The organism is Nocardia sp. NPDC003693 (assembly GCF_053981095.1).
Map to the genome: position 1 here is coordinate 1 of NZ_JBSFNO010000028.1, position 55,465 is coordinate 55,465.

The window sequence follows — 55,465 nt, forward strand, 5'->3', positions numbered from 1 at the left end:
CCTCGCCCCTGGAGAACCAGCTCGCCATGAACGATCTGATCAACGCGGTCAGCCTGGGCACCTCCATCGGCAGCCTGATCGGCACGGCGATCGGCGGGCGAACTTGTTGAGGTTCGCGGCCGTCTCTGACCCTGATCAAGTGCCTACATCGAGGCGATGAGCCGATCCACGCGTTCGTCCACCGAGCGGCACGGGCACCGCTTGCAGAGCACGGTGCGTCGCGCCTGAAACCACGAACTACATCGAAGCGATCAGCCTGTCGACTCGTTCGTCCACCGAGCGGAACGGATCCTTGCAGAGCACGGTGCGCTGCGCCTGATCGTTCAGCTTGAGGTGCACCCAGTCGACCGTGAAGTCACGGCCCGCCTCCTGGGCGGCGGTGATGAAATCGCCGCGCAGTTTGGCCCGGGTGGTCTGCGGCGGGGTGTTGACCGCGTTGTCGATGGCCTCGTCCTCGGTGATGCGCTTGGCCAGACCCTTGCGCTGCAGCAGGTCGAAGACGCCGCGGCCGCGCTTGATGTCGTGGTAGGCCAGGTCCAGCTGGGCGATCTTGGGATCGGACAGCTCCATGTTGTAGCGGTCCTGGTAGCGCTGGAACAGCTTGCGCTTGATGACCCAGTCGATCTCGGTGTCGACCTTGGCGAAGTCCTGCGCCTCGACCGCGTCCAGGGTGCGGCCCCACAGGTCCACCACCGCGTCCACCTGCGGATCGCGGTCGCGATTGCGCAGATGCTCCACGGCGCGGGCGTAGTACTCGCGCTGGATGTCCAGGGCGCTGGCCTGCCGGCCACCCGCCAGCCGCACCGGACGGCGCCCGGTCAGGTCGTGGGAGACCTCGCGGATGGCCCGAATCGGGTTGTCCAGGGCGAAGTCCCGGAACGCGACCCCGGCCTCGATCATCTCGAGCACCAGCGAGGCGGTGCCGACCTTGAGCATCGTGCTCGGCTCGGCCATGTTGGAGTCGCCGACGATCACGTGCAGGCGGCGGTACTTCTCGGCATCGGCGTGCGGCTCATCGCGGGTATTGATGATGGGCCGCGAGCGCGTGGTCGCCGAGGAGACGCCCTCCCAGATGTGTTCCGCGCGCTGCGAGAGGCAGAAGGTGGCCGCCTTCGGCGTCTGGAGCACCTTGCCCGCACCACAGATGAGCTGCCGGGTCACCAGGAACGGCAACAGCACGTCGGAGATGCGGGAGAACTCGCCGGCGCGCACCACGAGGAAGTTCTCGTGACACCCGTAGGAGTTGCCCGCGGAGTCGGTGTTGTTCTTGAACAGGTAGATGTCGCCGCCGATGCCTTCCTCGGCGAGACGCTGTTCGGCGTCGATGAGCAGATCCTCCAGGACCCGTTCACCGGCGCGGTCATGAGTGACCAGCTGCACCAGGCTGTCGCACTCGGCCGTCGCGTACTCCGGATGCGAACCGACATCGAGGTAGAGCCGGGCGCCATTGCGGAGGAACACGTTAGAACTACGGCCCCAGGAAACTACCCGGCGGAAAAGGTACCGGGCCACCTCGTCAGGACTCAACCGACGGTGACCGTGGAAGGTGCACGTCACCCCGAATTCGGTTTCGATCCCCATGATTCGTCGCTGCACCCTATCGACATTACAGCGATACGCTGCCCGATAAGGGCGCTGTGAGAGACATGGTGCAAACGTATTCACAACGATTTAGCACGGGATGCAACGCCGCACGGGCCGTAGCCAGCGAAAAGGCAAGTCCCCTTTGCACTCTGCTGTGCAGACTGCAAACACTCAGGTGAGGCGAGTGCGAGCCCGCCGGCGCCGGATCGGCGGGGGCGGCGCGGCGGCCGGGGCGGGCGAGCGGGCCCGGATTTGTGAGCGTCCCGACACCCGGTGCGGGAAAACGAATCCGGGTCGCGCACCGGGAATCCGGGGCGGGTGCGGCGCTTTCCGGACCGCGCGCCGAATTGCGCGCGACCCGAATTTCAGCATGTGGGATCCGATGCGGGACGGCGTCGAAAATCCCCGGTCATCCGAATGCGGTGGATGACCGGGGATTGCGCGAATTCCCTATGCCTGGGACGGATCTCCGCCCGTGGGCTTGTCCGCTTCGGCGGCGGCCTTGGCGCTGGGTGCCCTGCCGGTGATCAGCTCCTGCAGAGCGGCGCCGGTGATGCGACGGAACGCCCGTCGCGGCCGGGCCTGTTCGAGGGTGGCGACCTCGAGTGAGGAGCCCGCCACCCGCTTGTCCTTGTCGGCGCCCTCGGGTGTCGCCTTGGCCAGGGCCGCCACCGCGACCGAGACCGCGTCGTGCAGGGGCAACCCCGGCTTGTACGACCCCTTGAGCGCGGTGACGATCGGGTCGGTGTTGCCGCCCATCACCACGAATTCGCGCTCGTCGACAATGGATCCGTCGAAGTTGATCCGGTACAGCACCGAGTTGGACTCGGCCTCCGGATACCCGACCTCGGCGACGCAGATCTCCACCTCGAAGGGCTTGAGCTGATCGGTGAAGATCGTGCCGAGGCTCTGCGCGTACAGGTTGGCCAGGAACCGGCCGGTGACATCGCGCCGGTCGAACTGGTACCCGCGCAGGTCGGCCTGCAGGATGCCGCCCCGACGCAGGCTCTCGAACTCGTTGTACTTGCCGACCGCGGCGAACCCGACGCGGTCGTACAACTCGCTCACCTTGTGCAGGGTCGCCGACGGGTTCTCCGCGACGAACACCACGCCCTTGTCGTAGACCAGCACGAGGACGCTTCGCCCGCGCGCGATGCCCTTGCGCGCGAGTTCGGTCTTGTCGCGCATGATCTGTTCGGCGGATGCGTAATACGGCAGTGTCATGCTTGCGCATCCCCCTCTTCGTCGCCACGCGCGGCCACGATCCCGCGCGTGATCTCGGCCAGCCGGTCCTCCGACACCTCAACGGCGCCTTCGGAATCGATGACGATCGCCGTCGGATAGATGCCCCGCATGGTGTCGGGGCCACCGGTGGCGGTGTCGTCGTCGGCGGCGTCGAACAGGGCTTCCACGGCGATGCTCAGCGCCCGGTCCTGATCGATGCCCCGGCGATAGGTCTTCTTCAGCGACGACTTGGCGAACAGCGAGCCGGAACCGACAGCGGTGTAACCGAATCGCTCTTCGCTGCGGCCGCCGACCACGTCATAGGAGATGACGCGCCCGGACTTGTCCGGGTCCGGCTGGTCGGGGTCGTACCCGACCAGCATCGGCACCACCGCGAGACCCTGCAGGGCCGCGGGGAGGTTGTCGCGCACCATCTTCGAGAGTTTGTTGGCCTTGCCGTCGAAGGTGAGGGGCACCCCCTCGATCTTCTCGTAGTACTCGAGCTCCACCGCGAACAGGCGGATCATCTCGATCGCCATGCCCGCGGTGCCCGCGATGCCCGCCGCGGAGAAGGTGTCGGTGATGTACACCTTCTCGATGTCACGGCTGGCGAGCAGATTGCCCTGTGTCGCACGGCGATCGCCCGCGATCAGCACGCCGCCGCGGTAGCTGACCGCGACGATGGTGGTGCCGTGCGGCGCGATGTCGGACGGCGCACCCGAACCGGATGCGCCGTCGACCCGGAAATCGTTGCCGGGCAACAGTTCCGGTGCGTGGAGCCGGAGATATTCGGAGAAGGACGAAAGAGCGAGCCCCATCTGGCTGCGCAAGGGGTCGCCTGAGGTCACTGGCCGCCCTTCTGAACGTAGGCGCGCACGAAGTCCTCGGCATTCTCCTCGAGGACGTCGTCGATCTCGTCGAGCAGGTCGTCGGTCTCCTCAGCCAGTTTCTCGCGACGCTCCTGCCCCGCAGCACCGTCCCCGACGGGCCCCTCGTCCTCGTCGCCACCACCGGCGCGCTTGGTCTGCTCTTGTGCCATAGCAGCCGACCTCCTCTGTGATCATCGGCGAGCATCGGAAAAAGCCGGTGCCCGTGCACCCAACAGTACCCAGCGACGACCGCAACATGCCGGATTAACCGCAATGCCGTCTTTCCGCGACCTTCCGGCAGCCTTGCGGGGTACGGCCCCGAAGCACGGAAAGTTCTTCGGGGGTAACCCCTCGAACCCTCGAAAAAGTAGGTCGAGCGCCCGGTTCGGCGCCGCCGGGCGCCGCCGGCGAACACCCCGGAAATTAGGGGCTATAGGGGGTGAACCCCACCTCGTGCGCGGTGCCGGCGCCGGACAGCGCCAGGGTTCCCGCGACCGCGCGCCGCGCACGCGAACGCGGTGCGGGGCGCTCGGCCCGCACCGCGTGACGCCACTCGGGTATCGCTCAGCGAGTGAGCTGTTTCACCAATTCCGCGGCGGTGGACACCCCGTCCAGCAGCTGCCCCACATGGGTTTTGGTGCCGCGGCGCGGCTCGAGGGTGGGGATGCGGACGAGCGAGTCGCCGCCCAGATCGAAGATCACCGAATCCCAGCTGGCCGCGGCGATGTCGGCGCCGAAGCGGCGCAGGCACTCACCGCGGAAGTAGGCGCGGGTGTCGGTGGGCGGGTTGGTCATCGCGTCCAGGATCTGCTGCTCGGTCACCAGTCGCTGCATGGATCCGCGCGCCACCAGGCGGTTGTACAGGCCCTTGTCCAGGCGCACATCGGAGTACTGCAGGTCGACCAGGTGCAGCTTGGGCGCGGACCAGGTCAGGCCCTCGCGCTGGCGCATGCCTTCCAGCAGGCGGAGTTTGGCGGTCCAGTCCAGCAGGTCGGCGGTCTCCATCGGATCGCGCTCGAGCAGATCCAGGACGTGGGCCCACTTCTCGATGACGTCCTGCACCCGCGGGTCGTCGTTGCCCTCGCGGTCCATGAACTTCTCGACCCGGTCGAGGTAGATGCGTTGCAGCGCAAGGCCGGTCAGTTCCCGGCCGTCCGCGAGCGCGACGGTCGCGCGCAGTGTCGGGTCGTGGCTGATCGTGTGCACCGCGGTCACCGGGCGGGCCAGTTGCAGATCGGACAGGTCCTCCCCCGCCTCGATCAGGTCCAGCACCAGGGCGGTGGTGCCGACCTTGAGGTAGGTGGCCCATTCGGAGAGGTTGGCGTCGCCGATGATCACGTGCAGCCGGCGGTACTTGTCGGCGTCGGCATGCGGTTCGTCGCGGGTGTTGATGATGCCGCGCTTGAGCGTGGTCTCGAGCCCGACCTCGACCTCGATGTAGTCGGCGCGCTGGGACAGCTGGAAGCCCGCGGTGTCACCGGACTGGCCGATGCCGACGCGACCGGAACCGCAGACGACCTGGCGCGAGACGAAGAACGGGGTGAGCCCGACGATGATCTGGTTGAACGGGGTGTCCCGGCTCATCAGGTAGTTCTCGTGGGTGCCGTACGAGGCGCCCTTGCCGTCGACGTTGTTCTTGTACAGCTGCATGCGCGGCGCACCGGGCACGCTCGAGGCGTAGCGGGCGGCGGCGTCCATGACCCGCTCGCCGGCCTTGTCCCAGATCACCGCGTCCAGGGGGTCGGTGACCTCGGGGGCGGAGTACTCGGGATGGGCGTGATCGACGTAGAGCCGGGCGCCGTTGGTGAGGATCATGTTCGCCGCCCCGACCTCGTCGGCGTCGATCACCGGCGCGGGCCCGTTGAGCCGCCCCAGATCGAATCCTCGCGCGTCGCGCAGGGGTGACTCCACCTCGTAGTCCCACCGGGTGCGTTTGGCCCGCGGTACGCCTTCCGCCGCGGCGTAGGCGAGCACCGCCTGGGTCGACGTGAGAATCGGGTTGGCCGACGGCTCCGAAGGCGTCGAAATGCCGTACTCGACCTCGATTCCGATAATGCGCTGCATGGCGTCGAGCCTAGGCGACGCGGCCGCGAATGGTGGCCGCCTGGGCAACGGCGCACCTCGGGGGCAGGTCATCCTCTGGTCGCACCGCCGGTCGTTCTGCCGGTGGATCCGCGCCGACCTGCCGCGTCGGCAGAATATTCGGCATGGCCGAACCGGTACCCGCTCCGCAGCTCGCACCCCGGACCACCACCGACACCGGGTCGAAACCCGTTCCGGCCGAGCCGCGTTCATCGCGACTGGCCGCCCTGGACGTCCTGCGCGGCATCGCCATCCTGGGAACGCTGGGCACCAACGTCTGGATCTTCACCAACATCAGCGGTCTCCCCGGATACATCTCCCGCACGGACGAGCCCGAGGGGATCTGGCTGTGGGCCGAGCGGTTCCTGCAGCAGCTGGCGCAGGGCAAATTCCTGGGTCTGCTCACCATCATGTTCGGCATCGGGCTCGCGATCCAGCAGCGCTCGGCCGCCCGCGGCGGCCGGCCGTGGCCCGGCAAATACCCGTGGCGGGCCGGGCTGCTGTTCCTGGACGGCCTGCTGAACTTCCTGTTCGTGGCCGAATTCGATGTCCTGATGGGATACGCGGCCACCGGCCTGGTCGTGGCGTTCGTACTGGCGACGAGTCCCCGGGCGCAACGCCGCTGGCTGTGGATCGCCGCCGGCATCCACACCGCGCTGCTCACCCTGCTGGCCGTCGTGGTGGCGCTGGCCGCGATATCGGGTTCGGGACAGGATGATTCGTCGTCCTCCGATGTGCCGGACCCCAATCCCTATGCGGATGGGTCGTTCTGGGATCTGGTGCTGTTCCGCCTGGACAACGCGCTGCTGTTCCGCGTCGAGGCGATCGTCATCTTCCCGCTGTGTATCGCGCTGTTCCTGCTCGGCGCGCGACTGTTCGCCGCGGGCGTCTTCGAACCGGGCGGGGCGCGAATCCGCAAGCGCCTCATGATCATCGGTTTCGCCGTCGCCGCACCCCTGGACCTGGCGCTGGGCATGGCCGGCGGGACCCTGATCCTGTTCACCCGCTACGGCATCGCGCCGTTCGTGGCGCTGGGCATCCTGGCGCTGGTGGCCGAGTTCTACGTGCGCCGGCCCGCGCCGGGCGTGGTCGGCAGGCGGTTCGCCGAGGTGGGGCGGATGGCGCTGAGCTGCTACATCCTGCAGAACCTCGTCGCGGGGGCCATCTGCTACGGCTGGGGACTGGGCCTGGCCGCGGAGTTCACCGGTAATGCCCGGGTGCCGTTCACGGTCGGGGTCTACCTGGTGGTCAGCGCGTTCATGCTGATCTTCGCGCACCTGTGGCTGCGCCGCTTCGACAAGGGCCCGGTGGAGTGGCTGTGGAACGCGAGCTACCGGGCGCTGGCCGAGCGCGGCGGCGCGCGCACCGCCTAGCGCGGTACGGCCCCTCCGCGGGCATCGGCGCGATCGCGCGCCGGTGCCCGCGCTCGTTCCGGACTACTGCGCGCGCACGGCCTCGGCGCGCGAGATCAGCTCGCCGACGACGGTGTCCCGGGACATGGGGACGTCGAGGCTGCGGGCGTTGCCCTCGATCAGCGCGAGCACCGACTCGGTGAGGATGCCCTCGACCTGTTCCGAGGTCAGGGTGGCCTCGGCGCGCCAGCTGTTGACCACCCCGTCGACGAAGCCGACCATGCCGAAGGCCATGGGGCGGGCGCGGTTTCGATCCAGTCCGAACCCGGCGAGGGTGTCGGCGAACAGGTCCGCCAGCTGGCCGCCGATGCGGTCGCGGGCGCCCGCGACCGCGCGCGAGGACTCGCCCTGGGGGTCGGCGGTGGCCAGGAAGCGATGCAGGTTCGGGTGCCGCTCGACCCAGCCCACGTAGGTGCCGACCGCGCCGCGCACCGCGTCCTTGAGGGTCCCGTCCGGGCGCAGGCGTGGAAGCAGTTCGGCCAGTAGCGATTCGAGGATGTGGCGGCGGATCTGCTCGTCGAGATCGGCGCGGCCGTTGAAGTGCCGGTACACCACCGGGCGCGGCACCTTGAGCTTGTCGGCGATCTGCTGCACCGAGATGTCGGTGCCGTTGGCCTCGATCACCGTCAGGGCGGCGTCGAGCATGTCGGCGCGGCGGCGGGCCTTGTGGCCGTTCCAGCGGGTGCTGCGGCCGTCGGCTGCCGCGGACGACGTGCGTGCGCTGGTTCCGGTCACCCGGCTCACGATACCCACCTGTCCATTGACCGATACATCGTGTACCACTAATCTGAGTGTAACAGGTTGTATCAGTAACTTGAGTCAGGAGCCGTCATGGGCGACGACGCATCGGTGACAACGGCCGCACCACTGCCCCGCGAGGCCTTCGCGCAGCGCCTGCTGCTCGGATCGGCGAAGAAGTCCTACGACCCCGTGGTCGACATCGACTGGAACGCACCGCTGGATCCGGACAAACTCTTCCTCCCGCCCGAGGTGATCTCGCTGTACGGCACGCCGCTGTGGGAAGCCATGAGCGCGGAGCAGCGCCGCGAACTGTCCCGCCAGGAGCTGGCGAGCGTGCTCTCGGTGGGCATCTGGTTCGAGAACCTGCTCAATCGACTGCTGTTGCGCGAGCTCATGAACGGCGATCCGACCTCACGGCACAGCCACTACACGCTCACCAAGATGGGCGACGAATGCCGGCACATGATGATGTTCGGCAAACTCATCGACCGCATCGAGGCGCGGCCGTACTGGCCCAACCGCTACGAGCGCCTGGTGATCAGCTCGCTGCAGCTGTTCCTGCGCGGGCCCATGGTCTGGGTGGGCGCGCTGGTCGGCGAGGAGATCTTCGACGCCATCCAGCGGCGCACCCTCGACGACGCGGAGCTACAGCCGATCGTGGCGCGCGCCATGCGTATTCACGTCACCGAGGAGGCGCGGCACATCGGTTTCGCCCGCGACGCCCTGGCCCGGCGCGCACCGACCATGACCGCGGCCGAGCGCGCGTACACGCGGATGTGCGTGGCGATCGCCGCGCCGCTGTTCGTGCATCTGATGACCAACTGGCACATGTACGTTCGCGCCGGCATCGAGGACGGCCGGGGCGCGCGGCGGATGGCCCGCGCCAATCCGCACGCCCGCCGGGCGCTGGGGATCGGCGCGGCGAATCTCGGTGCGTTCCTGGACAAGCAGGGGCTCATCGGGCCGATCGGCAAGCGCGTCTGGCAGCGCAGGGGGCTGCTGTGAGGCGCTTCGGCGGACGGCGGCGGGCGCGGGCGGACAGGTTCCCGCGTTCGGGCGGGGCGGACCCGGTCCCCGAACTCGAAGCCGGACCGGAGTATTCGGGCCCGGCCCTGCTCGACACCCCCGCCGGGGATCTTCCGGTGACCGTCGCCCTGAACGGCCATCTGGACCCGATAGACGGCAGATTCCATTGGTACGGCCGGGTTTCCGCGCCGGAGCACGTGGATCTGCCCGATCCGGGTCGCGGTCAGGTGTTCCTCATGGTGCCGGGAGGTCTGCCGGCCCGGGCCGTGCTGCAGGAGCGCGACCCCTGGGGCAACCTGCGAATAGCGGGCGAGGGCGCGCCGCCGTTCCCCCTGGAACCGACGCCCGCCCACTAGCTCCGCACCGCACCGAGACCCGCCGCGGCGACCGTGCCCGCCGCCGGATCTAGTCGCGCAGTCCGATGAGATCGGCCATGGCCGCGACCGAGTAGTCGAACAGCGGCCCGGCCGGGTCCATGCTGCCCACCAGTTGGCCGGTGAGTTCGAAGCCGACCAGGCCGAAGAGCTGGGTCCAGGCCACGACCATGCGGGCGATGTTCGCCTCGGGTACCCCGGGGGCGAATTGCGCCGCCAGCGCGGCGGTCTGGGCGGCGAGTTCGGGTGCGAGCGGTTCGGAGCCGACCGCGAGGGCGTCGTTCTCGACGGCGGCGCTCAGGATGCCGAGTGCGGCCAGGGGCACCCGGGCGGCCGGCGCGATCGTGGTCTGCGGGGCCTGGTAGCCGGGCACCGGCGAGCCGTACAGCAGCGCGTACTCGTGCGGGTGCGCGATTCCCCAGTCCCGCACCGCGTTCGACGCGGCGATCCATTGCGCGCGCGGGGTCCGCGCCGCGCGGACGGCGTCCTCCACCGCCGAGCCGATGGCGTTGTACGCCTCGATGATCAGCGTGGTGAGCAGCTCGTCGCGGCTCGGGAAGTAGCGGTACAGCGCCGAGGAGACCATGCCGAGTTCGCGGGCGATGGCCCGCAGCGAGAGCGCGGCCGCGCCGGATTCGGCGAGCTGGCGCCGCGCGGCATCGGTGATCTCGCGGGTGATCTCGACCCGGGCCCGTTCGCGGGCGGTACGTGGCGCGCTCATGCGAACAGTGTGCCACATTCGGAGCACCGACCCTTTTCGAGAGCACTGCTCTTGACAATGTGCGGAGGTTCCGCGCACACTGATCACATCAGAGAGCACCGCTCTCGAAGAGTGAGAGGGAAGACCATGAACGACACCGCCGCCACCCGCTACATCCTGCCCAGCGGCCTGGATCCCATCATGAATCGCGTGTTCAACCTGCTGCCCAAGCTCGGCATCAGCGTCCTGGGCTCCCGCCTGCTCGCGGTGCGCGGCCGCAAGTCCGGCGAGTGGCGGACCACGATGGTCAACATCCTCGACTCCGACGGTAAGCGCTACCTGGTCGCCCCGCGCGGGCACACCCAGTGGGTCCGCAACCTGCGCGTCGCGGGTTCGGGCGAGCTGCGCCTGGGCCGCAAGGTCGAGACCTTCGCCGCGGTGGAGATGCCCGACGCCGACAAGGTCCCGGTCCTGCGCGAGTACCTCGAGCGCTGGGGCTGGGAGGTCGGCCGCTTCTTCGAGGGCCTGACCAAGAACGCCACCGACGCCGAATTGGCCGCGATCGCACCGGGTTTCCCGGTCTTCGAGATCATCCCGGCGCCCCAGACCGCCCGGTGACTCGGTCGCGGGCGGTCACACCCGATACGCCCGGGCAGTCGAACCGAGCCCGGCCGCGCCGATCGGAGTCGTCGGCGGCACGACCCGGTCGCGGATCGTTCCCGGATGGCCGGCGGGATTGCCGCCGCGATGACGGCGTGTCCTGGGCCGGTTCGGCGCCGGTGCGGGTCGGGGTCAGCGCGGCGGTGCTGGAGGCGCCCGCGGGCACCGTGCCGATGGCCGCCTCGACGGCGTCGTACTCGGCGAGCCGGCGCATCTCCCGCGCCAGAACTTTGATCGCCTGCCCGGGCCGCCATCGCCGCCGGACCGCGCCGGCCGGCGCCGCGGTCGTACCTCGCCGCCGCAAGTCGAGGAGGTGTGTCGGAAGCGGTGCGATGTTCGCCGCAGCTGCGCAATTCAGTGCAGCACGTCGGCGGCGTACGCAGCGGCTCAGCGCAGGGTGTCGAGGGCTTCCTCGCTGCGCGCGACCACGGCCTTGCCGTCGTCGGTGATGACGATCGGGCGTTCGATCAGCCGGGGGTGGGTGGCCAGGGCCTCGACCCAGCGGTCGCGGTCGGCGGGGGTGCGGCCCCAGGACGCGACGTCCAGTTCCTTGGCCTCGGCCTCGCCGGTGCGGGTGATGTCCCACGGCTCGAGGCCGAGTTTGCCCAGCACGGCGCGGATTTCAGCGGCCGTGGGCGGGTTGTCGAGATAGCGGCGCTCCACGTAGCCGGCGCCGGCGTCGTCGAGCAGCGCCTTGGCGGTACGGCTCTTCGAGCACTTCGGGTTGTGCCAGATTTCGGTTGCCATGCCGGGCAGCCTAGTCAGCGGGCGGACGCGGGTCAGACCCAGTCGACGACCCAGCGGTAGGGGCGCATCCAGTACAGCCCGGAGTCGGGAACGGGTCCGTTCCAGCGCTGTTCGAAACGGCCGAGTTCCCAGCGGAATTCGGGTGCGGGATCGCCCTCGTGGATTTCGCGCAGATGCAGCTTCCAGGTGTTGAGCATGAGCGGCACGGCCTGCGGGTCGTTCTCGAACGCCCACTCGATGGTGCGCGCCATGAGGGTGTCGACCGCGTGGTTGGCGGCGTGCCGGTCCCCGGTGCTGAGCGAGTGCAGGAAGGCCGCGACCAGGTTGTAGGCGATCGCGTCGTGGACCGAGGTCTGCCCGTTCTCCAGCGCCCAGACCCCGAGGAAGGTCGCGCTCTGCTCGTCGATCCACACCGCGTGCGCCTCGCCGACGCGGTTGTCGAAGATGAGCGCCATGAGCAGGCCCAGCACGGCCTTGCCCGCGATCAGCGGATCGGGTTTGCCGGTGGCGAAGGCGTCGTCGACGAGCGCGCGGTAGGCGGCCGCGGCGATGCCGGGGCGTTGCGCGTCCAGCAGGGCGTCGGCGGTCTCCCCGCCCGCGACCTGGTCGGCGGGCGGCTGGGCGGGCCCGGTGACCTGCTGGGCGCCGGTGTCGGAGATGCGCAGGTACTCGGTGGCCTGCGGGTCGGCGGGCGCGGCGGCGGCCGGGCCGGACGCGGCGGGCGGCGGATCGGACTGCACCTTGTCCAGGTATTCCAGTGCCTCACGGGCGAATTCGTTGTCGCGGCCGCTGAGCCATTCCCGGCCGGCGCTCAGGGTCTCGAGCAGCGGGCCGGGGACGTCGTGTTCGATGGCCGCGCAGACCGCGTAGTACCCGTAGGAGCGGTGTTCGTCGTGCCCCTCGCCCTCGGCGATGAGCAGTTGCGCGTATTTGATGGCCAGGTCGTGCCGCTCGATGTCGCCGAGCAGGGTGCACGCGGTCATGGCGGCCATGAGGACTTCACCGCTGTCGCCGTGGCCGCGCCGGATCTCGATGCAGCGGTCGGCCATCACGACCGCCGTCTCGGCCCGGCCCAGCTGGGTCGCGGCCTCCACGGCCATGGAGTACATGGTGGACAGGGTGGCGGGCGGGATGTCGGCGGGAAAGCGGGCCGGGCCGTGTTCGGCCAGATTCAGGGCCTGATCGAACTCCCCGGCCGCGAACGCCGAGCGGAACCGGTAGGACACGACCCACCCGTAGTCCTTGGGATCGGGTGCGGTGGTGAGCGCGTCGTCGAACGCCGTCAGTCGTTCCAGCGCCTCCCCCGCGCGGCCCGACTCCAGCATCCCGCTCGCCTCGTTCATCACTTCGACGAACGCGTTTCGATCCATGGGCACTTCGCCTTCCACCTCTATCAGGCCCGGATCGTATGGCTACCCGGGTGATGGGCGCGGGCAGTGAGGGAAAGGTCATAGTTTGAGCGCGCGTCGTATGACTATGCGCACGTAGAACCCACCCCACCCGTTTACCCCCGCTCACTCCTGACCTCAATCACCGTTCCCCGCAACGCGTTTGCCGGTGCGAGTTCTTCCGAACACGCTACCCTCCGAACGCCGTCCGGGTCGGGTGGGGCGGCGGCTCATGCGGGCACGCGGTCCAGGAATCCGTGCACACGGTCGATTCGCCCGTCAACCAGGGTGATCACGTCGAAGCCGATCACCAGCGGTTCACCGGCGCCGGGCGCGCCCAAAGTCCAAGTGAACCGGGCGATGTCGTGGTGCCCGTCCACAGCCCCGAGCCCGAATTCGAGTCCCGCGAACCGCTCCCGCGCCCCCGAGATCATGTCGTCGATCTCCGCAACCCCCCGGACCCGAACCAGCGGGTCGGTGAACTCGGCCTCCGCGGTGTACAACTCGCCGATACGCGCCCGCCGCACCCCCGCATCCCCTTCGTTCCAGATGTCGATGTACCGCCGCGCGATGCTCTCGTATTCGCTCATGCACCAAGCATCTTCGCCCGAGGGTGTGACGTCGATTACGCCTCGGGTAAAGCCAGACGCCCCGGGCGCAGTGATCGCACGAGCGCGGCGACGGCGCCTCACACGTCGAAGTACAGGTCGAACTCGTAGGGGTGGGGGCGGATCGCTATCTCGGCTATCTCGGTCTCGCGCTTGAGGGCTATCCACGTCTCGATGAGGTCGTCGGTGAAGACGTTGCCCCGGGTCAGGTAGTCGTGGTCGGCCTCCAAGCGGTCGATCACCGCCTCGAGGCTCGCGGGGGCCTGGGTCACCTCGGCAGTTTCCTCGGGGGTCAGTTCGTAGAGATCCTTGTCTATGGGGAGGGCCGGTTCGATCTTGTTCAGGACGCCGTCGAGGCCGGCCATCATCATCGCCGCGAAGGCGAAGTAGGGATTGCTCGAGGCGTCGGGGCAGCGGAATTCGAGGCGTTTGGCGTTGGGATTGGCGCCGGTGACGGGAATTCGGACCGCGGCCGAGCGATTGCGCTGGCTGTACACGAGATTGACGGGCGCCTCGTACCCGGGGACCAGGCGTTTGTAGGAATTGACGGTGGGGTTGGTGAAGGCCAGCAGCGACGGCGCGTGGTGCAGGATGCCGCCGATGTAGTGGCGGGCCATATCCGACAGGCCCGCGTAGCCGGACTCGTCGTAGAACAGGGAATGGCCGTCCTTCCACAGGGATTGGTGCACGTGCATTCCGGAACCGTTGTCGCCGAACAGCGGTTTGGGCATGAAGGTGACGGTTTTCCCGCCCTGCCAGGCGGCGTTCTTGATGATGTATTTGTAGAGCATGAGGTCGTCGGCGGCGGCCAGGAGCGTGTTGTAGCGGTAGTTGATCTCCGCCTGCCCGGCGGTGCCGACCTCGTGATGCCCCTTCTCCAACTCGAATCCCGCCCGCTGCAGGTGCGTGCACATCCGATCGCGCAGATCGACGTCGGCGTCGTAGGGCGCGACCGGGAAGTACCCGCCCTTGGGCCGCACCTTGTACCCGCGATTGGGACTGCCGTCGATATTGCGCTTGGACCCGGTGTTCCAGCTCCCCGACGCCGAATCCACCCGATAGAACGCCCCGTTCATCCCGGTCTCGTACCGCACCGAATCGAAGATGTAGAACTCCGCCTCGGGCCCGAAGTACGCGGTGTCCGCGAGCCCGGTGCTGCGCAGGTAATCCTCGGCCTTGCGCGCCACATTGCGCGGATCGCGGCTGTACGCCTGACGGGTGTGCGGATCGTGCACGAAACAGTTGATATTGAGCGTTTTGGCGGTCCGGAACGAATCCAGCTGCGCGGTACGCAGATCCAGCAGCAACAGCATGTCGGATTCGTGAATGGCCTGGAATCCGCGCACCGACGACCCGTCGAAGGCGATGCCCTCGTCGACGAGTTCGGCGCCGAACATCGACGCCGGTATGGAGAAGTGCTGCTGCACCCCCGGCACGTCGCAGAACCTGACGTCGACGTATTCGACCTGTTCGGCGTCGATGAAATCCTGTACTCCGCTGACGCTGGGGGTGATCACGGCGGGCTCCCTCACGGCCGCATCGCGCCCCGATCGGACGGCCCAGCCGGGTACCGGCGGTCCTCGTGTCCATCAACGATACGTCCGCGCCACACCGCTCCGTTGACGAATCAGTTTGTGCAACAAGATCATTCGACGCGCACGACCCCGCCGATCGCAGGCCACGTCCGGCCCCGCAGCACCGTTGCGGGCACTACGCGCACCTGGAACTCACCCCGCGATCCCCCTTTGGTCATGTGCACAAACGCGACCCCGCAGATCTTCGCCATTGCCACTGGTCCCGACCCATCTTTGTGCGGTGTGCTGGATGACACCGAGGGCCGGGGTGCTCTCGATCACAGTCGAATCAGAGGTAGGTCGTGAGTTCAACAGAGGTAGCGGCGGTGCAGCCGCGGACGCTGTGCGAGGCGTTTCAGGCGAACGTGGCACGGTACCCCGAGGCGGTCGCCCTGCGAACGCTCGGCGGCGCCGAGTCGCACACCTGGCGCGAGTACGGGCAGCGCGTTCGATCCATCGCCGCCGGTCTCGCGGCCCTGGGCGTCGGCCGCGGTGACACCGTCGCACTCATGATGACCAACCGCCCGGAGTTCCACCTCTGCGACACCGGCGTCCTGCACACCGGCGCGACGCCGTTCTCGGTCTACAACACCAATCCGGTGGACCTGCTGGCGTACCAGTTCGGCAATGCCGGGAACAAGGTCGTGATCTGCGAGGAGCAGTTCGCGCCCCAGGTCCTGGCCGCGGTCGCCAAGGCCGCCACCCAGGGCGCGATCGTCGAGCACGTGATCTGCATCGACGGCGAGCCCGCCGGCACCACCACTCTCTCCGCCCTGGAGTCGGCCCCGAAGCCCGGCTTCGATTTCGAATCCTCCTGGCGCGCGGTCGATCCCGAGGATCTGCTTACGATCGTCTACACCTCCGGTACCACCGGTCCGCCCAAGGGCGTGGAGCTGACCCACACCAATTTCCTCGAGAACGCCCGCGTGATCGACGAATTCGGCGGCGGCGGCCCCGAGGACAAGGTGGTGTCGTACCTGCCCGACGCGCACGCCGCCAATCGCTGGTTCGCGCACTATCTCTCGATGACCACCGGCGGGCAGATCACCACCTGTCCCGTTCTCGGGCAGGTCGCCGAGGCGCTGCTCGAGGTGCACCCCTCGGTGTTCCTGGGCGTGCCCCGGGTGTGGGTGAAAGTCAAAGCGGCCCTGGAGGATCGCTTCCGGGCCGAACCGAGCCCGCTCAAGCGCCGCCTGGTCGACTGGGCCATCGCCACCGGCCGGGCCCGTGCCCGCGCGGTGTCCGACGGCCGCCCGCTGTCGGCGTTCGAGACCGTGCGCTTCCGCCTCGCGGATCGCTTCGTCCTGGCGACCATCCGGGAACGCCTGGGCCTGGACAAGGTTCGCGTCGCGGTCACCGGCGCTGCCCCGATCCCGCGCGACACCCACGAGTTCTTCCTCGGCCTCGGCCTGCCGCTGTGCGAGGGCTACGGCATGACCGAATGCACCGCGGGCGCGACGGTCAACCGCCCCGAGCGAGTCAAGATCGGCACCGTCGGCACCGCGCTGCCGGGCGCCGAGGTCTCGATCGCCGCGGACGGTGAGGTGCTGGTACGCGGCCGCATGGTCATGCGCGGTTACCGCAACGCCCCCGACAAGACCGCGGAGACGATCGACGCCGACGGCTGGCTGCACACCGGCGACGTCGGCGAGATCGACGCCGAGGGCTTCTTGAAGATCGTCGATCGCAAGAAGGAACTCATCATCAACGCCGCGGGCAAGAACATGTCCCCGACCAACATCGAGAACACCGTCACCGAGAGCACCCCGCTGGCGGGCACGGTGGTCGCGATCGGCGAGGGCCGGTCCTACAACACCGCTCTCATCTGCCTCGATCCCGATCTGGTCGCCGCCTTCGCCGAGCGCAATCAGCTATCGGATCGCAGTATCGCGGCCCTGGCGCAGGATCCGGTGGTGCTGGCGAGCGTGCAGGAGGGCGTGGACGCCGCCAACGCCAAGCTGTCCCGGGTCGAGCAGATCAAGAAGTTCGTGGTGCTGCCCGACGTGTGGGCCCCGGGCAGCGAGTGCCTCACCGCCACCGGAAAACTTAGGCGCAAACCGATAGCTAACGCCTACGCGGCTACTATCGACTCGCTGTACGGGTAGTAGGAGAGTTATGCAGGGGCGAATCGGGGACAGGGCGCTGGAACAGCTGTACCGGCGGGCGGTGACGGTGCGGGAGGAATTCCAGGGCGCGCTGCCGCCGTACCGGACGCTGCCGGAGCCCTTGGTGGCCAGCGGGGTCGAACGCGGGATCAAGCTCAACGTGGATCTGTTCTTCGACTTCCTGCGCAGCGGGGTGACACCGTCGGAGGCGGACACCCGCGAGGTGGTCGAGATCGCGCTGGGCCGGGTGCGCGACGGCGAACCGCTGGAGGAGGTGCTCGGCAGGTACCGGATCGGCGCGGAGTACATCTGGGGCGGGATCCGGGCGAGCGCGAGCGCGGAGGAGCAGCAGACGCTGACCGACTCGGCGCTGGCGCTGATCCAGTACATCACCCTGCTGACCACCCGGATCGCGACCGCGTACGTGCAGCACGCCCACGATCCGCGGTGGGAGCTGCTCGAGCGCCGCCGCGCGATCGCCGACGCGCTGCTGACCGGCCGCGATCCGATCGAGTGGGCGGACGAACCGGCCATCGCGGTCCCCGACGCCTTCCTGATCGCGGCGTTCCGGCTCGCCCCCGCGCGCGGCGGCGACACCAGCGAGCTGCGGCATCGCGTCGAGGCAATCCCCGGCGTCTTCCTGCGGATGGACAGCGGCGGCTGGACCGCGCTGCTGCCGCTGCAACCCGGCGACGACGGCACCGCCGCCATCGCCGCCCTGACCGCCCGCCTGCTCCCGGCCCATCCCGCCGGGCACGTACCCCCCACGAGCACCGCGCCCGCGCGGCGGGCCGAGCAACCGGGCGCGCGGATCGTGCGCAAGGGCGATCCGGCGGGACGCACCACCCCGCCCGCGCCGTTCTGGGTGGGGGTGGCCGGCGCCCATTCCCGGGCCGATATTCCGGCCCGGTTCACCGAGGCGCGCATGCTGGCCGAACTCGGCCGCTGCCTGGATCGGCCGCAGATGCTCTGCCGCAGAGACGATCTCATGTTCGAGTACACGATCGCGGCGGGCGATTCGGCCCGTCCCGGACTGGCCGCGGTCCTGGCTCCGCTGGACGCGCAGCCGATGCTGGCCGACACCCTGGAGGTGTTCGTCGACACCGGGTTCAACCAGCTGGCCACCGCGCGCCTGCTCAATATCCATCGCAATACGGTCACCTACCGCCTCGCCCGGGTGCACGAACTCACGGGCCTGGACCCGCATCGGCCCACCGACGCCATGACGCTGTCCGCGGCCCGTATCGCGCGCTGCCTGGAGTCGGCGTCCTTCACCCCGTAACCGGGCGCTCGCGCCGCGCCGGCGTCGGCGGCACAGTTGCCCGCGCCGCAAGCCCGGACAGTTATCCGAACACGCCAATATTTGATCTAGAAGCAGTCCGCCGAGCTCGCCGCCGGGGCGAACGAACGTTCGAACTTCCAGTTGAAGCCGGGTAGCCGATCCCGAGTCCTCGTCGAATCAATGTCCCAGACAATAGAATTCGATGTCCGCGACAACTCTTCGGATCCGCCCGCAATCACCCCCGATGTCCATAATTCTCAGCAATCTTCTCCCCGCCACCCCCTCCCCCGGTGATCGACCGCGTGACACACTGAGACACCGATCCTCGGAGGTATTCCATGCCCGAACCGCGCCAGGGTGGACTCCGGCGGCTGCGCCGACGTGCCGATTCCGACACGACCGGACAGCCGCCGGTTCGTGCGTCGGTCCGCAACGCCAAGATCGCCACGCTGCCGGTCGCCTACGCGGCGCGGCGCGCGGGCGGCGTGGGACGGCGCGCGCTCGGCCGCTCGGCGCGGGAGGTGGAACTCGACATCCAGGCCCGCACCGCCCAGCACATGTTCCAGGTGCTCGGTGAGCTCAAGGGCTGCGCGGCCAAGCTCGGGCAACTGCTCGCCCTGTACGAACTGGCCCTGCCCGCCGAACTCGGCGCGCCCTATCGCGAGGCGCTGAGCCGGCTCCAGGATTCGGCCCCGGCCATGCTGCCCGGCGCGGTGTGCGCGGCCATGTCCGCGAGCCTCGGCCCGGACTGGGAGACCCTGTTCACCCGTTTCGACACCCGCGCCTGCGCGGCGGCCTCGGTGGGTCAGGTGCACCGCGCGGTGTGGCACGACGGGCGCGCGGTCGCGGTCAAGATCATGTATCCGGGTGCCAGACAGTCGGTGCACTCGGACCTCGAACAGATCCGCCGGCTCGCCCCGCTGGCAACGGTTTTCGCGCCCGCCGCCGACACCCGCGCACTGGCCGCGGCGCTGTCGGAGTGCATCACCGAGGAACTCGACTACGAGACCGAGGCGGCCACCCAGCGCGCGTTCGCCGACGCGTACGCCGGCGACCCGGATTTCGTGGTGCCGCGGGTGGTCCACCAGCGGGGTGACGTGCTGATCAGCGAATGGCTCGACGGCATTCCGCTGCCGCGCATCATCGAGTCGGGCGCCCAGCGGGAGAAGGACCGCATCGGGTTGCTGATCGCCCGGTTCGTCCTGTCCTCGGGGGTGCGGACCGGACGGCTGTACACCGATCCGCATCCGGGCAACTTCCGGGTGCTGCCCGACGGACGGGTCGGCGTGATGGATTTCGGCGCCTGCCCGGTCTCGCCGGCCGAGTTCCCCACGCTCGTGGGCGATATCGGGGACGCGGCCTTCAACGGCAGCAACGATCAACTCCTCGAGGTGCTGCGGCGCTACGGATTCGTGCGCACCGACCGCGATTTCGACATCGCGGCCCTGCGCCAGATCACCTTCGAGATTCGCGAGCTGTTCTATCACCGCGAGGTGCGCCTGACCACGCCGTGGCTGCGGCGACAGGTGTTGCGCGCCACCGATCTACGCTTGACCAACGTGTGCCGGGAACTGACCTCCGCCCCCGAGTACACCCCCATCGGGCGGGCCATCGTGGCCACCGCCGGGGTGCTGTGCCAGCTGGAGGTGCAGGGCCCGCTGCGCGCCGAACTGCTCACCTACATACCGGAATTGGCCGATCCGCTGGAGCGCTTCCTGCTCGGCGAGGCTCCCGCGCCCGTGCGGCGCCTGGTCGCGGTCACAGATGCATCCGTCGCGGTCACAGATGCATCCAGTTCGGCCACGCCTTCGACCACGGTTCCTTCCGCCCCGTGCACTTCCAGATGGTGACGTCCTGGGTATTGCCCGGGAATCCGATGCGGGTGTCCACCTTGCCGACCGGTTCGACGCGCTCGAACTGGGTGCGCAGCAGCACCTCGTAGCCGCCGACGGCCAAGACGGCGGTGGCGTCGTCCGGCGGTGCGCCGAAGTAGCCGAAACCGCGGCTGGGGCTGTAGATGGGCGGGAGTTGATCGCGGCCGAATTGATCCAGAGCGGCCGCCTGCCAATAGGTGTCGGTGAGGATGACCGCTCGCGACTTCTCCTCCGGCGGCAGCGCGTCGTAGACCCGGATCACCTCGTCCGTGAGTTCGTGCCAGCCGAAGGAGCCGTACACGCCGATATTGATCGCGGCCTCGGCGTCGTCGGCGGGCGGGGTGATGTCGTCGGCCGGTCGCCAGGGGGTGGAGTAGAGCACGAAAGCCGTTGCGGCCAGGGCGAGGAGCGCGGTGGCCACGGTCAGCACCCGCCGCCCCACCGCGGGGATCCGTTCGGCGGTGGTGACCAGGGCGACCGCGCCCGCGGCGATCATCACCCCGTACATGCCCGCCGCGTAGTAGATACGGCCGCCGGTGACGAGGAAGGCCACGAACAGCAGGATCAGGGTCGCGCCGAGAAAACGGTAGGGCCGCAACAGGTCCCAGGTCAGCAGCGCCCACAGCCCCCAGAGCAGCAGCAGTGCGCCGAGGAATCCGGCCAGGCTCACCGACATCGGCACGAACAGCAGCCGTCCGCCCAGGATGTCCTGTTCCCCGGCGATGATGCGGCCCATCTCGAGCTGTGGCCAGTCGTGGTCGCGCTGCCACAGCAGTTCGGGCACGGTCGTCAGCACCGCGATGACCCCGCCCGCCCACAGCAGCGGGCGGCGCACCAGATCGCGGGGCCCGAACACCAGGCTGCTGATCGCCACCGCGATCCAGAAGAACGGGATGAGCCATTTGACCTGCAGATCGAGCGCGGTCACCAGGGCCGCGGCCAGCAGCAGCCAGTCCTGACGGGTCCGCACCCAGCGCACCACCAGCCAGGTGATGATCACCCACAGCGCGGTGTCGATGGCGTTGGTGGTGAGCATCGCGCCCTGCAGCAGCAGGAACGGCGAGGTGGCGTAGCCGAGGGCGGCCAGCACCTGGGCCCAGCGCCCGCCACCGAATTCGCGGGCGAGCATGGCGCACAGCACGATCGCGGCGACGGTCAGCAGCACCGCGGGCAGGCGCAGGGCGAAGTACGAGCCCGGGGCGAGGATGTCCATCAGCCGCGAGAGCAGCGGGAGCACCGGGCCCTGGTCGGCGTAGCCGAACGCGGGCCGCCGGCCCGAGGCGAGGAAGTACAGTTCGTCGCCGAAGTATCCGTAGCGCGTGGCGGAGAGCAGCAACACCACAGCAGCGGGGATGGCGACGCCCGCGACCCACCACCACGCCATGCCGATCTGTTCTTCCACCGCCGCATGTCGGCCCGAGGAACCGGGGGGTCCGGGCTGGGCCGGACGATCAACCACGTCGGTCATCGGCACACTCCTCGCGGGCAGGGCACTGGACTTCAGCAAATCTACAGCTTCCATCCGATGCCGGAGCCCTGCGAAACAGGTGGGATTTCGAACCGGTACCCCGGCCACACCCCGCACGGCAGGGAACACGCGGGGCCACCCACCGCCGCGGCCTATACTTGCGCGCGTATGCCGCTGCCGTACAACATCTTTCAGGCAAGGAGTGTGGCCATGACCGCCCAGCCGCCCGAGCCCAACCCCTTCGGAACCCCCACCACGACCGGACCGCAGCCGATCCGCGGCTACCAGGGCTTCCTCAACAGGATCATCCGAGTGCTGCTGAAGGTGCCCGGCCCGGCCGGCGTCGTCGGCAAACGCCTGCTGATCCTGCACGTCGTCGGGCGCAAGTCCGGCCGGGTCTACGACGTCCCGCTGGCGTACACCCGGCACGAGGGCGACCTGCTCATCGGCACGGCCGACCACCCGTGGGTGCGCAACATCCGCAAGGATGTCCCGCTCGAGTTCACCGCGGGCGGCCCCCGGCGCACGGCGGACGCCGAGGTGCACACCGACAGCGAGTCGGTCATGCGCCTGTACGAGGTCGTCGCCCGCGACAACGCCCGCAACGCGACGTTCAACGGGATCGGCTTCGATCCCGACGGCTCACCGAACAAAGCGGACATCTACCAGACCTGGCAGCAGGGCGGCGTCGTCATCCGCCTCACCCCGCGCTGAGGCGCGGCATCGCCGCCCGCCGACGCGCGGCACGAGGCGCACACACCCGGCGACTGGAGGCGGTCGGCGGCGTGCTCGGCGCGTAGGCGAAGGAGGGAAGCCCGCCCGGGAGTGGTTCGAGTCGCGAAGACAAGGCGTCCGGATCCCGTCCGGCCCTGGCATCGGAAGCTGCGCGGCCGACCACATGGGCGTCGCGTTTTCCGCGACGCGACCGGAGCAATCCGAGCGCGTGTCGCGTCAGTCCGCGATACGCGCCTGCACGTAGTTCTCGGCGGACAGCGCGACGAGCACCTGACGCACGCCCGGCGGCGCCCACGAGGCCGACGCGTCCTGCCCGACCACCGGGTCCACGAGCCGCACGACCCGCCCCCGGGTCTGGAAGTCGAAGCTGCCCGCCGCTCGAATATTCTTGAGCCAGTCCACGTTCCGCCCGTAGGTGAGGGCGATCCGATAGCCCCCGTCGCGTTCGAACACCATGACCGGGACCGAGTAGGCCCGCCCGGAGTTGCGGCCGACGTGCCGCACGATCCCGAACCCCGGCGCGACCCGCGCCAGCACCCCCAGCACCGGGTTGGTGACGCGCCGATTGAGCTCGGCCAAAGCCTGAGGCAGCGGCATGATCACGTCCTCTCTGACGAAAACGGTTGCGCCCCAGAGGCTACGCCGCCTGGCCGCGCGCGGCGGGCGAGTGACGCCGAATGGCAGGTCGGGCCACCGGCTCGGTTGCGGTCGTGCACACACCCACCGGAGCCGCTGCGGCCGCCGGCGCCGCACTCGGTGGCGCCCCACGCTCGCACCGCGCCCGGCTCAACCGCCATCGTGTCGGGCCGAGCGCTTCGCGCCGAAACGCCGTGAATACTCGCCACGCCCTCGAATCGCCATGCGGCCGACCCCCGACAGCGGCCGCGTACGCGCCGGCCCGGCGCCCTGAACTAGTGTTCCGAGTCGACCGCCGGCCCCGGCGCGGAGAGGAGCCCCATGCCCGAGATGATCGCGATCTACGACGCCGCAGGCAACGAGATCGGCTCCGCGGACCGCGCCCGCGTCTACGCCGAGGGCCTCTGGCACGCCGCGGCCGGCGTACTGGTCCGCTCCCTGGACGGCGCCCGCATCTACGTCCACCGCCGCACCGACACCAAGGCCGTCTTCGCCGGCATGCACGACTGCCTGGCCGGCGGCGTCCTCGACCCCGGCGAGGATCCCGCCGCCGCGGCCGCGCGCGAGCTCTCCGAGGAACTGGGCATCACCGCGACGGTCCCCCTACACCCGCTGGCGACCGCCTCCTGGGATGGCGAGTGGTCCGGAAAACCGATGCGCTGCCACCTGTTCGCCTACGAGTACCGCTCCGACGGCCCCCTGCACCACCAGCCCACCGAGATAGCCGACGGCTGGTGGTGGACCGACGCCCAGCTCCGCGCCCACCTGACCGACCCCACCTGGCCCTTCGTCCCCGACACCCGGGTCCTGGTCCCCCACCTCCTGCGCTGACCCGGGCCGTCTACCGGTGCCCGCGATGCCCCCACCAGGTTGGGGATGTCGTCGACGTCGCCACCATCGTGGCAGCCACGAAAGCCGGTGACGCGAAGTCCCGGATGGCCGATGTGATCACCCAATTGTGTCTGCGCCCCTGGGATTCCGAGGTGGCCGCCGACGGCGCCGATGGTGGTCGAATGCGGAATGGTGGCAGTACGTGGCGCTCGACAGACTCTTACCCTGGGCGGCAGTCGCCCTCGAGCTGCCCGGTGCGACGCCGGATCAGTACGACCTCATCGACGACGTGTCCCATGCCTACGATCCGGACGGGCACGCCGGGCACAACTCGGACCGGATCCCCGACCGCCTGGTCGCCGATTTGTGCACCGCGGTATGGCAATTGGCCGAGAACGGCGGCCGGCGCGAACGACGGCACCCGGTAACGACATGAACCGGCGGCGCGGCCGGGCCGATCACCGGCCCGGGCCGCGACGGCGTGGCTAGAGGGTGCAGCGCGTCCCGGCGGGCGGGGTCTTCAGGTTGATCAGGTAGTCGGCGACGGCGTCGTTCACGCAGGGGCTGACCGCGGACAGGGCGACGGTGTGTTGTTCGCCGTCGACGGTGAGCAGTGTGCCGCCGAGGGTTTGCGCGAGGGACTCGCTGCCGGGGTAGGGCGTGGCGGGGTCGCCGGTGATGCCGATGGTGAGGGTTTGCGGGAGGCCCTCGATACCCGCCGCGTAGGGGTAGCCCAGGGTCGGTGGGGCGGGCCAGAACTCGCAGGCATCGCGTGCGCCCTCGACGCCCTGGCCTGGATCCATGTACGGGGCAACCTCGTACAGGCGACGGCGCAGCTCGGTTTCCTCGTCGGGGGTGCGGCGTTCCTCGTCGAGGCAGTTGATCGCGTAGGCGGCCTCGGCGAAGTTGGGCCAGCGGCCGTCGGGGCCGCGGCCACCGAACGCGTTGCCGAGGGCCACCAGGGTGTCGCCCTTGCCCTCGCGGATCTCGTTGAGGCCCTTGGTGATCACCGGCCACGCGGCGGAATCGTAGAGCCCCGCGGTGACCGCGCCCCACACGTCGGCGAAGGTCAGCCGATGTCCCTCGACCTCGACCGGCTTGTCGGCGACGGACCGGGCGAGCTGCTGGAAGTTCGTGGTGGCCCGCGCCGGATCGGTGCCGAGGGGGCAGTCGGGGCGGGTGGCGCAGTCGGCGGCCATCGTGTCGAATGCGCGCTGGAAGCCCGCGAACTGGGTGATGCGCCGGTCGACGGTGCCCGCGTGCGGGTCGATGGCGCTGTCCAGCACCATGGCTCGGACGCGGTCGGGGAAGGTCTCGGCGTAGACGGGCCCGAGCCGGGTGCCGTAGCTCTGGCCGAGGTAGCTGAGCTTCTCGTCGCCGAGCGTCGCGCGCAGGATATCCATGTCGCGCACCGCGTCCCGGGTGCCGACGTGCTCGAGCACGTCCGCGCCGCCGCTGCGTTCGGCGCAGCGGTCCACCAGCGCCCGGGTGTCGTCCGCACTCCAGCGCCCCACACTCGATGCCATCGGGAAAACAGCCTGTCCCGCATCGGTTTCCGCGTCGCTGAAGCAGTCGATGGCCGGCGTGGACGCCCCGACCCCGCGCGGGTCGAACCCGATCAGGTCGAACCGTTCGGTCACCGGGCTCCGCGCCCAGGTCTTGGCCCCGACGGCGGCCATGGCCATTCCGGGCCCGCCCGGCCCACCCGGGTTCAGCAGCAGCGAGCCGATCCGCTCACCGCGCGCGGGCGCCTTCAGGACGGCGATCCGCATGGTCCGCCCGCCCGGGTCGTCGTAGTCGAGCGGGACTTCCAGTCGCGCGCAACGGAAGTCCGGGTTGCTCGCGATGGCCGTCTCGTCGCCGACGGTGGTGGCGTAGCCGTCGCAGGCCCCGAAGGCGAGTTGCTGGTCGTAGAACCGCTGCATCTCGTCCGGCGTCGACGACTGCGAGCAGCCGGCCAGGGTGAACGCGAGCAGGAACGCTGTCGCCGCGGCGGTGGCGGACTTCATGCCGGTGGAACTCCCCTCGTGTGGTGAACGCGCTGGTCGTGCGATCCGGCGCCCGTGCGCCGGCTGCTACGACACTCCCAGGTGGCCGACCGGGGCACCGGCCGACGCGCCACCGTCGGCGTGTCGAGCGATCCGACCGCACGAGCACGGCGATACCCGCGTTCGGTCCGCCGAACCCCCGCGAACCCGCCCCGATCGTCAGCGAATGTTCGCGTCCGCCTCCGCGCAGAACCGCAGCACGTCGGCGTTCGCCTGCTCACCGGCGCCGATGAGGTAGTTGTGCCCGCACCCCGCGTAGGTCCGCAATCGGCTGTCGGGCAACGTATTCGCCAGCTCCCTCCCGAACTCGACCGGCACGACCCGATCGGCTTCCCCGTGCAACACGAGGCTGGGAACCGTCAGCCGCGCGACTTCGGCCGGGGCGATCGAGTACGAACGCAATGCCTGCTGCTGCGCGCGCAGCGCCATGCGACTGCGCTTCTCGGCGCGAAACACCGCCAGGTCGGCGTCGATCTCCGCGCGGGGCGCGGCCGGCCCGTACAGCCGCGTCCGCAACGCCGCGACGGTCAGCGCGGGCGGCAGCCAGAATCGAAGATCGGCCCACAGCGGCGCGCGCGGCTTCTCGGCGGACAGAATCCCCGTGCACCCCAGCACGAGCGAGGCGACCCGCTCCGGGAACAGCCGCGCGAACTCGAGCGTGATCACCCCGCCCAGCGACGCCCCGTACACGTGGGCGCGCTCGATCCCGGCCGCGTCGAGCACCGCGCGGGCGTCGGCGGCCATGTCGGCGATGCTCGCGACCGGGGTCGCGGTGCTGCGCCCGATCCCCCGATTGTCGAAGCTCACCACCCGATGGTTCGCGCGCAGCGCCGCCAGCACCGGATACCACATGGCCGCACCGAATCCCGCGCCCTGCACCAGCAGCACCGGGCTTCCGCTGCCCCGCTCCTCCCAATGCAGGCGTACCCCTTGGCTTTCGGCGAACGGCATAGCTACCCCTGTTCCGTGAGCAGTCGAAGTGCGAAGTCCGCGAAGGTATCCGCGACCTTGTCCGCGCCGAACGGCGCCTGCGGCGTCCACCATTCGGCCGCGCGAATTCCCATCGCCCCGATGGCGGCGACGCTGAGCCACGGCTCGGGCGCGGCGAACGCGCCCAGCCGGACCCCGCGCTCGATGACGTCGAGGAACATCTGTTCGGTCTCGGCCCGGATCGTGTAGAGCTGTCCCTGCTGTTCCGCCGTCAGGGAACGGAATTCGCGATGGGTCACCCGGGCGAGCTCGCGGTAGCGCAGATGCAGCTGCACGTGCGCGCGGGCCAGCGCCCGCACCTGCTCGGCCGGGTCGGGCCCGGTGCCGAGCAGGACGTCCTTGAGCACGTCGCGCTGGTACCGGTGCCCCATCGCCACGAGCTCGTACAGCAGCTGCTGCTTGGAGCTGACGTGGGTGTAGATGGCGCCGGGCTGCAGTCCCAGCGCGGTGGCCAGATCGCGGACCGAGACCGCGTGATAGCCCTGTTCGCCGAACAGCCGCAGCGCGGTTTCGTACAGGCGCCGCCGGGTGCCGGACAGTTCTGCCCCGGCCGGCAGCAGGTCGGTCTCGCCGAGAGCGTGCGTAGTCATCATCCATCCCGTGTGAACGAGTGTTCAGATCGAACGATAGCGATTCGGCGTTCGGCTTTCAATACCGGCAATTCGCTCGCGTTTTCCCTTGACATGTGATCGGCATCGCATCCATGCTGGCAATCACCCGCCTGAACGATCGTTCAGGTAGCGCTCGTTTCGCTCGTGCACCGCGCGGAGCGGCGACGCCGGAACCGGCGGAGTCGGCGAGCGCGCACGTCCGAGAGAAGACCTCGAATGACCCCTGACATCACCACCGTTCTCACCGGTTTCGCGTTCCTGGAAAGCCCCCGCTGGTACGACGGCCGACTGTGGCTGTCGGACATGTACACCCATCAGGTGATCTCCGTGACCGCCGACGGCGGCGATCTCCGCGTCGAAGCCGAAGTCCCCGCCCGGCCTTCGGGTTTGGGCCGGCTGCCTGACGGCAGGCTGCTGATCGTGTCCATGCGCGATCGGCTGCTGCTGCGCCGCGAGGCCGACGGCGCCCTCGTCACCCACGCGGACCTGTCCGGCAGCGCGGTCGGTCACCTCAACGACATGGTGGTCGACCGCCACGGCCGGGCCTACGTCGGCTGCTTCGGATTCGACCTGGCCGCGGCGGAATCCCCGCGACCCGCGCCCCTGCTGCGCGTGGATCCGGACGGGACGGTGACCGAGGTTGCCGACGATCTCCGGTTCCCCAACGGCGCGGTCATCACCGAAGACGACGTGCTGCTGGTCAACGAGACGCTCGGCAACCGCATCACCGCTTTCGATATCGCGGCCGACGGCGGTCTGCACAACCGGCGCGTCCACGCCCGGTTCGGCGACCTGCCCACCGCGCACGACCTGGGCGACGTCCTCGCGCAGGTCGTCGTCGGCGGCGACGGTTCGGCGCTCGACGCCGAAGCAGGGCTGTGGGTGGCCGACGCCCTGCACGCCCGCGTCCTGCGCGTCGACGCGGCCGGCGCGATCACCGACGAGATCCCGCTGGGCACCGGCGCGTTCGCCTGCGCGCTCGGCGGGAGCGACGGCCGCACCCTGTTCGTCTGCACGGCACCGGATTTCGACGAGCACGCGCGCTCGAACGCCCGCGAGTCGACGGTGGTCGCGCTGCGCGTCCCCGTCACGGCCGCCGGCCCGCGCTGACCCGGTTCCGGGATCTCCCGGAGTTCCGAACCGGCGTCCCCCACCATGTAGTCAACCGACCCCAGCTCGAGGAGCTCGCGCAATGGAAACGATCGTTCACGTCACCGGCGGCAAGATCCGAGGCCGGACCGAAGCCGGGATCAGCCGATTCCTCGGCATCCCGTACGCCGCGGCGCCCGTCGGCCCCGCCCGGTTCCAGGCGCCGGCCCCGGTGCCGGACTGGGCGGGCATCCGCGACGCCCTCGAGTTCGGGCCCACGTGTGTGCAGTCGCCGTACCCGCCGCCGATCGACGCGCTCATCGGCAGCGACGGCATACCCGGCGACGACTATCTGAATCTCAATGTCTGGACGCCGGATGTCGGCGGGCGCGGTCTGCCGGTCATGGTGTGGATTCACGGCGGCGCGTTCACCCGCGGCTCGAACGCTCGAACCATGTACGACGGCATCACTTTCGCGCGCGACGGCGTGGTGCTGGTCTCGATCAACTATCGGCTCGGCATCTCCGGGTTCGCCGCCGTGGCGGGCGCACCGCACAATCGCGGCCTGCGCGACCAGGTCTTCGCGCTGGAATGGGTGCGGCGCAATATCGCCGCGTTCGGCGGAGATCCGGGCAATGTCACCATTTTCGGTGAGTCGGCGGGCGGTATGAGTGTGCTCGACCTGCTCGCGTCTCCGCCCGCTCGCGGGCTGTTCCACCGCGCGATCGCGCAGAGCGCCAACGGATCCACGGTGGCGACGGCCGAGGACGCGGCCAAGGTGACCGCGCACCTGGCGGGCCTGCTCGGGATCGCGCCCACCGCGGCCGATTTCGGCGCCCTCGATCCGGCCCGGTTGCGCACCGCACAGGAGGAGCTCGCTCGCGACATCATCGCGGATCCGACCCCCGCCCGCTGGGGCGAGTCCGTGCTGGCCAACGGCTTCGGCGTCATGAGCCTGTTTCCGGTGATCGATGGCGAGTACGTGACCGCCCGGCCGTCCGATGTTGTTGCCGCCCAACCGGATCGGACCGTCCCCCTGCTCATCGGCTGGACCGCCGAGGAGTACCGCTTCTTCGTCTTCCCCACCGGCGCCGCGGCCGGCATCACCGCCGAGATCCTGCCGCACGCGGTCGCCCGCTACGGCATCGATCCCGCCGTCCTGGACACCTACGCCGCCGACCGCCCCGGCGCGGGTCCCGCCGACCTCTTCTGCGCCGTGATCACCGACCTGGTCTTTCGCGACGACGCGCTCCGCATCGCGACGGCGCTCGCCCCCGCGCATCCGACCTATGTCTACGAATTCGCTTGGCGCTCACCGGTCGCCGAGCTCGGCGCGAGCCACGTGATGGAGATCCCGTTCGTCTTCGACCGGCCCGACGCTCTGCCGACCCTGACCGGCCCCGACGCACCGCACGCCCTCGCCACCGAGATGCACCGCGCCTGGGTGTCGTTCGCGACCGATGGCGATCCCGGTTGGACCCCGTTCCACGCGGCGTCCCACACGATCCGGGTCTTCGACGCCCCCGAGTCCCGCGACGTCCCGGTTCCCCGCGCCGACGAACTCCGGGCGCTGCGCCGATCCCGCTCCGCCCCAACCCCCTGACCCGACGCGCCGGTCCGCCGCTCGCCCGGCGGCGGTCGCCGGTTCGCGCGATGATGGTCCGCGCCGCCCGAACCCCGACACCCCGAGGTGACCAGACCCATGGCTCCGACCTTCGACGACGTCTACCGCGAGCGCTACCTCCTCCTGACCACCTACACCAAGGACGGGACCCCGAAACCCACCCCGGTCTGGGGCGTCCCCGAGAACGGCAAACTGCTGATCATCACCGACGACGGCTCCTGGAAAACCAAGCGCATCAAGAACACTCCCCGCGTGACGATCCAGAAGTGCGGCGTCCTGGGCAAGGTGAAAGGCGAGCCCGTGGAGGCGGTGGCCCGGATGCTCCCCCCGACCGAGACCCGCCGCGTGTTCGACAAGATAGTCCGCCGCTATTGGAATCACGCCTTCTATTTCGTCCCCTACGCCCTCCTGCGCGGCGGGATCACAAAGGTGCACGCCGCGATCGAGGTGGAGCCCCTCCCGACCCCCGGCCAACCCTGAGCCCGGGACATCACCCCGGGTCCGACACGAACGCCCCACTCGTCAACCCGACGGGATTCGAACCCGCATCCTCCGCCGTGACAGGGCGGTGCTCTGACCATATTGAGCTACGGATCGCCAGTAACCCGCCTCCGGCGGTTTCCTGCCCGCCCCCCGTTCCCGCGTTGCGGTACAACAAGATTCGCACCCAACGGATCCTCTCTCAACTGATTTTCACCGGGGCTGGCGGTGACCGGCCGGCAATGCGCGAGTCACGGACAACGCCGGGCTGTCCGAGACTCGTCCCACCGCTTCCGGGCACTGAGTTACGCCGCCGTGGTCTGCGCACAGCTCGACTCGGGTGTATCACCCCGACCCGGAAGTCCCCGTCCACGGCAGCCCCAGCCCGTCCCCGGTTCGACGGGGCACGTAGTGCACGTGGAGGTGGGCAACGGTCTGCGTGGCGGCCGCTCCCGCCGAGGTGATCAGATTGAAGTCGGTCCCCATCGCCTCGCCGTAGGCTGCCGCCGATTCCATGGCCCGCCCAACAGCTGCACGTCCGGGTGCTCGGCATGCCACCCCGGCACGAACAACATGTGCCCCGCGACCACAGGCTCGATAGGCGCGAACCGCACCACCCCACCCGGGTACTCTCCCTCGATCTGCCCCGCCGAGATCCGCGCGCAGAACACACACTCCCCGACCACACCACTCTCCTCACCGGTCAACCCGACGGGATCGGAAGGCCGCCCCGGGACGACGTTCCCCAGGGCAACCGAGCCGCATCGTCCGCGAACAACGGCTTCAGCCCAGCCACGGCAGGTTCGTACTCCCCGCGTGGTGCTCGAGCCGCAATCGCACCGTCGGATGCACCGGCATATTCTTCAACTCCTCGAGCCCGAGAAATCGAACCTCGGTGGATTCGTGAGATACCCGAAGCTCACCACCGACCCGCCGCCCGTAGTAGATCACCGCGAACTCCTGCCGGACCTCACCGTCCGAATACTCGATCACATGACCCGGGTCCGTATAGATCCCCAGTAGTCCCGTGATCTCGATGTCCAGCCCCGTCTCTTCCCGAGTCTCGCGAATCACACAGTCTTCGAGCGTTTCCCCCAACTCCATGATTCCCCCTGGCAACGACCAGTTGCCCGAGTCGCCGCGCCGCTGCATCAGCACTCGCCCGTCCTCGTCCACGACCAACGCCGAGCCCCCGGGCTTCAGCGAGTTCGGCTTGGGCGCGTTGGGATCCCGGTAATAGTCACGCCGTGAGCTCACTGCCCACCTCGTTCCCGTAGGGGGTCGTGGCGCCCCAAATCTGTTCGAACTGGTCCGCATACGATTCGAACATGCCGTACGGCGACAACCGCCGCAGGTGCAGCGCGGTGTGCTGATATCCCCGCGCGCGAAACAGGTACGGGGTGACGATCATCTCGGAGTCGATCACTGCCCGAATTTGGGTGCCAGCGACCAAGTCCTCGTCAAACGTGCCCCGGCGAACACCGACCGCCAAGAAGCTGAAAACACTGGAGGTAGTCGGCAATCAGCGTATTGGCGTCCGCATCGCCTCCGTTGGCAGCTCGTATCAACACCGCAATTGCCGGACCATCCCAGTGGTCGGGCAGTCCTCGACTTCTCATCGCTGCGATGCGATGCGATGCGATGCAGACTAGCCGCCATGAAATCTACGGTTGCCTGCTGTCGCTTGTGGACGTTCTCGGCCTTCGCGCCCCGCGCGAGCAGAACGACCTGCCAGAGAAGACCACCGAACGCGACTGCGCTAACTGTAAGCGAACCCGCTGCCAAACAGACGGAAACCGTTTCGTACGTAGACATTTCGTCACGGTATCCCGCAGATCACTGGTCGCGGGGGCGGTCGGCCCCAACTGGGCTGATGACCGACGGGGCAAGAGCAAGCTCTACGAGTGAGAAACCCCGCCGGTCAGCACAGCGACGTCCACAGAGATGGAGTCTGTTTCCAGCCTAGCGCCTGCTCGCCATCTGCTCACTGGAACCGCCCTTCCCACGCGACGAGTGATCGAAGAAGTCCGAGGCCGCCGAAGCGCCGCAGACAGATACGACCGCGTCGGACGAGCCCGGAGTGGGGACCCATAAGCGCCCGAAAGGAGGAGTGATGAGGGTGCTCGATCAATGAGCCCGACCCTGACGGTTAGACCAGGGCCCCACCGTATTCTCGGACACCAAGTCGCGCAGCGCGTCTTCGTACTGTCCGCGCGCGAAGCGGAACGGACCGAAACCCGCGTAGTCCCGGCCCGGGCGAAAAGGTTGTTCGAAGCGGTCCCAGACCACAAGATCCTCGGTCACCGTGACCGCGGCGGGCAGCGGCCAGCAGCCTGTCTCTCCGCACTCGCAACCCAGCAGCGGGACCTTCGATCCTGTTGCCCCAGGCGCGTTTCCGCGAAAGCTGTCGGCCAGCACCTCGACCGGGCCCCGCAGGACGATGCCGCCGTACATACCGCGCGCGGGTTCCATGCCGGCGGAGAGTTCGAACATATCGACAAGATCGGTGAGCAGTACGCCGTCGACGCGGGGTACGACCCGATCCCGGCGGCAGATCGGAAGCCCGCCTGCGGCGCGCCACCGGCGGGGCAGCACGAAACCGACATGAAGATCGAACCGGACCGTCTGGACAGCGTCACGATCGCCGACCACCCCGGGCGAACCGGGGTTCATCGCCCGTGGCGCACAGCGCCCTTCGCGTACGAGAACATCACCGCCCCAGCCTATCCGGCACAACAACCACCCCCAAAACGCCAGCAGCCCACCGAGTCCCGCGCGACTCGATGGGCTACCGAAGTTCCTCGGGCGTTGCCGTCGGAGCGACAGTTACTGGCCGGCGGTGCCGGTGAACAGACCCTGGATGGTCTTGATCAGAACCTCGGCCAGGAAATCCGCTGCGGATCCGGACACGGTGTACTCCTCATCTGTGAAACGACATGTCGAACATGCGAAGCATGCACGCTTCACATGTTTGCGGGTGGCTTTTCGCGAGAAAAGTTTCCCGGTCGGATCAAGATTTCATACTAGAACCAGTTCCAGCTGGGGTTATGCCCACTCATTGGGACGGTGATCTAGATCACATCGACTAGCCCGAAGAAGCGGAGGACCCTGCCCACGCCGCGAACGCCCCGGGGTTGCGGGTTTGCAGCAGGACCCGGCCGGGGCCGACGAAGTCGAACACGAACCCCTCGCCGGACTTGAGCGACTGCAGCGAGCGACCGGACACCGCGCGCCGAATCGTGAAGTTCATGGCCAGGTCGTAGGCGACGACATGCCCGGTGTCGATCGTGACCGGCTCACCGGGCGCGAGATCGATCACGTCGATCGCGCCGAACACCCCGAGCACCACCTCGCCGTGCCCGTGCGCGCGCAGGCCGAATCCGCCCTCCCCACCGAAGAGATTCGCGAACCCGCCCCATTTCGCCTCGACCGTCACCGCGTGCGAATTGGCGATCCACCCACCGCGGCTGATGTAGAACGGCCGGTCAGGGGTGATGGAGAGCGAGAGCATGTCCCCCGGCAGCGCGGGCGCCACATCCACCCAGCCACCCTGCTGCGGCGCGGTGAACGTGGACACGAAGAACGACTCGCCCGCCAGCATCGAGCGCTTGAGCCCGGCCAGCACACCGCCCTCGGCCTTGGCGTGCAGCGCGACCCCGGCCGAATGCGCGACCATGGCCCCGCTCTCGACCCGCATGGGCTCGCCCGGGTCGAGGAAGCAGCGGGCAATGGTCGACGACGGATTGTGCCGCAGTTGAACCTTCATATTCGGCGACGTTAGCAGCGAAAACCCCCCTCGCGCGCGCGATCCCGGCGCGTCCCCGACGGCATTGCGGCCATCCCGGTCCGCGCGGGCGGCGCAGATGCAATGATGCCGGGCGGCACGGTCCGAGTCCTACCCCCGACGATGAAGGAGAACCACCCGGTGACCACCGAGACGCACACGCTGCCGCTCGATGACGATCAACCGCGGCGCTCGCGCCGAATTCGCTTAGACCGCAAGGCGCTTCGGCGCGTCGGCCTCGTCGCGGCGGTGGTCGCACTCACCGTTCTGGTGACCGGCCGGGCCGAGGCGCTGCCCGATCCCGCGCCGCAGCGCTCCCCCGGCTGTTCCGCGCCCGAGTCCGGCACGCCCACCGGCGCAAAATGGGCCAGCGAGCCCGCGATGACGATCGACCAGAACGCGACCTACACCGCGACCCTGGAGACCAACTGCGGCACCATCACCGCCGAACTGGACGCCGCCCGCGCCCCGCACACGGTGAACTCGTTCGTATTCCTGTCCGATCAGGGCTATTTCGACCACACCCGCTGCCACCGCCTGACCACCGAGGGCATCTTCGTGCTCCAGTGCGGTGATCCGACCGGCACCGGCACCGGCGGCCCGGGCTACAAGTTCGTCGACGAGAACCTGGCGGGCGCGTCCTACCCGGCGGGCACGATCGCGATGGCGAACGCGGGCCCCAATACCAATGGCAGCCAGTTCTTCCTGGTCTACCGCGACACCCGCCTGCCCGCGAACTACACCCCGTTCGGCCGGATCACCGGCGGCATGGACGCCCTGCAGAGCATCGTCGCCGCGGGCACCCAGGACGGTTCCGGCGACGGCAAGCCCGCCGCCGACCCCACCCTGGTGTCGGTGTCCGCCGAACAGGGCTGATTCGAAAGCGGTACGGCCGCTTCTCGACCCACCCGCGCGAGCACGGTCCGCGCGGGTGGGCGCAAGACCAGCGGATGACATCACCCGATAAACGAGTGCTCGGCGAACCGCTGTCACCACGCCCCGGCCCGAAATGCGATTGGCCGCAGACCACGGACTACTTACGCTGACAGGTCGTGAAGCTCTTTCTCGCGGCCATGCTCCGCGCGGCAGCGGCCGCTCTCCGGAAGCCGCGCACCACCCCCAAGCCGCCCGTCCCACCGGCGGACCCGGCTTCACAGCGCACCGAAGCCGTTCGGCCCGAATGGTGCATCGTCGCGAACCTGCGCCCCTACCCGTACAACCCCGGCCCGAAAGAGCACTACCGCAGCCACCGGATCTTCCCCGCCGGAGCCAAACTGCACGTGGTCGGCGGTTTCGCCGGCATGGGCAACGAGGTGGTCTGCGTGGTCGGCACGAACCACCACGGCCGCATAGTGATCGCCAATATCGCCGCACGCCTCCTCGGCGACTGGCGTGTGGCGCTGATCCATCGCCCGGCCGTCCTCCGCGCGATCCACCGGTCCGCCAACCACAAAGGCGCCCCGGCACACCGCTGGCACAACCCGGAGTGGGCGTTCGACTCCCCCGCGTACGCGGACAAACTCCGCGAGCAAGCGGCCGGCTTTCAGCAGTTGCTCCACGGCGGGCACTGAGCGCTCCCCGCCGGTACGGTCGCGCAATGGGGAACCGATGCGCGATCTGTGACAAGCACCGCGGACTGGGACCGTTGGTCGGCCCGGTGGTCTTCTCCGACGATCTCGTGATCGTGACGCATCGCCCCCTCTCGGACGGGATACCGATGCCCGGCTACCTGTTCGTCGAAACAAAGCGCCACGCGCCAACTTTGGCCGATCTCGACGACGACGAGGCAGTGGCCGTCGGCTGGGCTGTCCGCCGCGCCGCGTTCGCCCTGCGCGCCGAAATCTCCCCCGAGTACGTCTTCTCCGCCATCACCGGCCGCAGCGTCCCGCATTTCCACCAGCATGTCTTCGTGCGCCCCGCCGGGACCCCGGACACGGTGGATTGGTTCGCCTCCTGGACCGACGGGCAGCCTATCGACGAATCGGTCCTGACCGAGCTGTGCGAACGGCTGGCCGGGCATTTCCAGCGGGCGGAATCCGTTCCGCCGGTCGGCTTCTCACTCGGCGGCGACACTACCGGCGCGCGCGAAACCCCTCTGCCCCTGTAATTGACGGCAGCCGATCGGGCACCGGCGGGTTCGTCACTCTGACAAAGTTGGATGGCAGCACCATGCCATTCGACGAAAGCGGCAGGCGAACTGCATGATTCGGCGCAGAGCCACAGTATCGCGCGGCAATCGACTCGCGGCGTCCGCACGGTCGAACTCGCGGCGCATCCGCCGAAAGTCCAGCCCGTGCCGCAGTACCCGATCAACGATCGTTCCGGCCCGAGGGAGTGCATCATGCGCATTGTGAACGGCGAGTACGCCGCGCAGGTCGAGCTGTCCACCCCGACCACCAGCGGATTCCTGCTCCTTGCCGCAGAGGCCGGTCGCTGGCTGGGCCCGATACCGTGGGGACGGCGGTCGCGCCGACGCGTTCTGGACCAGCTCGCACCCCTGTGCCGCCGCCTGGCCGAGCGCGACGATGTCGCCGAGGCGACGGTGTTCACCGCCGCACTGCGCCCGCCCGGCGAGGGCGCTCCGCTGCTGCGCCGCGCCGGTGTCCGCCCCGCCCGCTACGACGTGGTCGTCCTGCTGCGCACCGAGACGGTCGACGCCCTCGCCGCGGTGCGAGACGACCCCGCGTGCAAAGAACTCGTGGCGGTCCTGGAAGGCAGCACCCAACACGTCCGTTTGACCGCCGCGAGCAGTCCCGCCCGAATAGCCGACGTGGACCACGACGCGAACCATTGGTTCCTGTTCAACTACTTCCACTGCCCCGACTCGGAAACCGTCTTCGACGTGTGGAAATACACCGCCGGCTGGTTCCAGCGCGAGACCGCCCTGCTGAACTCGGTGCCGATGCGCCCGCTCCCCACCGAGCCCCAGGACTACACCCTCGTCAACCACGCGAGCTGGCCGACCCTGCGCGCATTCCTCCCGGCCCTACTGTTCCGCCGCACCTTCCGCACGTTCGTCCTGGCCAACTTCGCGGCCAATGGCATTGCCGCCCAGCCGATCATCTACCGCCGCTACGCCAACGCCCCGGGAAGCGCCCTCGGGTAAGGCGGCCACGAACCCGGTGAGCGGGAGCCAAGTTCTGAACCGGCCATGCGAGCGCGGTGGCAACCTCGACCTGTCGCGCGGCCGCCGAGCCGCGACCGGGGCTCCGAGGCGGGGTACCGTCGGAGGTCCGAAGTCCGTGAGACATCAGAGGTTGACATGAGATCTCACCTGGCCCGCGCGTGCTCGGCGCTGGCGGTGGCTGCGGCGCTGCTCGGCGCCGCGCTCACCGTCGCCGGACCCGCGCAGGCCACCCTGGCCAGCGGCGCCTACCGCCTCGTTCTGCGCGGCGACCACGACCTGTGGCTCCGGACCGTCGACGCCTCGCCCGCGGTCGCGCTGGACGCCGCCGCCCCGCCGCCCGGGGATGGTCGCTGGATCTGGTGGCTGGAACCGATAGGCGACTCGGACGGCGAGAACTTCGCGATCGTGAACCATGACAACCGTTTCGCACTCTCGGCGGTCGCGTTCCCCGGCGCGGTCGTCGTCGGCCTGCCCGAGAGCGCGGCCGCACCCCGCTGGCGGATCGTCCCCGCCGGCCAGGACGCGTACTACCTGTCGTACCCGGGTAGTGACCTGCGCGCGGACAGTTCACCCACCGGTCCGCCGCAGGTCGTCCTGCAACCCCCGGGCCCGGGTCAGTTCTGGGAGCTGCGCCGAGTCGGAGACTACTGACGATCGACGACCGATGAGTTTCGTCCGAACGAGAGGTCTACACGATCATGAGGACACTGATCTACGGAATCGGCACGTCCGCCGACGGTTACATCAACGACCGCGACGGCAACATCGACTGGACCGACCCCGACGACGAACTCCACGCGTTCCACAACGACAGGTTCCGCGAGGTCGAGCTCTCCCTGAACGGCCGCCGCCTCTACGAGCTGATGGCCGAGTACTGGCCGCACGTCCCCGACACCGCCCCGCCGATCGAACGCGATTTCTCGGCCCTGTGGACCGAGAAACCCAAGGTGGTGTTCTCCCGGACCCTGCGCGAGGTCGAGTGGAACAGCACCCTGGTGAGCGCGAACGCGGTGGAGGAGGTCCGCCGCCTGAAGTCCGAAGGCGACGGCGTGATCGAGGTGGGCGGTGCGACCCTGGCCGCGTCCCTGATGCCCCACAACCTGATCGACGAGTACCACCTGTTCGTCTCCCCCGTCATCCTCGGCGGCGGCACCCCGATGTTCCCGTTGCTGGACAAGCGGATTCCCCTCCGCCTGGTCGAGACAAGGCGGTTCGAGACCGCGACGCTGCTGCGCTACGTCACCGCCTGAGCCACCGGATCCCCGACGCGGGTGACACGGAGCGTCGGTGCGCCGATCAGTGCGCCTCGAATGTCAGTCCGTTCTCGGCCATGAGGCTGAGGAGTCTGAGTCGCACGGGACTCAGGCCGGCCCCCTGCTCCCCACCCACGGCAACCAGCAGGTACCCGTGCCCGACCAGTTCGCCGCCCTGGTCGACGCCGCGACACCCGAGCACCTACGCCGCGTGCTCACCAAGCAGGTGACGTCGCTGACCGCCGAGACCGGCCTCGACACCTATGACGAGGTCATCGACGCATTGCCGCTGCTGAGCGAGGCCGATTGTCCCGGTCTGGCCGACGATTCGGCCCTGGGCCTGCGGCTACGCCGCGTGCACGCCGAGTCGCGGGTCATGCGCTCTGACTACGACGACCGAGTTGTCTGGCAGAACCGCGCCATGGCCGCATACGCGCTGGCCGACGCGCTCAGCCTGCCGGTTGGTGAAGCCCTGGGCTTGGTCGTGGTTCTGCGTCAGAACCCACACTGGCGGAAGGAGTTTCGCAAACAGTTGGCCGATGATTGAGATTGAGCGCTAGCCCCGTATACCTGTCGCCGAAAAGGGAATTCGCCACCGAAGCGGGAATTCAGGCGAGGGTCCGCAGGTGTTGAACAATGACACCTTCTGCCGTGTGCACAGCGTCGGCGTCGCCGATCAGTGCGTGCAGAGATACACCGTCGATCAGCGCGTGCAGCCGGATGGCTTCGGCATCGAGGTCGAGTCCGGGCCTGACCAATCCGCACGCGGCCAGCCGGGTCAGCACCGCCGCACAACCCGCGCGCAGTTCCCGGTAGGCATCCAGCGCAATGTCTTTCAGCAAAGGGTGAGCCGGACTCTCGGCGACGAGTGCGAGATTGACATCTATCTCGCAGCGCCGATTGGCGTCGAGCGGCAGAAACTCGGCGATGACCGCGAGGGCTCGTTCCCAGGGGTCGATGATCGCCGCATGCGACTCGGCCCGTTCACGAACTCGCTTCTGCACCAGCCGCATCGAGTACGCCAGCAGTTCCGCCTTACTGGCGAACACGTGCCGCAGGGACCCGGCCGAAATCCCGGCCTCCGCAGCCACATCCCGGACCGATACCGCGCTCACACCGTCGCGCTGGATCACCCGCCAGACCGCCTCGGCAATCTCCTGCTGTCGCTGTGCATGGTCGATGAGTTTGGGCACCCACGCTATGGTAGTACAGTCGTGTTAGTAAATGACAGCCGTGGGGAGCTGTGCGAGTCGCCCTGATTTTTGAAGGAGAACCATGCGCAACCACGTCATTTCGATCCTGATCGGCGTCGCGGTGCTAGCCATCGGTCTTGGGTTGTGGTTGTTCGCCCGCGATATCGACACACCTGTGATCTCGTTGCACAGGTAGGCGTGGTGGTGGCGATCATCGGTGGCATCGAGGTCGCGAGATCCGGATTCGCCATGGTCAGGCGGCGGCGCGAGACCCTCGGCACATCGAGCACTCGGCACGACCGATGAATTCGGGCGCGCGCCGTCGTCATCAGAGCAAGAACAACTAACTGCTGCCGTTCCGGTGCGATGTGACAGATCGTGGTCCCGGCGATCGCCCGGGCTCATCGGGCGGGCAGCACCGAGCCGGGAGGTTCCGCACTTGCCGAAGGGCATTTCTCGCGACGAGCTGTGGGCCATGGCCCACGCCGAACGCGCGACGTTGGCCGACGACCTCGCCGATCTGAACGATGAGCAGTGGGCTCAGCAGTCGCTGTGCGGGCGGTGGACGGTGGAGGAAGTCCTCGCCCACCTCACCGCGGCAGCGAGTACGGGTCGCCTCCGCTGGCTGATCAGCGTCGCCGGCGCCCGCTTCGATTTCGACGAACACAATGCCCGGCGGCTGGCCGAGCACCGCGGCGCGACTCCTACGGAAACGCTGGAACGGTTCCGAGAGGTAATCCCCAGCACCACTTCCACATTCGGCCCCACCGCAGCCTGGCTCGGCGAGGTGGTCGTCCACGCGCAGGACATCCGGTATCCGCTGGGCCTGTCGCGTCAGCCCTCGGTCGAGGCCGTCACCGAGGTCGCACGGTTCTATGCGAGCCGCGACTTCACCGTCTCGGGCCACACCGTGATCGAAGGTCTACGCCTGGAGGCGACCGATGGGCCCTTCACCGAAGGCACCGGCGCTCTGGTCAGTGGGCCGACCCTCGCCTTGACCATGGCGATGGCCGGCCGGGCCATCTACTGCGAACAGCTCAGCGGACCCGGCTTGCCCACCCTTCGCGACCGTCTCTGAATCACTTCCCATCGTTCCGGTGTGCGGGCGATCTGCCGCAGTCGCTGGCCTGGCGCAAATCCAAGGCGGCGATGACGTGAGGCGGGGCGGACTGTGCGAGGAACCCGTACGGACGCCAGACCGGCGGCTGTGGTCGATCTGCGATGGCAGCGCATGGTTCGCCGTGATGGAGTGTTCACGTGACTAAGAACGAGAGGGGGCCTGTCGACCTCTACCCGGCCACAGCACAGTTGACCGTGGACGGGAAGGTTGTAACCGACTACAGCGAACTCACCGAACGGCAATACCTTTGGATGTTCGCTCAGCGACCGGGAATGTACGTCGGTCGAGTGACACTGCAGGGCGTGACCGGGTTTCTCCAGGGATTCCATTGCGCCGCCGAGAGATACGGCAGGCCCGGCCTGAGTGGCTTCCGCGAATGGCTGATGAGCAACTACACGGTCGGGGAGAACTTCGCCTGGACGGCGCAAATCCAGCAGATCGCTCTCCCCGAGTGGGACTTCGTCACCGAGTTGACGCCCGCACAGGAATCGCACACGCTCGCAGTCCTGTTCGATCTGCTCGACCGATTCCTGATCGAACGCGACAGCGAAACCGCGACTGTTCGGGTCAGCCGCGCATCACACTCCGCCGATCACTGAGCCTGCGACAATTCTCTTCTGACTTGCTACACAAGGATGGATCGAGTTGCAGACCATGATCGTGTCGGCCGACGATGGCAATTCGCTGCACGTCGGCACTGTCGGATCCGGGCCGGATGTCGTTGTCCTGTCCGGCGGGCCCGGGTGTGTGCACTACCTCGAAGACGCTCGATTGGCGCCTCGCGGAATGCGGGCATGGTATCCGGAGCCCAGGGGCGTGGGGCGTTCACGGGGCGGACCGCACGATATGAGGCAAGCCATTGCCGATCTCGAATCGGTCCGGCGCGCAGCGGGAATCGGAAGCTGGGTCGTGCTCGGTCATTCCTGGGGTTCCGACCTGGCCGTGCGCTACGCGCTGGACCATCCCGAACTCGTGCGGTCAGTGGTCGGAGTGGGCGGTCACGGACTTCACAAAGACCGCACCTGGTCCCAGGAATATCGGTCGGGCAAGCATCGAGAGGCCGGTATAGACATCGCTGAGGCGCCGGACGTTCACGCCGCGTTGAACGCGTCCTTCGTGCAGTGGATTCACGAAGCAGATCTGTTTCGCCGCCTGGCCGATTCGACGGTGCCCATGACTTTCCTTGCACTGCAGGACGATATTCGTCCGTCTTGGCCCCTGCGGCAACTCGCCGCGCTGGTCCCGCGAGGCCGGTTCGAGGAGGTGCCCGGCGTCGATCACAATCTGTGGTCGACTGCCCCGGATGTATGGGTCGACGTAATCACCGCCGCGTGCCATTCATCGGGCGACTCGCCGGCCATCGGACAGACGCCGAAGCACGCGCGATAGCTCATCACTGCCGCCCGGAAGCCGCTGCCGGGCAGTACGATTCGAGTTGCCAGAATACGTCCGTGAAGTGGCCGCTATCCCTGTCCCACGACCGCCTCGACGACGGTGAGGTGTCGTTGCGGTCCTACGACTCCGCCGACGCCGAGGACCTGTACGAGGCACTACGCGACGACCGGGCGTGGGAACACATACCGCGCACGGTGCCAACGGATTTCGGCACCCTCGACGCGGGCATCGCGGCCGCCGTCGCGACTGGGACGTGGCTGACCTTCACTGTCCGCCGAGGGGAGATCGTGGTGGGCAGGACCTCGTTGATCTGGGATCCCGCCGACCCGCAGGGCGTCGAGATCGGGGGAACCCAGTTCGCCCCCGCGGTGTGGGGCACCGGAGTCAACGGGCGAGCCAAGGCGCTGTTGATCGGCGAAGTGTTCGCGCACGGCGCCGAGTGGATCGGGTTCCGCACGGACGAGCGGAACCTGCGGTCGGCGGCCGCCATACGCAAGCTCGGCGCGACCGACCTCGGCGTGCGCCAGGACACGATCGTCCGCCGGGACGGAACTACGCGGCGCAGCCGCTTCTTTCGCCTCGACCGGCCCGCCGGATAGATCGCGCCGAGCCGAGGATCGACCGAAACACGCACCCGCCCAACGGAAATTCGGGGACCTCCGAAGCGCGCCAACGGCCAGTCACTCGATAGTCGTAGCCGTCACCGGACGAGCGAGCCGCGGCAGCACCGACTCCCCGTACGCGTCGAGCGTGCTGGTCTTGGCATCGTGCTGGAGATACACCGCGAACTGATCCACCCCCAGCCCCTCCAGCTCCCGCAGGCGAGCCAGATGATCGTCGGGGGTCCCCAGCACGCAGAACCGATCCACGATCACGTCGGGCACGAACTCGGCGTGGGTGTTCCCGGCGCGGCCGTGCTGGTTGTAGTCGTACCCGGTGCGACCGGCGATGTAGTCGGTCAGGGCGGCGGGTACCGTGCCGTCCGCGCCGTAGCGGGCGACGATGTCGGCCACATGGTTGCCGACCATCCCGCCGAACCAACGGCATTGCTCGCGAGCGTGTTTCAGGCCAGCCTCGGTGCCGTCGGTGATGTAGGCGGGGGCCGCGACGCAGATCCGCACCGCGCCCGGATCGCGGCCCGCGCGCTCGGCGGCGGCCCGGACCCGGGCGATCGTCCACGCGGCGATGTCGGGATCGGCCAGCTGGAGGATGAAGCCGTCGGCCACCTCCCCGGTCAGATCCAGTGCGCGCGGCCCGTATCCGGCCACCCACACCGGCAGCCGCGAATCCGCCGCCCACGGCAGCCGTACGGTCGTGTCACCGAGCGACACGGCCCGCCCGTTGCCGAGTTCCCTTATCACCTCGATGGATTCGCGCAGCGTCGCCAGATTCGACGGCCGCCCGCCGAGCGTGCGCACCGCCGAATCCCCGCGCCCGATCCCGCAGATCGTGCGGTTGCCGAACATCTCGTTCAGCGTCGCGAAGGTCGAGGCCGTGACGGTCCAGTCCCTGGTGGCGGGATTGGTGACCATGGGCCCGACCACAACCTTGCGAGTGACGGCCAGGATCTGGCTGTAGATGACGTACGGCTCCTGCCACAGCAGGTGCGAATCGAATGTCCACACGTGCGAGAACCCGTGCGTCTCGGCCACCCGGGCCAGCTCCACCACCCGGGACGCGGGCGGCGTGCACTGCAGAACGACACCGATATCCATGGCACACACTCCCTTCCGGTCAGATCAGGTTCTGGGACAGTCCACGTTTGAGGAACCGGCCGTGCCCGGCCGACCCCAGATACTCCCCGCCGTCGACGATGACCCGCCCGCGCGAGAGCACGGTATCCACGTGCCCGCCGACCTCGAACCCCTCGTACGCCGAGTGATCCATGTTCATGTGATGGGTCTTGCCGATCCCGATGCTGGTCTGCCCGTTCGGGTCGTAGATCACCACGTCCGCGTCCGCCCCCGGGGAGATCACGCCCTTGCGCGGATACATGCCGAACATGCGGGCCGGCGCGGTGCAGCAGACCTCCACCCACTTCTCCAGCGAGATGCGGCCGTCCCGCACGCCCTGGTACATCAGGTCCATGCGATGCTCGACCCCGCCGATGCCGTTGGGAATCTTGCTGAAATCCCCTACGCCCAAATCCTTCTGCCCCTTGTAGCAGAACGGGCAGTGATCGGTGGCGACCGTGGTGACGTCCCCGGTGCGGATGTAGCGCCACAGCTCGTCCTGATGCCCTTCCTCCCGGGCGCGCAGCGGCGTCGAGCACACCCACTTCGCACCCTCGAAACCCGGTGCACCCAACTGCTCTTCGAGCGAGAGGTACAGGTACTGCGGACAGGTCTCGCCGAAGACGTTCTGCCCCCTGCCGCGCGCGGTCGCGATCTGCTCGAGGGCCTGCTTCGCCGACACGTGCACCACGTACAGCGGCGCACCCGTCACCTGCGCCAGCATGATGGCACGGTGGGTGGCCTCCTCCTCCAATTGCCAAGGGCGCGAGGTCCCGTGGAAATACGGTGCGGTGTCCCCGCGCGCGAGGGTCTGTTCGATCAGCACGTCGATCGCGATGCCGTTCTCGGCGTGCATCATCAGCAGCGCGCCCAGATCCCCGGCGGTCTGCATGGCGCGCAGAATCTGCCCGTCGTCGGAGTAGAACACCCCCGGATACGCCATGAACAGCTTGAAGCTGCTGACGCCCTCGGCCACCAATTCCGCCATCCCCTTCAGGGATTCGCCGTTCACGTCCCCCACGATCTGATGGAACCCGTAGTCGATCGCGCACTGCCCGTCAGCCTTGCGATGCCACTGCGCCAGCGAATCCTGCACCCGCTCCCCCGGCTTCTGCACGGCGAAGTCGACGATCGTGGTGGTCCCGCCCCAGGCCGCGGCCCGGGTGCCGGTCTCGAAGGTGTCCGAGGCCTCGGTGCCGCCGAAGGGCAGCTGCATGTGGGTGTGTCCGTCGACCCCGCCCGGCAGCACGTACCGCCCGGTGGCGTCGATGACCGTATCGGCAACGGCGGCCGGATCGACCCCGAGCGCGGTCGAGCCCGGCGCCAGTACGACCGCGATGGTCTCCCCGTCGATGAACACGTCGAGCTGCTGGGAACCGGTGGCCGACACCACGGTTCCGCCGTGAATGAATACGCGTGTCATTACGGCGCCACCAACGGTCCGTAGGCGTCCGGCCTGCGATCTCGATAGAACGCCCACCGATCGCGCACCACCTTGATCAGATCCATATCCAGGTCGCGCACCACCAGTTCGGGCGCGGTATCGGAGGCCACGTCACCGACGAATTTGCCCTCGGGATCGACGAAATAGCTCGTCCCGTAGAAATCGTCGTCCCCGTACTCCTCGATGCCGACCCGGTTGATCGCCCCGATGAAGTACTCGTTGGCCACCGCCGAGGCCGGCTGTTCGAGTTTCCACAGATAGCTCGACAGACCCCGCGAGGTCGCCGAGGGATTGAACACGATTTCCGCGCCCGCCAGCCCGAGTGCCCGCCAGCCCTCCGGGAAATGCCGGTCGTAGCAGATGTACACCCCGATCCGGCCGACCGCGGTATCGAATACCGGCCACCCCAGATTGCCGGGCCGGAAGTAGAACTTCTCCCAGAACCCGTTCACATGCGGAATGTGGTGTTTTCGGTATTTGCCGAGATAACTGCCGTCGGCGTCGATGACCGCCGCGGTGTTGTAGAGCAGTCCCGGCTGCTCCTGCTCGTACACCGGAAGCACCATGACCAGGCCGAGCTCGGCGGCCAGCGCGGCGAATCGATCCACGGTCGGACCGGGCACCGATTCGGCGTAGTCGTAGAACTTGGTGTCCTGGAGCTGGCAGAAGTACGGCCCGTAGAACAGCTCCTGGAAGCAGATGACCTTCGCACCCGCGGCCGCGGCCCGGCGTGCGTAGTCCTCATGGGCCTTGATCATGGACTCTTTGTCGCCCGTCCAGTTCGTCTGGACCAGCGCAGCTCGAACGATTGCCATACTCTGTGATACTGCACCGCTACCGAAATTTCCCGGCATACCTGCCGGGGTAATGGATTCGTAACCGTAAATTCAGCAGGCGAATTCGACCGCGAGGCCCGGGCCGGTGCGGGGTTTCCGGCTGGGCGAGCCCGCCCGAAAAGCCGCCTCACTCGATGGTGATCACTGGCTATGCCCGCACGGCGGACGACGAGGCGCACGGATTCCACCGTCGCAGTGCCGGATTGGACCGTCGGTCGTATCGAGACACCCAATTACCCAAGGCCCAGTGGGCTATTCCCACCGGATAGCGCGCGACACCCCAGCGGCACCACGGGACATCCTCGGCAACAGCGGGATTGGACTCGCTCACTCCGGGCAACTTCGGCCCGCGCCGGCACATCACCCGCTCGCATCCCGATTACCGACCGGACCAATGGGTACGTAGGACGAGTAACGATGTTCGGCCTGCCGGACGATGCTCAGTCCGACGCCGAAAACCGCACAACGTTTTTTGGAGGGGTTAATGAAGACGATCACCCGGGCCGCCACCCTGGCCGCCGCCACGATCGCGACCGCGGGTACCGCGCTCGCGTTCGGCACGGGCGTCGCGTCCGCCGACGAATGGCCGGAGTGGAACCCGAACAGCCCGATCTCGGTGTTCGAGACCAAGGATTTCCTGACGCCCGCCGATCCGGGCTACTGGAACCCGTTCGAGTCCCGCGCCCGCCTGACCTCGCCGTTCGGCACGAGCACCCGTATCGTCTGCACCGCGTTCCACGGGCAGATGTCGTCCTGCTTCCAGGCCGACGGGCAGGGCAACCCGCACAAGCTCGGGGTGGTGCCGAACAACTTCCCGTTCGCGCTGGGCTCGAGCACGCAGCTCACCGGTGGCCAGCACTTCATCTACCCGGGCTTCATCCCGGGCAGCTGAGGGCAGGTGCCGTGCCGAAGGGCCGCGAACTCATTCGAGTTCGCGGCCCTTCGACTCTCCAGCGCGGTGGTCCCTGGTAGACGACACGACTCCGGCGCGGCACGACCGCTGACACGCACCGGCAAGGCCGTTCAGGCCGCCGCCAGCACCTCGTCACGCGCGAGCAGATTCGCGTAGAACCCGTTGCGCGCCACCAGTTCCTCGTGCGTTCCGCGCTCGGCGACCCGTCCGTGATCGAGCACCACGATCTGATCGGCATTGCGAATGGTCGACAGCCGATGCGCGATGGTGATCGTGGTCCGGCCCGAGGACAGCGCGTCGATCGCGGCCTGCACTTCCCGCTCGGTGCGGGTGTCCAGGGCGCTGGTGGCCTCGTCCAGCACCATGATCGGCGGATTGCGCAGGATCGCGCGCGCCACCGCCAGCCGCTGCTTCTCACCGCCGGAGAACCGGTAGCCGCGTTCGCCGACGAGAGTGTCGTAGCCCTGCGGCAGGCTCGCGATGTGCTCGTGGATCTGAGCGGCGCGGGCGGCGGCGACCAATTCCGCGTCCGTGGCATCGGGTTTGGCGAAGCGCAGGTTGTCCGCGACCGAGGCGTGGAACAGGTAGGTCTCCTGCGACACCACGCCCACGGTGTTCGCCAGGTCCGCGAAACTCAGCTCCCGCACATCGATTCCGTCGATCGCGACCCGGCCGTCGGTGACATCGTAGAGCCGGGCCACCAGGTAGCCGAGTGTGGTCTTGCCGGAACCCGTTTCGCCGACGATCGCCAGGCTCGTGCCCGCGGGCACGCTGATGTCGATGTCGTTCAGCACCTTTCGATCGGCGGGATCGTAGGTGAAGCTCACGCCCTCGAAGCGCACGTCGCCGCGCACGCCCCGCTCGGGCAACGCGGCTGGGACGGCCGGTTCGGCGATATCGGGTGTCAGGTCCAGGTATTCGAAGATGCGCCCGAACAGCGCCAGCGAACTCTGCACCTCCACACCGGTGGACAGCAGCATCACCGCGGGCCGCAGCAGTCCGGCCTGCAGCGTGGTGAACGCGACCAGCGTGCCGATGGACACCAGCGGGTTGCCCGAGGCCGCGGTCAGACCCGCAGCCCAGTACACCACCGCGGGCATGGCCGCCATCACGATGGTGATGGTCGACTGCCGCCACCGCCCGGCCATGCCGGAACGGATCTCGAGATCCACCAGCCCGCGCGACTCCTTCGCGAAGTCGTCGACCAGCGCCGGGGAGCGACCCATGGTGCGGCCCAGCAGAATTCCGCTGACCGACAGCGACTCTTCGACGATCGCCGACATGCCTGCGAGCTGCTTCTGCTTCTCGGCGGTGATGCGCCGGCGCTCGGAGCCGACCCTGCGGCTGATCCAGACGAAGAACGGCAGCATGGCCAGCGACACCAGGGTCAGCCGCCAGTCCAGCACGAACATGGCGATGACGGCGGCCAGCACGGAGGTGAAGTTGGAGATGAGCGAGGTCGCGGTCGAGGTGACCGTGGACTGCATGCCGCCGATGTCGTTGGCGATGCGCGACTGCACCTCACCGGTGCGGGTCGCGGTGAAGAACGAGAGCGGCATCGACTGCAACCGCGCGTAGACCGCGGTCCGCAGGTCGTGCATGACCCGCTGACCCACGGCGGTCGACAAATACGTCTGCCAGACCCCGAAGACAGCGGTCAGCGCGGACACCGCGATCATGCCGACGGCCATCAGGGTGAGCAGCCCCGTCCGCCCGTGCGGCAGGGCGTCGTCGATGATGCCGCGCACCAGGAACGGTGAGGCCAGGCCCACCGCCGAGGCGAGGGCCACCAGCGCGCCGACCAGGGCGAGCCGGGAACGATAGGGATGGAACAGCCGGATTATCCGGCGCAGCTCGGATCGGGCGGCCATAGGCGCCTCCTTCCTCGGGAACAACACACATAACTGAGTCTTACTCAATAATGTTCCCGGCAACTATGACCTATGCTCAGAATCATGGACGAGAGCCCCGACGCCGACCTCCCCGAGCTCTTCCTGCGGACCGCCAAACGCGTCCGCCACTCGCAGCTGACCGACCTCGCGCCCCTCGGCCTCACCCCCGCGCAGAGCCGTGCCCTGCACACGCTGAGCAGGGCCGACGCTCCCCTGCGCATGTCCGACCTCGCCGACCGCCTCGGCATAGTCCCCCGCTCGGCCACCACCGTCGTGGACGCCCTCGAGTCGGCCGGCCTCGTCGCCCGTGCCACCGACCCCACCAACCGCCGCGCGACCCTGGTTTCGCTCACCGACGCCGGCCGGTCCACGCTCGCCCGCATAGGCGCGGCTCGCCGCCGGGCCGCCGAGAACCTCTTCGCCGAACTACGGCCGGACCGTCGCGAAACCCTGCGCGAAATCCTGGCCGAACTCGACGCGACCGCGACCGGCAAGCGGTGACGGTCGGGTTTCCGGCACCTAGATCGGCACTCCGGGGAACCAGCTCTCGACCAACTCCCGCCCCGTGATCGTGCCCATCACGCCGATCCCACAGAAGTTCCGTGCGGCATCATCGAACTGAATCGATATGCGGCCCTGCGCTTTACCCAGTGCATCGGCGTCGTCCCACCAGTACACCCGCCCACGGCCGGAGGCACGCTCCCAGGGTTCGCTCGCGGTCTCGGCCCCGTCCGGCACCTGCGCGACCAACGGCGTCCGGTCGGTGTTGCAGATGACGAACAGATGGGCCACCGGATTCGCGGTGCCGCGGCAGTCCAGATCGGCCATCGCCGGCAGCGGCGTGGTGTCGCTCACCGACGGTTCATCGGGGAAGGTGGTGCAGCGCATGGACTCGAAGCCCACCGACAGCGGCGTCTTCGGCAGCAAATCCGGGAAAGCCCGCACCAGGAAGTCGTACTGCCCCCAGGTGAGCACCGGCGCGGTGGTGGTCGGTGCCGCGGCCTCCGGCTGCGGTTCGTCCGCACCCCGGACGCGCACACCCACCACCGCCAGGGCCGCCACCGCCAGCACGGTCACACCCACTCCGAGCGTGACGCCCAGTCGCCGGCGCGCTGCCGGTGGCTGCTCCGGAACCGGCGGCTCGCCGTGCAGGGCGGCCCGGGCCGCATCGGCGAGTTCACCGCAGGACCCGTAGCGCGCCGCCGGATTCTTGGCCAGCGCCCGGGCGATGACCCCGTCGATGGCGGCCGGCAGGGATGGATCGGCGGCCGTCGCGTGCGGCGGCGGGTCCTGCAGGTGCGCCACCATGAGCCGCATCTCGTCGGCGCGCTCGAAAGGCTTTGCCCCCGTCAGCAGTTCGTACAGCACGCAGCCGAGTGCGTACACGTCGACACGATGGTCGACCGGTGCGCTCTCGAACACTTCGGGCGCCGCGTAGGCCAGTGTCGCCACGACCGCGCCCGGTCTGGTCAGCATGGTGGCCTGGGTCGCCGACCGGGCAATGCCGAAGTCCGAGACATACACCCGATCCGGTGCGCCGGGCCGGGATTCGAGCAGGATGTTGGCCGGCTTCACGTCCCGGTGCAGCAGGCCCGCCCGGTGCGCGGCATCGAGCCCCCTGGCGGCCTCGGACACCACGTGCATGGCCTCGTCCGGTCCCAATGCCCCCGAACCGCGCCCGCGCAGCAGCTCGCTCGCGTCGGTACCGTCCACGAACCGCATCGCGATCCAGAGCCTGCCGCTCTCGATCCCGCGATCCCAGACCTCGACGATGTTCGGATGCTCGACGCGCGCGGCCACCTCGGCCTCTCGAACGAACCGCGCCCGGAACTGCGGATCTTCGGCGAGCTCACCCGGCAGCACCTTGAGCGCGTCGAAGCGCGGCAGGCGCGGGTGCCGCGCCAGATAGACGGTCCCCATTCCACCCCGGCCGAGCACCCGGACTATGCGGTATCCCGCGAATATCGTTCCGGGAAGTAGTTTCTCGTCCGTCATTCGGCGCCGCTGACGAGCAGGCCGTACTGGGCGACCACCCGCTGGCGCAGGGTGGCGAGCTCACGATTGTTGACGACGGCGACATAGCGGCCGACCAGCAGGCGGCAGGTGTATCTGATCGCCGCGTTCGTCGGGTCGTCCAGGCACAGCACGTCCGGCATTCCCTCCGGGCCGGGTACGGTCACGGCGGTCTCGTTCAGGGCGGCCGCACGGACCGCATCGCCGAACGCGCCGCGCGCGTCGGCCGCGTTCGAGTATCGGGTCAGAACGTTCGAGGTGTTCAGGGCGATCGCCTCGATCGGGCGGCGCGCACTGCGCACACCCTGCAGCAGCGCGGCCGCCCGGGAGCCGTACACCACGCCGGAGGCGATGATCCGCGCGTCCCACACCGCCGTGGGCACGGTCGGCGCGACGACGACGGCGGGATAGGGCCAGCGATCCGGGGCCCCCGGCACCAGGCGGCGGATCATGCCCTCGCGATCGAGCGGGAGGCTCGCGATCCGATCGGCAGGCGTCGGCGCGAACGCGGTGAGCCGCGATATCTGCAGCGTCATCGCCTTCTGCGCCACCGCGCTCAGCGCCGTGAGATCGGCGGTGGTGTGCCCGGCGAGCACGCTGATGACGTAGGCGTCCCGCGCGATGGTCGCCGACAGCGTGGGCACCCCCGGCCGCCAGTGCGCCTGCGCCGCGGCATGACCCGGAATGGACACCGCCACACTCCCGGCCACTCGATCGGCCGCGTTCATGTCGCGCGCGGCGCGCTGCGCGGCGTCGGCATCCGGAAGACGCAACACCGCCACCGACACCACCCGTGCCGCGCCGACCGCCGGGCTACCCCCGGCCGCGTCGGTTCCGGCGACCGCGCAGCCGGCCAGCATCCCTTCCCGGCGCAGGACCGCACCCGCCGATTCCCCCAGCAGCGCACCGGCTTTGGCGGCCGTCGGCAACGGCAGTACCCCGTACGCGTTGACGGTGAACGCGAGCGTCGCCTCGATCTCGGCCGGATCCACCATCACCTCGGCCAGTCGCGCCGATTCCACCACCCGCCCGTACTTCTCGGCGCCGGGCGGTTCCCGCAGCGGCTCCACGCTGTACGCGCCGGAATCCATGGACGCCGGATCCGGATACGCCGGCACCGCGGAGCCGGGAATCGTACAGCCCGTGGCGAATCCGAGAATCACCGCGAGCAGCAGCGCCAGCGGAACCGGTGCCCGCCGCGACACCGATCGCGGTCCCACCGGCATCCCGTCAGATCGGCGCATCGATCCACCACCTGCGCCGCAGGTCGGCGCCGTCCGGGGTGTCGCCGATCACCTGGATGCGGCAGAAGTTCCGGCTCGGCTCATCGAAATACACATCGAGCACCCCCGCGTTCTTGCCGTCCATCAGCGTGCCGGTCCCCTCGGCCTGGTACTTACCCCAGAAGAGACGACCGCTGCCCGAGGGCCGCCGCCACTGCTCGTCGCCCTCGGCGAAGGCCGGGGGCAGCGCCGGTTCGATCGGCGCCCGGTCGGTCCGGCACACGAACTGCACGATCCACACCGGATCCATATCACCCTGGCAGGAGATGGTCATGATCTTCCCGGTGCTGCGCATCTGGGTGAGCTCTTCGTTCTCGGCGAAGCTGCTGCAGGTGCTCAGATCCTGGTACCCGGCGGCCCGCGGCGTGGGCGGCAGCAGGTCGGGGAACGCCTGTGCCAGAAAGCCGAACTCACCCCACTCCGTCGGCTCGGTGGTGCCGGTCCGGGCCGGGTGGTCGGCGGCGGCCGCGGGCGCGGCGCGATCCTGGCCGGTCACCAGAAACCAGGCCACGGCCGCGGCGGCGACCGTGACCGCCGCGACGCCCGCGAGCCGGCGGCCGCGCCGAACCGCCCCGCGCGGGACCGCCGCCGCCCCGCCCGCGAGGACGACGCGCGCGGCGGCGGCCAGTTCACCGCAGCTGTCGTACCTGTCGCCGGGCGACTTCGCCATGGCCGCGGCGACGATCGCGTCGAAACCCTTCGGCACCTCGGGATTTCGCACCGATGGGCGCGGGGGTGGTTCGTGCACGTGCGCGTACATGACCGCGCCGAAGGAATCGTGCGGGAACGGCGGGTACCCGGTGAGCAGGTGGTACAGCGTGCAGCCGAGCGCGTAGACGTCGGCCCGATGGTCCGAGCCGGCGCCGGTGAACTGTTCCGGTGCGGCGTAGGCGACGGTGCCGGACATGCCCGAGCGCCCGTCCGCGGTGGCCTCGCTCGCCCGGCGCGCGACGCCGAAATCGGTGATGAGCGCCCGGTCCGGACCGGATCCCTGGTCGGCGACAAGGATATTGGCGGGTTTCACGTCCCGGTGCACCAGGCCCGCCCGATGGATCTCGTCCAGCCCGCGCGCGGCCTCGGTGAGAATGTGCACCGCGCGCTCGAGATCGACCGCGCGCCGCCGGATCAGCTCACCCAGGTCGTGGCCTTCCACGTACTGCATGGCGATCCAGAGCCGCCCGTTCTCCTCACCGCGATCACGGATCGTGACGAGGTTCGGATGATCCAGCCGCGCAGCGCTTTCCGCCTCGCGCAGGAATCGGTCGCGGAAGTGCGGATCCTGTTCGTTGCCCGGGGACAGGATCTTCAGCGCGTCCCGGCGCGGCAATCGCGGATGCCGGGCCAGGAACACCGCACCCGAACCGCCTGCGCCGAGCCGCCTTTCGATGCGATAACCGGCGAAGATCGCGCCCTCGGCGAACTCCACGTGCCCTCCCCTCTCGCCCCGCGAGCCCGCGATCCGGCCCGAAAGCGCTGAACCACAGACCGAATGACCAGTTTGCGGTCTTCCACCCTATCGCCAACACCGTTGCCGGGTCAGCCCCCGCACAGCACGAGGCCCGTGCCCCCGAGGGGAGCACGGGCCTCGAATCGCTTGCGCCCTACAGGTACTGACCCGTGTTGGATTCGGTGTCGATCGCCCGGCTCGCCGAGGCGTTCTTGCCCGTCACCAAGGTGCGGATGTAGACGATGCGCTCGCCCTTCTTGCCGGAGATGCGCGCCCAGTCGTCGGGGTTGGTGGTGTTGGGGAGGTCTTCGTTCTCGGCGAACTCGTCGACGATGGAGTCGTAGAGATGCTGAATGCGAAGGCCCGGCGTGCCGGACTCGAGGACCGACTTGATGGCGTACTTCTTGGCCCGGTCCACGATGTTCTGGATCATGGCGCCGGAGTTGAAGTCCTTGAAGTACAGGACCTCCTTGTCACCGTTGGCGTAGGTGACCTCCAGGAAGCGGTTGTCCTCGGACTCGGCGTACATGCGCTCCACGACCTTCTCGATCATGGCCTGCACGCACTTGGACTTGTCGCCGTCGAACTCCGAGACGTCCTCCGAGTGCAGCGGCAGCGAATCCATCAGGTACTTGGAGAAGATGTCCTGTGCGGCTTCGGCGTCCGGACGCTCGATCTTGATCTTCACGTCCAGGCGGCCGGGCCGCAGGATGGCCGGGTCGATCATGTCCTCGCGGTTGGAGGCGCCGATGACGATGACGTTCTCCAGGCCCTCGACGCCGTCGATCTCCGAAAGCAGCTGCGGCACAACGGTGGTCTCCACGTCGGAGGACACACCCGAACCACGGGTCCGGAAGATCGAGTCCATCTCGTCGAAGAACACGATCACGGGGGTGCCTTCGCTGGCCTTCTCACGCGCCCGCTGGAAGATGATCCGAATGTGACGCTCGGTCTCACCGACGAACTTGTTGAGCAGCTCGGGACCCTTGATGTTCAGGAAGAACGACTTGGCCTCCTTGGCGTCCTCGCCACGCGCCTCGGCGATCTTCTTCGCCAGGGAGTTGGCGACCGCCTTGGCGATCAGCGTCTTACCGCAACCGGGAGGGCCGTACAGCAGCACGCCCTTGGGCGGCCGCAGCGCGTACTCGCGGAACAGATCCTTGTGCAGGAACGGCAGTTCCACCGCGTCGCGGATCTGCTCGATCTGGCGCGAGAGGCCGCCGATGTCGAGGTAGTCGACGTCCGGCACCTCCTCGAGCACCAGGTCCTC

57 protein-coding genes and 1 tRNA gene (1 of these 58 cut by a window edge) are annotated in these 55,465 nt (G+C 68.7%); 27 read left to right on the forward strand and 31 right to left on the reverse strand.

Features of this window, described 5'->3' with window-relative positions; genetic code table 11:
• Positions 1–237: 237 nt before the first annotated feature.
• The 5 genes from pafA to dop all read right to left on the reverse strand — a co-directional run bounded on the left by pafA (position 238) and on the right by dop (position 5,741).
• A complete protein-coding gene (gene pafA / locus ACWDOP_RS26595) occupies positions 238–1,596 on the reverse strand; it encodes a Pup--protein ligase (RefSeq protein WP_454202198.1) in 1,359 nt (452 codons plus the stop codon).
• Between the two features lie 438 nt (positions 1,597–2,034).
• A complete protein-coding gene (gene prcA / locus ACWDOP_RS26600; protein WP_456347209.1) occupies positions 2,035–2,808 on the reverse strand; it encodes a proteasome subunit alpha in 774 nt (257 codons plus the stop codon).
• Positions 2,805–3,626, reverse strand: a complete 822-nt coding sequence (gene prcB / locus ACWDOP_RS26605; RefSeq protein WP_454202273.1) for a proteasome subunit beta — start codon at positions 3,624–3,626, stop codon at positions 2,805–2,807. The genes prcA and prcB overlap by 4 nt, the downstream gene beginning before the upstream one ends.
• A gap of 26 nt (positions 3,627–3,652) precedes the next feature.
• Entirely contained in the window at positions 3,653–3,847 is a 195-nt protein-coding gene (locus ACWDOP_RS26610) for a ubiquitin-like protein Pup (protein WP_067536347.1), read from the reverse strand.
• 394 nt (positions 3,848–4,241) lie between these two features.
• A complete protein-coding gene (gene dop / locus ACWDOP_RS26615) occupies positions 4,242–5,741 on the reverse strand; it encodes a depupylase/deamidase Dop (RefSeq protein ID WP_454202200.1) in 1,500 nt (499 codons plus the stop codon).
• A gap of 143 nt (positions 5,742–5,884) precedes the next feature.
• Here dop and ACWDOP_RS26620 point away from each other — a divergent pair, with 143 nt between their 5' ends.
• On the forward strand, positions 5,885–7,132 hold the full coding sequence (locus ACWDOP_RS26620) for a DUF418 domain-containing protein (RefSeq protein ID WP_456347210.1): 1,248 nt from the start codon (positions 5,885–5,887) through the stop codon (positions 7,130–7,132).
• 63 nt (positions 7,133–7,195) lie between these two features.
• Here the strand turns inward: ACWDOP_RS26620 and ACWDOP_RS26625 are convergent, their stop codons facing one another.
• Positions 7,196–7,906, reverse strand: coding sequence for a TetR/AcrR family transcriptional regulator (locus tag ACWDOP_RS26625; RefSeq protein ID WP_454202202.1), 711 nt, complete (start codon positions 7,904–7,906; stop codon positions 7,196–7,198).
• Positions 7,907–8,002: 96 nt separating this feature from the next.
• On the opposite strand from ACWDOP_RS26625, the gene ACWDOP_RS26630 reads away from it, so the two are divergent.
• Together ACWDOP_RS26630 and ACWDOP_RS26635 are read left to right on the forward strand one after the other, a co-directional pair.
• Positions 8,003–8,917, forward strand: a complete 915-nt coding sequence (locus ACWDOP_RS26630) for an AurF N-oxygenase family protein (RefSeq protein ID WP_456347211.1) — start codon at positions 8,003–8,005, stop codon at positions 8,915–8,917.
• Positions 8,914–9,294 carry a DUF4873 domain-containing protein gene (locus ACWDOP_RS26635; protein ID WP_456347212.1) on the forward strand — a complete coding sequence of 127 codons (381 nt, stop codon included), beginning with the start codon at positions 8,914–8,916 and terminating at the stop codon, positions 9,292–9,294. The genes ACWDOP_RS26630 and ACWDOP_RS26635 overlap by 4 nt, the downstream gene beginning before the upstream one ends.
• Before the next feature lie 49 nt (positions 9,295–9,343).
• Here the strand turns inward: ACWDOP_RS26635 and ACWDOP_RS26640 are convergent, their stop codons facing one another.
• Positions 9,344–10,033, reverse strand: coding sequence for a TetR/AcrR family transcriptional regulator (locus tag ACWDOP_RS26640; protein WP_454202205.1), 690 nt, complete (start codon positions 10,031–10,033; stop codon positions 9,344–9,346).
• Between the two features lie 126 nt (positions 10,034–10,159).
• On the opposite strand from ACWDOP_RS26640, the gene ACWDOP_RS26645 reads away from it, so the two are divergent.
• Positions 10,160–10,630, forward strand: a complete 471-nt coding sequence (locus tag ACWDOP_RS26645; RefSeq protein WP_456347213.1) for a nitroreductase family deazaflavin-dependent oxidoreductase — start codon at positions 10,160–10,162, stop codon at positions 10,628–10,630.
• Between the two features lie 429 nt (positions 10,631–11,059).
• Here ACWDOP_RS26645 and ACWDOP_RS26650 read toward each other — a convergent pair whose 3' ends face one another.
• The 4 genes from ACWDOP_RS26650 to glnA form a co-directional block, all read right to left on the reverse strand.
• The gene (locus ACWDOP_RS26650) at positions 11,060–11,419 is read right to left on the reverse strand and encodes an arsenate reductase family protein (protein WP_456347214.1); all 360 of its coding nucleotides are present in this window, start codon (positions 11,417–11,419) and stop codon (positions 11,060–11,062) included.
• A gap of 32 nt (positions 11,420–11,451) precedes the next feature.
• A complete protein-coding gene (locus ACWDOP_RS26655) occupies positions 11,452–12,789 on the reverse strand; it encodes a hypothetical protein (RefSeq protein WP_456347215.1) in 1,338 nt (445 codons plus the stop codon).
• A gap of 248 nt (positions 12,790–13,037) precedes the next feature.
• Complete coding sequence (locus tag ACWDOP_RS26660) at positions 13,038–13,397, reverse strand: nuclear transport factor 2 family protein (protein WP_456347216.1); 360 nt, start codon at positions 13,395–13,397, stop codon at positions 13,038–13,040.
• Between the two features lie 98 nt (positions 13,398–13,495).
• Positions 13,496–14,932, reverse strand: coding sequence for a type I glutamate--ammonia ligase (gene glnA, locus ACWDOP_RS26665; RefSeq protein ID WP_456347217.1), 1,437 nt, complete (start codon positions 14,930–14,932; stop codon positions 13,496–13,498).
• 359 nt (positions 14,933–15,291) lie between these two features.
• On the opposite strand from glnA, the gene ACWDOP_RS26670 reads away from it, so the two are divergent.
• From ACWDOP_RS26670 to ACWDOP_RS26680, 3 genes are all read left to right on the forward strand, one after another.
• On the forward strand, positions 15,292–17,094 hold the full coding sequence (locus tag ACWDOP_RS26670; protein ID WP_456347218.1) for an AMP-dependent synthetase/ligase: 1,803 nt from the start codon (positions 15,292–15,294) through the stop codon (positions 17,092–17,094).
• 10 nt (positions 17,095–17,104) lie between these two features.
• Entirely contained in the window at positions 17,105–18,376 is a 1,272-nt protein-coding gene (locus ACWDOP_RS26675) for a PucR family transcriptional regulator (RefSeq protein ID WP_456347219.1), read from the forward strand.
• A 338-nt stretch (positions 18,377–18,714) separates the two neighbouring features.
• Positions 18,715–20,226 carry an ABC1 kinase family protein gene (locus ACWDOP_RS26680; RefSeq protein WP_456347220.1) on the forward strand — a complete coding sequence of 504 codons (1,512 nt, stop codon included), beginning with the start codon at positions 18,715–18,717 and terminating at the stop codon, positions 20,224–20,226.
• Here the strand turns inward: ACWDOP_RS26680 and ACWDOP_RS26685 are convergent.
• Positions 20,156–21,718: an ArnT family glycosyltransferase gene (locus ACWDOP_RS26685; RefSeq protein WP_456347221.1), complete on the reverse strand. Its 1,563-nt coding sequence runs from the start codon at positions 21,716–21,718 to the stop codon at positions 20,156–20,158. The two genes, ACWDOP_RS26680 and ACWDOP_RS26685, sit on opposite strands and share 71 nt — an antisense overlap.
• Positions 21,719–21,928: 210 nt before the next feature.
• On the opposite strand from ACWDOP_RS26685, the gene ACWDOP_RS26690 reads away from it, so the two are divergent.
• Entirely contained in the window at positions 21,929–22,432 is a 504-nt protein-coding gene (locus ACWDOP_RS26690) for a nitroreductase/quinone reductase family protein (protein WP_456347222.1), read from the forward strand.
• 237 nt (positions 22,433–22,669) lie between these two features.
• Here the strand turns inward: ACWDOP_RS26690 and ACWDOP_RS26695 are convergent, their stop codons facing one another.
• The gene (locus ACWDOP_RS26695) at positions 22,670–23,050 is read right to left on the reverse strand and encodes a nitroreductase family deazaflavin-dependent oxidoreductase (RefSeq protein WP_454202216.1); all 381 of its coding nucleotides are present in this window, start codon (positions 23,048–23,050) and stop codon (positions 22,670–22,672) included.
• Positions 23,051–23,410: 360 nt separating this feature from the next.
• Here ACWDOP_RS26695 and ACWDOP_RS26700 point away from each other — a divergent pair, with 360 nt between their 5' ends.
• Positions 23,411–23,920 (forward strand): NUDIX hydrolase, encoded by a 510-nt coding sequence (locus ACWDOP_RS26700; protein ID WP_456347223.1) that lies wholly within the window; start codon positions 23,411–23,413, stop codon positions 23,918–23,920.
• Between the two features lie 202 nt (positions 23,921–24,122).
• Entirely contained in the window at positions 24,123–24,356 is a 234-nt protein-coding gene (locus ACWDOP_RS26705) for a hypothetical protein (protein WP_456347224.1), read from the forward strand.
• Between the two features lie 49 nt (positions 24,357–24,405).
• Here ACWDOP_RS26705 and ACWDOP_RS26710 read toward each other — a convergent pair whose 3' ends face one another.
• The 3 genes from ACWDOP_RS26710 to ACWDOP_RS26720 all read right to left on the reverse strand — a co-directional run bounded on the left by ACWDOP_RS26710 (position 24,406) and on the right by ACWDOP_RS26720 (position 27,548).
• Positions 24,406–25,929: an alpha/beta hydrolase gene (locus ACWDOP_RS26710; protein ID WP_456347225.1), complete on the reverse strand. Its 1,524-nt coding sequence runs from the start codon at positions 25,927–25,929 to the stop codon at positions 24,406–24,408.
• Positions 25,930–26,127: 198 nt separating this feature from the next.
• On the reverse strand, positions 26,128–26,919 hold the full coding sequence (locus ACWDOP_RS26715) for an alpha/beta fold hydrolase (protein ID WP_456347226.1): 792 nt from the start codon (positions 26,917–26,919) through the stop codon (positions 26,128–26,130).
• 2 nt (positions 26,920–26,921) lie between these two features.
• The gene (locus ACWDOP_RS26720; RefSeq protein WP_456347227.1) at positions 26,922–27,548 is read right to left on the reverse strand and encodes a TetR/AcrR family transcriptional regulator; all 627 of its coding nucleotides are present in this window, start codon (positions 27,546–27,548) and stop codon (positions 26,922–26,924) included.
• Between the two features lie 237 nt (positions 27,549–27,785).
• On the opposite strand from ACWDOP_RS26720, the gene ACWDOP_RS26725 reads away from it, so the two are divergent.
• The 3 genes from ACWDOP_RS26725 to ACWDOP_RS26735 all read left to right on the forward strand — a co-directional run bounded on the left by ACWDOP_RS26725 (position 27,786) and on the right by ACWDOP_RS26735 (position 30,762).
• A complete protein-coding gene (locus tag ACWDOP_RS26725; RefSeq protein ID WP_456347228.1) occupies positions 27,786–28,679 on the forward strand; it encodes an SMP-30/gluconolactonase/LRE family protein in 894 nt (297 codons plus the stop codon).
• A gap of 82 nt (positions 28,680–28,761) precedes the next feature.
• The gene (locus ACWDOP_RS26730; protein ID WP_456347229.1) at positions 28,762–30,261 is read left to right on the forward strand and encodes a carboxylesterase/lipase family protein; all 1,500 of its coding nucleotides are present in this window, start codon (positions 28,762–28,764) and stop codon (positions 30,259–30,261) included.
• Positions 30,262–30,360: 99 nt separating this feature from the next.
• Positions 30,361–30,762: a PPOX class F420-dependent oxidoreductase gene (locus ACWDOP_RS26735; RefSeq protein WP_454202224.1), complete on the forward strand. Its 402-nt coding sequence runs from the start codon at positions 30,361–30,363 to the stop codon at positions 30,760–30,762.
• Positions 30,763–30,804: 42 nt separating this feature from the next.
• Here ACWDOP_RS26735 and ACWDOP_RS26740 read toward each other — a convergent pair.
• The 6 genes from ACWDOP_RS26740 to ACWDOP_RS26765 all read right to left on the reverse strand — a co-directional run bounded on the left by ACWDOP_RS26740 (position 30,805) and on the right by ACWDOP_RS26765 (position 34,528).
• Positions 30,805–30,879 (reverse strand) — tRNA-Asp (locus tag ACWDOP_RS26740).
• 228 nt (positions 30,880–31,107) lie between these two features.
• Positions 31,108–31,437 (reverse strand): HIT family protein, encoded by a 330-nt coding sequence (locus ACWDOP_RS26745; protein ID WP_456347230.1) that lies wholly within the window; start codon positions 31,435–31,437, stop codon positions 31,108–31,110.
• A 108-nt stretch (positions 31,438–31,545) separates the two neighbouring features.
• Positions 31,546–32,019: an NUDIX domain-containing protein gene (locus ACWDOP_RS26750; protein WP_456347231.1), complete on the reverse strand. Its 474-nt coding sequence runs from the start codon at positions 32,017–32,019 to the stop codon at positions 31,546–31,548.
• The gene (locus ACWDOP_RS26755; protein ID WP_456347232.1) at positions 32,003–32,188 is read right to left on the reverse strand and encodes a hypothetical protein; all 186 of its coding nucleotides are present in this window, start codon (positions 32,186–32,188) and stop codon (positions 32,003–32,005) included. Before ACWDOP_RS26755 ends, ACWDOP_RS26750 begins: the two co-directional genes overlap by 17 nt.
• A gap of 701 nt (positions 32,189–32,889) precedes the next feature.
• On the reverse strand, positions 32,890–33,435 hold the full coding sequence (locus tag ACWDOP_RS26760; RefSeq protein WP_456347233.1) for a hypothetical protein: 546 nt from the start codon (positions 33,433–33,435) through the stop codon (positions 32,890–32,892).
• 412 nt (positions 33,436–33,847) lie between these two features.
• Positions 33,848–34,528: a TIGR00266 family protein gene (locus ACWDOP_RS26765; protein WP_454202233.1), complete on the reverse strand. Its 681-nt coding sequence runs from the start codon at positions 34,526–34,528 to the stop codon at positions 33,848–33,850.
• Between the two features lie 159 nt (positions 34,529–34,687).
• On the opposite strand from ACWDOP_RS26765, the gene ACWDOP_RS26770 reads away from it, so the two are divergent.
• The 7 genes from ACWDOP_RS26770 (at position 34,688) to ACWDOP_RS26800 (ending at position 39,473) form a co-directional block, all read left to right on the forward strand.
• Positions 34,688–35,422, forward strand: coding sequence for a peptidylprolyl isomerase (locus ACWDOP_RS26770; RefSeq protein ID WP_456347234.1), 735 nt, complete (start codon positions 34,688–34,690; stop codon positions 35,420–35,422).
• A 176-nt stretch (positions 35,423–35,598) separates the two neighbouring features.
• The gene (locus ACWDOP_RS26775) at positions 35,599–36,117 is read left to right on the forward strand and encodes a hypothetical protein (protein WP_456347235.1); all 519 of its coding nucleotides are present in this window, start codon (positions 35,599–35,601) and stop codon (positions 36,115–36,117) included.
• 26 nt (positions 36,118–36,143) lie between these two features.
• Entirely contained in the window at positions 36,144–36,653 is a 510-nt protein-coding gene (locus ACWDOP_RS26780) for an HIT family protein (RefSeq protein ID WP_456347236.1), read from the forward strand.
• Positions 36,654–36,887: 234 nt separating this feature from the next.
• Positions 36,888–37,652, forward strand: coding sequence for a hypothetical protein (locus ACWDOP_RS26785; RefSeq protein WP_456347237.1), 765 nt, complete (start codon positions 36,888–36,890; stop codon positions 37,650–37,652).
• Between the two features lie 156 nt (positions 37,653–37,808).
• Entirely contained in the window at positions 37,809–38,324 is a 516-nt protein-coding gene (locus ACWDOP_RS26790; RefSeq protein WP_456347238.1) for a hypothetical protein, read from the forward strand.
• Positions 38,325–38,371: 47 nt separating this feature from the next.
• Positions 38,372–38,923: a dihydrofolate reductase family protein gene (locus tag ACWDOP_RS26795; protein ID WP_456347239.1), complete on the forward strand. Its 552-nt coding sequence runs from the start codon at positions 38,372–38,374 to the stop codon at positions 38,921–38,923.
• Positions 38,924–39,080: 157 nt separating this feature from the next.
• Positions 39,081–39,473, forward strand: a complete 393-nt coding sequence (locus ACWDOP_RS26800; protein ID WP_456347240.1) for a hypothetical protein — start codon at positions 39,081–39,083, stop codon at positions 39,471–39,473.
• Between the two features lie 61 nt (positions 39,474–39,534).
• Here the strand turns inward: ACWDOP_RS26800 and ACWDOP_RS26805 are convergent, their stop codons facing one another.
• A complete protein-coding gene (locus ACWDOP_RS26805) occupies positions 39,535–40,119 on the reverse strand; it encodes a TetR/AcrR family transcriptional regulator (protein ID WP_456347241.1) in 585 nt (194 codons plus the stop codon).
• Positions 40,120–40,201: 82 nt separating this feature from the next.
• Between ACWDOP_RS26805 and ACWDOP_RS26810 the strand changes: the two genes are divergently transcribed.
• From ACWDOP_RS26810 to ACWDOP_RS26830, 5 genes are all read left to right on the forward strand, one after another.
• On the forward strand, positions 40,202–40,315 hold the full coding sequence (locus tag ACWDOP_RS26810; RefSeq protein WP_456347242.1) for a DUF5708 family protein: 114 nt from the start codon (positions 40,202–40,204) through the stop codon (positions 40,313–40,315).
• 243 nt (positions 40,316–40,558) lie between these two features.
• Positions 40,559–41,197 carry a maleylpyruvate isomerase family mycothiol-dependent enzyme gene (locus ACWDOP_RS26815; protein WP_456347243.1) on the forward strand — a complete coding sequence of 213 codons (639 nt, stop codon included), beginning with the start codon at positions 40,559–40,561 and terminating at the stop codon, positions 41,195–41,197.
• Positions 41,198–41,427: 230 nt separating this feature from the next.
• A complete protein-coding gene (locus ACWDOP_RS26820; RefSeq protein ID WP_456347244.1) occupies positions 41,428–41,838 on the forward strand; it encodes a hypothetical protein in 411 nt (136 codons plus the stop codon).
• Between the two features lie 55 nt (positions 41,839–41,893).
• Positions 41,894–42,628 carry an alpha/beta fold hydrolase gene (locus ACWDOP_RS26825; protein ID WP_456347313.1) on the forward strand — a complete coding sequence of 245 codons (735 nt, stop codon included), beginning with the start codon at positions 41,894–41,896 and terminating at the stop codon, positions 42,626–42,628.
• Positions 42,629–42,690: 62 nt separating this feature from the next.
• Positions 42,691–43,233, forward strand: a complete 543-nt coding sequence (locus ACWDOP_RS26830; protein ID WP_456347245.1) for a GNAT family N-acetyltransferase — start codon at positions 42,691–42,693, stop codon at positions 43,231–43,233.
• Between the two features lie 81 nt (positions 43,234–43,314).
• Here the strand turns inward: ACWDOP_RS26830 and ACWDOP_RS26835 are convergent, their stop codons facing one another.
• From ACWDOP_RS26835 to ACWDOP_RS26845, 3 genes are read right to left on the reverse strand one after another with little or no spacing between them, the layout of a single operon-like run.
• The gene (locus ACWDOP_RS26835) at positions 43,315–44,349 is read right to left on the reverse strand and encodes a TIGR03842 family LLM class F420-dependent oxidoreductase (RefSeq protein WP_456347246.1); all 1,035 of its coding nucleotides are present in this window, start codon (positions 44,347–44,349) and stop codon (positions 43,315–43,317) included.
• Between the two features lie 19 nt (positions 44,350–44,368).
• Complete coding sequence (gene hydA / locus ACWDOP_RS26840; RefSeq protein ID WP_456347247.1) at positions 44,369–45,790, reverse strand: dihydropyrimidinase; 1,422 nt, start codon at positions 45,788–45,790, stop codon at positions 44,369–44,371.
• Positions 45,790–46,626, reverse strand: a complete 837-nt coding sequence (locus ACWDOP_RS26845; protein WP_456347248.1) for a nitrilase-related carbon-nitrogen hydrolase — start codon at positions 46,624–46,626, stop codon at positions 45,790–45,792. The genes hydA and ACWDOP_RS26845 overlap by 1 nt, the downstream gene beginning before the upstream one ends.
• A 505-nt stretch (positions 46,627–47,131) precedes the next feature.
• Between ACWDOP_RS26845 and ACWDOP_RS26850 the strand changes: the two genes are divergently transcribed.
• Positions 47,132–47,539 carry a hypothetical protein gene (locus ACWDOP_RS26850; RefSeq protein ID WP_456347249.1) on the forward strand — a complete coding sequence of 136 codons (408 nt, stop codon included), beginning with the start codon at positions 47,132–47,134 and terminating at the stop codon, positions 47,537–47,539.
• 131 nt (positions 47,540–47,670) lie between these two features.
• On the opposite strand, the gene ACWDOP_RS26855 is transcribed toward ACWDOP_RS26850, so the two are convergent.
• Positions 47,671–49,431, reverse strand: a complete 1,761-nt coding sequence (locus ACWDOP_RS26855; protein ID WP_456347250.1) for an ABC transporter ATP-binding protein — start codon at positions 49,429–49,431, stop codon at positions 47,671–47,673.
• 84 nt (positions 49,432–49,515) lie between these two features.
• Here ACWDOP_RS26855 and ACWDOP_RS26860 point away from each other — a divergent pair, with 84 nt between their 5' ends.
• Positions 49,516–49,953, forward strand: coding sequence for a MarR family winged helix-turn-helix transcriptional regulator (locus ACWDOP_RS26860; protein ID WP_456347251.1), 438 nt, complete (start codon positions 49,516–49,518; stop codon positions 49,951–49,953).
• 18 nt (positions 49,954–49,971) lie between these two features.
• Here the strand turns inward: ACWDOP_RS26860 and ACWDOP_RS26865 are convergent, their stop codons facing one another.
• The 4 genes from ACWDOP_RS26865 to arc form a co-directional block, all read right to left on the reverse strand.
• Entirely contained in the window at positions 49,972–51,447 is a 1,476-nt protein-coding gene (locus ACWDOP_RS26865) for a serine/threonine-protein kinase (protein WP_456347252.1), read from the reverse strand.
• Positions 51,444–52,709: a DUF7373 family lipoprotein gene (locus ACWDOP_RS26870; RefSeq protein ID WP_456347253.1), complete on the reverse strand. Its 1,266-nt coding sequence runs from the start codon at positions 52,707–52,709 to the stop codon at positions 51,444–51,446. Before ACWDOP_RS26870 ends, ACWDOP_RS26865 begins: the two co-directional genes overlap by 4 nt.
• The gene (locus ACWDOP_RS26875) at positions 52,696–54,174 is read right to left on the reverse strand and encodes a serine/threonine-protein kinase (protein ID WP_456347254.1); all 1,479 of its coding nucleotides are present in this window, start codon (positions 54,172–54,174) and stop codon (positions 52,696–52,698) included. Before ACWDOP_RS26875 ends, ACWDOP_RS26870 begins: the two co-directional genes overlap by 14 nt.
• Before the next feature lie 175 nt (positions 54,175–54,349).
• Positions 54,350–55,465, reverse strand: the 3' portion of a protein-coding gene (gene arc / locus ACWDOP_RS26880) for a proteasome ATPase (protein WP_454206453.1). 645 nt of this gene lie beyond the right edge of the window; 1,116 of the gene's 1,761 nt are visible here — the last part of the coding sequence; its start codon lies off the right edge, out of view — the gene reads right to left on this strand; it ends in the stop codon at positions 54,350–54,352.

Excerpts from the sequence above, each read along its gene's own strand:
- prcA (WP_456347209.1), bottom strand. The coding sequence starts at position 2,808 with ATGACACTGCCGTATTACGCATCCGCCGAACAGATCATGCGCGACAAG.
- prcB (WP_454202273.1), bottom strand. The coding sequence starts at position 3,626 with ATGGGGCTCGCTCTTTCGTCCTTCTCCGAATATCTCCGGCTCCACGCA.
- ACWDOP_RS26610 (WP_067536347.1), bottom strand. The coding sequence starts at position 3,847 with ATGGCACAAGAGCAGACCAAGCGCGCCGGTGGTGGCGACGAGGACGAG.
- dop (WP_454202200.1), bottom strand. The coding sequence starts at position 5,741 with ATGCAGCGCATTATCGGAATCGAGGTCGAGTACGGCATTTCGACGCCT.
- ACWDOP_RS26620 (WP_456347210.1), top strand. The coding sequence starts at position 5,885 with ATGGCCGAACCGGTACCCGCTCCGCAGCTCGCACCCCGGACCACCACC.
- ACWDOP_RS26630 (WP_456347211.1), top strand. The coding sequence starts at position 8,003 with ATGGGCGACGACGCATCGGTGACAACGGCCGCACCACTGCCCCGCGAG.
- ACWDOP_RS26640 (WP_454202205.1), bottom strand. The coding sequence starts at position 10,033 with ATGAGCGCGCCACGTACCGCCCGCGAACGGGCCCGGGTCGAGATCACC.
- ACWDOP_RS26645 (WP_456347213.1), top strand. The coding sequence starts at position 10,160 with ATGAACGACACCGCCGCCACCCGCTACATCCTGCCCAGCGGCCTGGAT.
- ACWDOP_RS26650 (WP_456347214.1), bottom strand. The coding sequence starts at position 11,419 with ATGGCAACCGAAATCTGGCACAACCCGAAGTGCTCGAAGAGCCGTACC.
- ACWDOP_RS26655 (WP_456347215.1), bottom strand. The coding sequence starts at position 12,789 with ATGGATCGAAACGCGTTCGTCGAAGTGATGAACGAGGCGAGCGGGATG.
- ACWDOP_RS26660 (WP_456347216.1), bottom strand. The coding sequence starts at position 13,397 with ATGAGCGAATACGAGAGCATCGCGCGGCGGTACATCGACATCTGGAAC.
- ACWDOP_RS26675 (WP_456347219.1), top strand. The coding sequence starts at position 17,105 with ATGCAGGGGCGAATCGGGGACAGGGCGCTGGAACAGCTGTACCGGCGG.
- ACWDOP_RS26680 (WP_456347220.1), top strand. The coding sequence starts at position 18,715 with ATGCCCGAACCGCGCCAGGGTGGACTCCGGCGGCTGCGCCGACGTGCC.
- ACWDOP_RS26685 (WP_456347221.1), bottom strand. The coding sequence starts at position 21,718 with ATGACCGACGTGGTTGATCGTCCGGCCCAGCCCGGACCCCCCGGTTCC.
- ACWDOP_RS26690 (WP_456347222.1), top strand. The coding sequence starts at position 21,929 with ATGACCGCCCAGCCGCCCGAGCCCAACCCCTTCGGAACCCCCACCACG.
- ACWDOP_RS26695 (WP_454202216.1), bottom strand. The coding sequence starts at position 23,050 with ATGCCGCTGCCTCAGGCTTTGGCCGAGCTCAATCGGCGCGTCACCAAC.
- ACWDOP_RS26700 (WP_456347223.1), top strand. The coding sequence starts at position 23,411 with ATGCCCGAGATGATCGCGATCTACGACGCCGCAGGCAACGAGATCGGC.
- ACWDOP_RS26710 (WP_456347225.1), bottom strand. The coding sequence starts at position 25,929 with ATGAAGTCCGCCACCGCCGCGGCGACAGCGTTCCTGCTCGCGTTCACC.
- ACWDOP_RS26715 (WP_456347226.1), bottom strand. The coding sequence starts at position 26,919 with ATGCCGTTCGCCGAAAGCCAAGGGGTACGCCTGCATTGGGAGGAGCGG.
- ACWDOP_RS26720 (WP_456347227.1), bottom strand. The coding sequence starts at position 27,548 with ATGACTACGCACGCTCTCGGCGAGACCGACCTGCTGCCGGCCGGGGCA.
- ACWDOP_RS26725 (WP_456347228.1), top strand. The coding sequence starts at position 27,786 with ATGACCCCTGACATCACCACCGTTCTCACCGGTTTCGCGTTCCTGGAA.
- ACWDOP_RS26730 (WP_456347229.1), top strand. The coding sequence starts at position 28,762 with ATGGAAACGATCGTTCACGTCACCGGCGGCAAGATCCGAGGCCGGACC.
- ACWDOP_RS26735 (WP_454202224.1), top strand. The coding sequence starts at position 30,361 with ATGGCTCCGACCTTCGACGACGTCTACCGCGAGCGCTACCTCCTCCTG.
- ACWDOP_RS26760 (WP_456347233.1), bottom strand. The coding sequence starts at position 33,435 with ATGAACCCCGGTTCGCCCGGGGTGGTCGGCGATCGTGACGCTGTCCAG.
- ACWDOP_RS26765 (WP_454202233.1), bottom strand. The coding sequence starts at position 34,528 with ATGAAGGTTCAACTGCGGCACAATCCGTCGTCGACCATTGCCCGCTGC.
- ACWDOP_RS26780 (WP_456347236.1), top strand. The coding sequence starts at position 36,144 with ATGGGGAACCGATGCGCGATCTGTGACAAGCACCGCGGACTGGGACCG.
- ACWDOP_RS26785 (WP_456347237.1), top strand. The coding sequence starts at position 36,888 with ATGCGCATTGTGAACGGCGAGTACGCCGCGCAGGTCGAGCTGTCCACC.
- ACWDOP_RS26790 (WP_456347238.1), top strand. The coding sequence starts at position 37,809 with ATGAGATCTCACCTGGCCCGCGCGTGCTCGGCGCTGGCGGTGGCTGCG.
- ACWDOP_RS26795 (WP_456347239.1), top strand. The coding sequence starts at position 38,372 with ATGAGGACACTGATCTACGGAATCGGCACGTCCGCCGACGGTTACATC.
- ACWDOP_RS26810 (WP_456347242.1), top strand. The coding sequence starts at position 40,202 with ATGCGCAACCACGTCATTTCGATCCTGATCGGCGTCGCGGTGCTAGCC.
- ACWDOP_RS26825 (WP_456347313.1), top strand. The coding sequence starts at position 41,894 with ATGATCGTGTCGGCCGACGATGGCAATTCGCTGCACGTCGGCACTGTC.
- ACWDOP_RS26835 (WP_456347246.1), bottom strand. The coding sequence starts at position 44,349 with ATGGATATCGGTGTCGTTCTGCAGTGCACGCCGCCCGCGTCCCGGGTG.
- hydA (WP_456347247.1), bottom strand. The coding sequence starts at position 45,790 with ATGACACGCGTATTCATTCACGGCGGAACCGTGGTGTCGGCCACCGGT.
- ACWDOP_RS26845 (WP_456347248.1), bottom strand. The coding sequence starts at position 46,626 with ATGGCAATCGTTCGAGCTGCGCTGGTCCAGACGAACTGGACGGGCGAC.
- ACWDOP_RS26850 (WP_456347249.1), top strand. The coding sequence starts at position 47,132 with ATGAAGACGATCACCCGGGCCGCCACCCTGGCCGCCGCCACGATCGCG.
- ACWDOP_RS26855 (WP_456347250.1), bottom strand. The coding sequence starts at position 49,431 with ATGGCCGCCCGATCCGAGCTGCGCCGGATAATCCGGCTGTTCCATCCC.
- ACWDOP_RS26860 (WP_456347251.1), top strand. The coding sequence starts at position 49,516 with ATGGACGAGAGCCCCGACGCCGACCTCCCCGAGCTCTTCCTGCGGACC.
- ACWDOP_RS26865 (WP_456347252.1), bottom strand. The coding sequence starts at position 51,447 with ATGACGGACGAGAAACTACTTCCCGGAACGATATTCGCGGGATACCGC.
- ACWDOP_RS26870 (WP_456347253.1), bottom strand. The coding sequence starts at position 52,709 with ATGCGCCGATCTGACGGGATGCCGGTGGGACCGCGATCGGTGTCGCGG.